The following is a 52,865-nucleotide window of genomic DNA, read 5'->3' on the forward strand; positions in this document are numbered from 1 at the left end:
CTCGGCGTTCGCCCATCATGACTTCCACGGGGTCGCCGGGGATCATGCGAATCAACGCGAATGTCAGCAGGGTGATGCCGAAGAACGTGGGGATCAACAGCCCCAGTCGGCGGGTAATAAAACTCAGCATTTGGGCGAGTCGCTCCTTGTTTTTTTGTAATGCCGGTGGGCGTGCTGGCCGTGCTCGGCCGTTCAGCCGGAGTGGGTAAAGGCGCCGGCTCGAGGACAGCGAAGGGGGCCGTTGGCCGGCCCCTGTCACTCAGTTCTGGTTGTCGACGCCGTAGAAGCTGCTGAGTCCGAAGGGGCTGATCTGGAAGTCCTTCACACTGGCGCGCATCGGCTGGTAGACCGTGGAGTGGGCGACCGGGGTGATCGGCACCTGCGCTTTGAGGACATGCTGCGCTTCTTTGTACAGCGCGGTGCGCTGGTCCACATCGGCGGTGGTCACGGCGGCCTTCACCAGTTTCTCGTAGCCGGCATTGCACCACTTGGCGAAGTTGTTGCCGTTGACCGAGTTGCAGCTGTAGAGGGTGCCCAGCCAGTTGTCCGGGTCACCGTTGTCGCCAGTGAAGCCGATCAGCATGGTGTCGTGTTCGCCGGCGTGGGCACGCTTGATGTACTCGCCCCATTCGTAGCTGACGATGTTGGCCTTGATGCCGATTTTGGCCCAGTCGGCCTGGAGCATTTCGGCCATCAGCCTGGCGTTGGGGTTGTAGGGGCGTTGCACCGGCATGGCCCAGAGGGTGATTTGCGTGCCTTCTTCCACGCCTGCGGCCTTGAGCAGCTCCCTGGCCTTCTGCGGGTTGTAGTCGGCGTCCTTGATGGTCTCGTCGTAGGACCACTGGGTCGGCGGCAGGCCGTTGACGGCCAACTGGCCGGCGCCCTGGTAAACGGCGTCGATGATGGCTTGCTTGTTGACCGCCATGTCCAGCGCCTGGCGGACTTCGAGCTTGTCGAAGGGCTTGCGGGTGAAGTTGTAGGCGATGTAGCCAAGGTTGAAGCCTGGCTGACTGGGCATCCTGATGTTCACGTCTGCCTGCAGCGGCTTGATATCGGCCGGACGCGGGTAGGCGGTGATCTGGCATTCGTTCTTTTTCAGCTTTTGCGCGCGCACCGAGGCGTCGGTGGTGATGGCGAAGATCAGATTGTCGATCTTCACGTCTTCAGGCTTCCAGTAATCCTTGTTGCCCTTGTAGCGAATCTGCGCGTCTTTCTGGTACTTGCTGAACACGAACGGGCCAGTGCCGATCGGTTTTTGGTTGATGTCCTGGGCCCTGCCTTCCTTGAGCAACCGGTCGGCGTATTCGGCCGACTGGATCGAGGCGAAGCTCATGGCCAGGTTCTGGATGAAGGCTGCGTCGACACCCTTGAGGGTGAACCTGACGGTATGGTCGTCGACTTTTTCGACCCTGGAGATTTTTTCGTTCATCCCCATGTCGTTGAAGTAGGGGAATTCGGTGGGATAGGCCTTGCGGAACGGCATGTCCTTGTCGAGCATGCGGTTGAAGGTGAACAGCACGTCGTCGGCGTTGAAGTCGCGGGTCGGCTTGAAGTAGTCGGTGGTGTGGAACTTGACCCCGTCACGCAGGTGGAAGGTGTAGGTCAGGCCATCGGGAGAAACGTCCCAGCGGGTTGCCAGGCCGGGGATGACCTTGGTGCCGCCACGTTCGAACTGCGTGAGACGGTTGAAGACGGTTTCGGCCGAGGCGTCGAAGTCGGTCCCCGTGGTGTATTGGCCTGGGTCGAAGCCAGCCGGGCTGCCTTCGGAGCAGAACACCAGGTTGGTGGCGGCATGGGTGAAGCCGGAACCGAGGATCAAACTGGCGGCGATCAGGGTCTTGAGCGTGGTTGTTTTGCGCATGCGAACCTCATTGTTGTTATTTTTGAGGGCGGCAGATCAGGTGGTTCATTTCTGGGGCTGTACCTGACCCTGCGGCTTTTTACGGGGCGCAGGCTGCCCGTCATTTGCGTACGGGAAGCCTGGGGCCAACGTCCTGGCTCGGGCGGTAGCGCTGAAGGGGGAGGGATGCTCGCGCCGCCACCGGCCGAGGCAAAATTTAAGTCATTCTAAATTTAAGTTCAACTTAAATTCAGTGTTGCTTACTTTTGGAGGGCGGCTGCTCAGACCGTGGGATGATCGTCCAACAGGCCCCCCATGGTGGTGACGACCAGCGCTTCGGCAACATCGTCGCCAGCGTTGGCGATGGAGTGCGGCTTGGTGGAGTCGAAATGCACCGATCCCCCCGGGCCGAGCGGATAGGTGCGCCCTTCGATGGTGTAGACGATTTGCCCGCAGAGCACGTAGGTGAACTCTGTGCCTTCGTGGGAGATGAGCTCGGACTGGTAGCCCACCGCCATAGTCATCTTCATCGCGTTGATCAGGTTGCCGGGGAAGTTGCTGGACAGGCGCTCGTAGACCAGCGGCTGGCTGCCGATGCTGTAGCGCACGCGCTGGCCCTGGTGGGAGTCGGGCTGGGGCTGGGCGGGCTGGTCGAACAGGGTGTTGAGCGGAATGCCCAGGGAATTGGCGATTCTCGCCAGCGAAGAGATGGACACGCCAGTGAGGTTACGCTCCGCCTGGGACAGGAAGCTGGCGGTGAGGCCTGACTCGGAGGCGACTTGGTTCAGGGTCTTGTTGGCGGCGCGGCGGTAGCGGCGCAGGCGTTCCCCGATCTGTTCTTCTGTCATTGACGTGGCTCATGTTCTGAAAGGCGCCAGTATAGCGGGCGATGCATTGCAGAAAAGGCTTTTCGCCCGATGAAAATTAAGTGTGACTAAAAACATGCCTTGACGATTGTTTAAGTCGTGCTTAAATTTTCGACACTGCAACATAACTCGGGAGAACGAAATGACAGTGGGTGTAGGTGGCAAAACTCCGGAACAGGCGCTGGCCGGCCTGACGAAAATGACCGCGGGCATGACGCCCATCGGCCTCGACGAATACCAGTCACGCATTGCCAAGGCCCAGCGCCTGATGCAAGAGCAGGGCATCGCCGCCCTCTACCTCAACGCTGGCAGCAACTTGTACTACTTCACCGGGGTGAAGTGGAGCCCGAGCGAACGCATGGTCGGCGCCGTGCTGCCCGCCAACGGTCCGCTGGCCTATATCGCCCCGGCATTCGAAGAGGGCACCATCCGCGACTTCCGCGAGGTGGATGGGGTTATCCATGGTTGGCATGAGCACGAAAGTCCCTACCGCCTGCTGCTCGACATGCTCGCTGCAATGGGCATCGCCGCCGACGCGGTAGTGGGCCTGTGCCCATCCCTGGCGTTCTTCATGTTCGATGGCATCCGCCGCCTCGGTTCGGCCTTCGAGTTCGTAGACGCTTCTTGCGTGATAAATCTGTGTCGCTATCACAAGTCCGCGACAGAATTGGCGCTGATGCAGCGCGCCAAAGACATGACCCTGCAAGTGCACAAGGCGGCCGCCAGCATCCTGCGCGCAGGCATCAGCACCACCGAGGTGGCCGAGTTCATCCGCGAGGCGCACCGCAAGGTGGGCGCGCCGGGTTCGACCTTCTGCATCGTGCTGTTCGGCGAGGCCAGCGCCTTCCCCCATGGGGTGAAACACGCGCAGGTGCTCAAGGACGGCGACATGGTGTTGATCGACACGGGCTGCCAGCTCCACGGCTACCAGTCGGATATCACTCGCAGTTACGTGTTCGGCACCCCGAGCGCCCGCCAGCGCGCCATGTGGAACCTGGAAAAGACCGCCCAGCAAGCCGCTTTCGACGCCGCGCGTCTGGGCGAACCCTGCCAGGTGGTGGACGCCGCCGCGCGGCATAGCCTGGAAGCCGCCGGTCTCGGCCCGGACTACCGGTTACCCGGTTTGCCGCACCGCACCGGCCATGGCATCGGCCTGGACATTCACGAAGGGCCCTATCTGGTGCGTGGTGACCAGACGCCGCTGGCCGAAGGCATGTGCTTCTCCAATGAGCCGATGATTTGCCTGCCGGGCGAATTCGGCATTCGCCTGGAGGATCATTTCTACATGACCGCCACAGGCCCGCGCTGGTTTACCCAGCCGAGTCATTCCATAGACGACCCGTTCGGGTTGGAGGTCTGAAGGCAGGCGTGTGACCCGGCAAGGGTTGCTCGGGTCGAATGCAATCAGCTGAGCAGGTCCATGCAACTCTCTGTCACGCCTTGACCCAACGCTGGCGACTCCAACTGCTCAAGCCATCGACGGCGAACACCAGCAGCAACATGGCGAGGATCACCGTGCTGGCCTGGGCCTCCTGGAACAGGCTGAGGCTGACATAGAGCATCTGCCCCAAACCGCCGGCACCGACGAAACCCAGCACGCTGGCCATGCGGATGTTGTTTTCCCAGCGGTACAGGATGTACGCCAACAACTGTGGAAACAGGTTGGGCAAGGTGCCGTAGCAGAACGCCCAGACCACGTTGCCACCCTGCAGGCGGATGGCTTCGGCCGGTTGCGGCGGGGTGTTTTCCAGTGCTTCGGCGAACAACCTACCCAGCACCCCGGTGGTGTGCATGGCCAATGCCAGGGTCCCGGCATTGGGGCCGAGACCCGCCGCCAGCACCATCAGCGCGGCCCATACCAATTCGGGAATGGCGCGCAGGCCGTTGAGCACAAGGCGCGATGCACTCTGCAACGGCCAGCCGAAGCGTCCGGCCGCCGGCAATGCCAGCACCAGGCCGAATACCGCCGCGAGCAGGGTGCCAAGGGCAGACATGGCCATGGTTTCCACAGCGCCACGGCCGATGGCTTGCAGATGGCCGGCGCTCAGGTCCGGGCTGAGAAAACGCAGCACATAGGCGCCCATCTGCTGCAGGTTGGCGCTGCCCGTCAGTTCGCCGAGGTCGATGCCCAGATAGCGGAACGAAGCGACGACCGCTGCACCGATGCACAGGATCAGCAGCAGGTTGATCAGGCGATTCATGCGAACCTCCAGCGCAGCAGGCGGCTGATCTGATCGGCGAACAGCACCAACACGAAAAAGGTCAGCAACATGCTCGCTACTTCACCGCCGGCAAACATGCGCAACGACAAATCGATCTGCTGGCCCAGCCCGCCGGCGCCGACGAAGCCCATCACCACCGATGCGCGGATGGCGCATTCCCAGCGATACACGGTGTACGACAGCAATTCCGCCGCGACATTGGGCAAGATGCCGTAGCAGAAAGCCGTCAACCGGCCGCTGCCGGCCTGTAGCAGCGCATGGGCCGGACGCTGGTCCACCGATTCGAAGATTTCCGCATAGACCTTGCCGAGCATGCCGCTGTAGGTGATGGCAATGGCCAGTACCCCGGCTGTCGGGCCAAGGCCGACGGCGCGCACGAACAGCAGGGCCCAGACGATTTCCGGCACGCTGCGCAGGAAGATCAGCAGCCCGCGTACCGGCCAGCGCAGCAGCCGGCCCAGGGCGCTCGGGCGACCGCTGCGTGAAGCGGCGGACAGCGACAGCGCGCGGCTGGCCAACAGGCTGGCGGGAATGGCCAACAGCAAGGCCAAAGCCATGCCGGCGGTAGCGATGGCCAGTGTCTGCAGCGTCGCTTGCCAGAGTAACTGGAGGAATTCTTCGCCATGGGCCGGTGGCCAGAAGGCCGCGACAAAACGGCCCATCTCACTCTGGCTGTCGGCCTTGAGCAGGACACCCAGGTCCAGTTCGCTGAAGTGAATGCCGGGCCACAGCAGGGCAAGCGCCAACAGGCTGAGCAACAGGCGAGGCAGGGTGGCCGGGTCTCGTGTATCGCGGGTCAGCATCGGGGAATCTGCAGGCTCAAGGGCGCCACCGGAGCGGGCGGGGATTGCAGTTGCTCGTTGGCGTAGAGCTTGTCGAGCAATGCCTGGTCGACGTCGCTGGCGGGAAGGTCGAACAGGACCTGACCGTCACGCAAACCGATGATGCGCGAGAAGTGCGTCAGGGCCAGTTCCACGGCATGCAGGCTGGCGACCAGCGTCACGTTGCGTTCCCGGGCGTGGCGGCAGAGGATCGACAACGTGTGCCCGGCCAGCACGGGGTCCATCGCCGACACCGGCTCGTCGGCCAGCAGCACTTCGGGGGCCTGGTACAGCACCCGGGCAATGCCCACGCGCTGGAGCTGGCCGCCGGATAACTGCTGGCACTGGGCGAACAGCTTGTCACCCAGGTCCAGTTTGAGCAGTGCCGCCCGCGCGCCCGGCACATCCAGCGGATGCAACAGGCTCAGCAGGCTTTTGGCAAAACCCCACTGGCCCAGCTTTCCGGCCAGCACCGCCGTGACCACTCGTTGCCGCGGTGGCAATGGCGGCGCCTGATGCACCAGGCCAATGCGTGCGCGCAGTTGCTGACGTCGACGCGGGCTCAACTGCCAGGCTTGCTCGCCGAGCACTTCGACCGTGCCGCTGCCAGGGCACAGGGCAGTGGCCAGCACGTTGAGCAGGCTCGACTTGCCGGCACCGGACGGGCCGATGATCGCCACCTGTTCACCGGCAGCGATGTGCAGGTCGAGCTCATGCAGCGCGCGCACGCCGTTGCCGTGGGTGAGGCTGACCCGGTTCAGATGCAAGGTCATTTCAGCAGGTCGGCAGCGCGCGCGGCTTCCTCGATGCCCTTGTAGTTCTCAGGCTTGGTCTCGATGAAGCGGCTGGCGGCCTGGAGGTCCAGAATTGCTTTTTGCTCCGGGTTGGCCGGGTCGAGCGCGAGGAATGCCACCTTGATTTTGTTGGCCAGGGCCGGGTCGAGGTTGCCGCGCACGGTCCAGTTGTAGTCGAAGTAGGCCGGCGTGGTGGCGAAGACCTTGACCTTGTCGGTGTCGACCTTGCCGGCCTTGACCAGTTTTTCCCAGACGCTGGCATTGAGCACGCCAGCGTCTACTTTACCCGCCTGGACCCAGGCGACCGTGGCGTCGTGGGCGCCGGAGTAGCCGACGCGACTGAACCAGGTTTCCGGCTTGATACCGTCCTGCAGCATGAAATAGCGCGGCATCAGGCTGCCCGACGTCGATGAGACAGAACCGAAGGCAAAGGACTTGCCCTTGAGGTCGGCCAGCGACTTGACGGCCGGGTCGGCGGTGATGAATTTGCTGGTGAACTGCGCATCCTGCTCACGCTGTACCAATGGAATGGCATTGCCGGTTTTCAAGCGTGCCTGCACGAAGGTGAAGCCGCCCAGCCAGGCCATGTCGATGCGGTCGGTGGCCAGCGCCTCGACCACTGCCGGGTAGTCGGACACCGGCACGAACTCGACCTTCATGCCCAGTTGCTTCTCCAGGTATTCGCCCAGTGGCTTGAACTTGCGCAGCAATTCGGTGGGGGCTTCGTCGGGAATGGCGCTGACCTTGAGGGTCTCGGCAGCCTGTGCCAACAGCGTGGAAAGGGACAAGGTCAGGCCGACGGTCAGGGCCAGGGTACGTTTGAGCATGGAAGTTCTCCGGTTCAATAGCGGAAAAATGTCGATGCGCCTCGCACAAGCTGATTGCTGCACGACGCTTCGTGAGGGTAGACGAAAACGCCGCGATTATAGGGACTCTTGTGTGCTTGACCAGCAAAACAGACCTGTAGGAGCGAGCATGCTCGCGATGGCGGAGTGTCAGCCAGCATCAATATCGACTGATCCGTCGCCATCGCGAGCGTGCTCGCTCCTACAGGGATTTGTGGTGAGCAGGCGATTTTTGCATGGCAGACACACAGCTGTAGGAGCGAGCATGCTCGCGATGGCGGAGTGTCAGCCAGCATCAGTATCGACTGATCCGTCGCCATCGCGAGCGTGCTCGCTCCTACAGGGATTTGTGGTGAGCAGGCGGTTTTTGCATGGCAGACACACAGCTGTAGGAGCGAGCATGCTCGCGATGGCGGAGTGTCAGCCAGCATCAGTATCGACTGATCCGCCGCCATCGCGAGCGTGCTCGCTCCTACAGGGATTTGTGGTGAGCAGCCGGTTTTTGTTTGGCAGACACACAGCTGTAGGAGCGAGCATGCTCGCGATTGCGGAGTGTCAGCCAGCATCAGTATCGACTGATCCGTCGCCATCGCGAGCGCTCCTACAGGGATTTATTACATCTGCGCCAACGCCTGCGCCAGATCTGCGCGCAAATCTTCCACATCCTCGACCCCCACCGACAAGCGCACCAAGCCGTCGCCGATCCCCAGTTCCGCGCGGGTATCCGGCGGGATGGTGGCGTGGGTCATGATCGCCGGGTGTTCGATCAGGCTTTCCACACCGCCCAGGCTCTCGGCCAGGGCGAAGATCCGTACGTTTTCGAGGAAGCGTTTGGCGCCGGCCAGGTCGCTGTTGAGGTCGAGGGAGATCATCCCGCCGAACCCGCGCATTTGTCGTTGGGCCAGTTCGTGTTGCGGGTGCGAGGGCAGGCCGGGGTAGTAGACCCGTGAGACTTGCGGCTGGCGCTCCAGCCACTGCGCCAGCTCCAGTGCGTTGCTGCAATGGCGCTCCATGCGCAGGGCCAGGGTCTTGACCCCGCGCAGGGTGAGGAAGGCATCGAACGGGCCGGCGATGGCGCCGACGGCATTTTGCAAAAAGCCCAGGCGCTCGGCCAGTTCGGCGTTCTGCCCGACCACGGCGATGCCGCCGATCACGTCGGAGTGGCCGTTGAGGTACTTGGTGGTCGAATGCAGCACGATGTCGAAACCCAGCTCCAGCGGACGCTGGATCCATGGGCTGGCGAAAGTGTTGTCGGCCACGCAGATGATGCCGTGGGCGCGGCAGGTGCGGGCGATGGCGGCCAGGTCGGTGAGGCGCAGCAGCGGGTTGCTCGGGGTCTCGACCATGACCATGCGGGTGTCGTCTTGCAGGGATGCCTCGAACGCCGTCAGGTCGGTCAGGTCGACGAAGCTGAAGCGGTGCCCGGCGCTGCGCTGGCGCACCTTGTCGAACAGGCGGAAGGTGCCGCCGTACAGGTCGTTGCCGGAGACGATGTGCGAACCGGCGTCGAGCAGTTCCAGCACCGTGGAAATGGTCGCCAGCCCCGAGGCGAACGCAAAGCCCCGGGTACCGCCTTCGAGGTCGGCCACACAGCGTTCCAGGGCCCAGCGCGTCGGGTTGTGCGAACGCCCGTAGTCCAGGCCCTTGTGTACGCCGGGGCTCTGTTGCAGGTAGGTGGAGTTGGCGTAGATCGGCGGCATGAGCGCACCGGTGGACGGGTCCGGCGCTTGCCCGGCATGGATCACCCGGGTGGCGAAACCCTGTGGCGGGGCGTTTTTGTCCTGTCGGCTCATGGCAGGGATCTCCGCAAATGGTTGAGCATGTCGGTTCGGGTAATCAGGCCGTGGAAGCCCGAGGCATCCTGAATGATCGCCACCAGGCCACGGCCCAGCTCTGCCTCAAGTTCAGCCAGTGAGGCATTGGGGGACAGGGTTTGCAGTTTGTCGGTCATGGCGCTGGAGACGCTCTTGCGAAAGTGCGCCACGTCTTCATGCACGCCCAGCAGGATGTCGGACTCGTCGATCACGCCGACCAGTTGCTGCCCCCTCACCAGCACCGGCAGTTGCGAGACATCCGCCAGGCGCATGCGCTGGAACGCGGTGAGCAGGGTGTCGTCCGGCCCGACGCTGATCACCCGGCCATCCTCGAAGCGTCGCGCGATCAGGTCGCGCAGGTCGCCATAGTGCTTGCGTTGCAGCAGGCCCTGATCGTTCATCCACTGGTCGTTGTAGATCTTCGACAAATACCGCGTACCGGTGTCGCAGACGAAGCTGACGACCCGTTTCGGCGCTGTCTGTTCGCGGCAGTAGCGAAGGGCGGCGGCCAGCAGGGTGCCGGTCGACGAGCCGCCGAGAATGCCTTCGGCGCGCAGCAACTGGCGGGCGTGGTCGAAGCTTTCCTCGTCGCTGATCGAATAGGCGTGGCGCACGCTGGACAGGTCGGCGATCGACGGAATGAAGTCTTCGCCGATGCCTTCCACCGCCCAGGAACCGGGGGTGGGGAGTGTGCCACTGCGGCTGTACTCGGCCATCACCGAGCCGACCGGGTCGGCCAGGACCATTTCCAGGTCCGGCTGCACGCGTTTGAAGAAGCGCGTGAGCCCGGTCAGGGTGCCGGCCGAACCGACACCGACGACGATCGCGTCCACATCATGCTGAGTCTGTGCCCAGATCTCCGGCGCGGTGCTGCATTCGTGGGCCAGCGGGTTGGCCGGGTTGTTGAACTGGTCGGCGAAGAACGCATCGGGAATATCCGCCGCCAGTCGCGCGGCAACGTCCTGGTAATACTCGGGATGGCCCTTGCCGACGTCGGAGCGGGTGATGTGCACCTCGGCGCCCATGGCCTTGAGGTGCAAGACCTTCTCGGTGGACATCTTGTCCGGTACCACCAGCACCACCCGGTAGCCCTTGGCGCGACCGACCAGGGCCAGGCCCAGGCCAGTGTTGCCGGCGGTGGCTTCGACGATGGTGCCGCCGGGTCTGAGGCGGCCATCGCGTTCGGCGGCATCGATCATCGCCAGGCCGATACGGTCCTTGATCGAACCGCCGGGGTTCTGTGATTCGAGTTTGAGAAACAGCGTGCACGGGCCGGTATCGAAACGGCTGACGCGCACCAGCGGGGTATTGCCGATCAGTTCGAGTACGGCAGGACGGGAATTGTCGGGCATGTCATCACTCCTTGCGTGAATCCGCACTGGATGGACAGCAATCCGCGCCGGGTCTTCGCGCCGGTCGCGGGCAATGCATCGCTTGGACCATAGGCCGGGATCGGGCCCCGCGCAACCTCATGCAGCCAACCGGTCGGCTCGACGCTTTTTCCTCGCCAGCAACCACAAAAAACATAATTTCGCTAATCCCCGGCTCCGAACAGAATGCGGCCAACACCCTGACACCGATAGCGGCAGCAGAAGAACAACAGTGATCAGAATCGAGGCGGCAGCCATGACCGACCTGAATCAAACCACCTTTCAGAAGTGCACAGCCATGACAGTTGATAAAACCGTAATCGATACGCTTGTTGTTGGCGCCGGCCAGGCCGGCGTGGCCATGAGTGAACACTTGAGCAAACTCGGTGTGTCCCACCTCGTGCTGGAGCGCAACCGTATCGCCGAAGCCTGGCGCACCGGCCGCTGGGATTCGCTGGTGGCCAACGGGCCAGCATGGCACGACCGCTTCCCGGGCCTGGAATTCGACGGTCTGGACCCGGATGCCTTCGCCGGCAAAGAGCAAGTGGCTCAGTACTTCGAAGCCTATGCCCGCAAATTCAATGCACCTATCCGCACCGGCGTGGAAGTGAAAAAAGTTGCACGCAATGTCGATCGTCCGGGTTTCACCGTTGAAACCTCCGATGGCGTGATCGAGGCCCGCCATGTGGTGGTCGCCACCGGCCCTTTCCAGCGTCCGGCCATTCCGCCCATTGCTGCGCAAATCGCCGGCATCACCCAGATTCACTCCGCCCAGTACTACAACCCGCAGCAACTGGCCGAAGGCGCCGTGCTGGTGGTGGGCGCCGGTTCTTCGGGGGTACAGATCGCCGATGAGCTGCAACGTTCCGGCAAACAGGTCTACCTGTCGGTCGGCGCCCACGACCGTCCGCCGCGTGCCTATCGCAACCGTGATTTCTGCTGGTGGCTGGGGGTGCTCGGCGAGTGGGATGCCGAAGCCATGCAACCGGGCAAGGAGCACGTGACCATCGCCGTGAGCGGTGCCCGTGGCGGCCACACCGTGGACTTCCGTCGCCTGGCCCATCAGGGCATGACCCTGGTCGGCCTGACCCAGGCATTCAACGGTGCCGTGGTGAGTTTCGAAAACAACCTCGCCGACAACATCCAGCGTGGCGATGAAAACTACCTCGCGCTGCTCGACAAGGCCGACGCCTATATCGAACGCAACGGCCTGGATCTGCCGCTGGAACCCGAAGCCCGCGCCATGCTGGCCGATCCGGACTGCGTGACCCATCCGATCCTTGAGCTGGACCTGGTCAAGGCCGGCGTCACCACGATCATCTGGGCCACCGGTTACTCCACCGATTACAGCTGGCTGAAGGTCGATGCCTTCAAGGACAACGGCAAGCCGCAGCACCAGCGCGGTGTGTCGGCCGAGCCCGGCATCTACTTTGTTGGCCTGCCATGGCAGTCCCGGCGTGGTTCCGCCTTCATCTGGGGTGTTTGGCACGACGCCAAGCACATCGCCGATCACATCGTTAAACAGCACACCTATTTCAACTACCGGGATGCCAACCAGCGTCAAGCCGACGCCGCCCGTGCACCTCTTCAGAAAGCCAGCCTCATGGGAGTTCGTTAATGCCTACTCATACCCGCATCCGCATGTTCAACACCAAAGACACCTACCCGAACCAGTCGCTCGACAACGACCTGTGCCAGGCCGTGCGCGCCGGCAACACCGTGTATGTGCGTGGCCAGGTCGGCACCGACTTCAACGGCCAACTGGTCGGCCTCGGTGATCCGCGCGCCCAGGCCGAACAGGCCATGCGCAACGTCAAGCAACTGCTGGAAGAGGCGGGCAGCGACCTGAGCCACATCGTCAAGACCACCACCTACCTGATCGACCCGCGCTACCGCGAGCCGGTGTACCAGGAAGTCGGCAAATGGCTCAAGGGTGTGTTCCCGATTTCCACCGGCCTGGTGGTCAGCGCCCTCGGCCAGCCGCAGTGGCTGATGGAAATCGACGTGATTGCCGTTATCCCCGAATAAGGAATTCGCCATGACCTTTTCCATCGTTGGTCGCTGCGCCGAGACCGGCCAGCTGGGCATTGCCATCAGCTCTTCGAGCATTGCCGTCGGCGCGCGTTGCCCCTGGTTGCGGGCCGGTGTCGGCGCGGTGTCGAGCCAGAACATCACGCTGCCGGCGCTCGGCCCGCAGATCCTCGATGAACTGGCCAACGGCTCGGCGCCGCCCCAGGCACTGGACCACTCATTGACCCGCAACGGCTACAGCCAGTACCGCCAGGTGGCGGTGGTCGATGCCCAGGGGCGCACAGCGGTGTTCAGCGGCAACCATGCGCTGGGCATCAACAACGCCGTGGCCGGTGACCAATGCGTGGCGGCCGGCAACCTGCTGGCCAACAGTGGGGTGATCGAGGCGATGGTCGCGGCGTTCGAAACCAGCGAAGGCTGCCTCGCCACCCGACTGATGAATGCCTTGCAGGCCGGGCAGGATGCCGGTGGCGAAGCCGGCGCGGTGCACTCGGCGGCGCTGTCGGTGGTCGGTGACCTGACCTGGCCGATAGTCGACCTGCGGGTGGATTGGGCCGATGAAAATCCGATTGGCGAGCTGGGCAAACTGTGGACGGCCTACGAGCCGCAATTGCAGGACTACCTGACCCGCGCCCTCAATCCGACCCTGGCCCCCGCGTATGGAGTGCCCGGCGATGAGTGAGTTGCGCAGCCGCGCCATGCTCGCGCGGTTGATCGGGTTCGCCACGGTCAGCCGCGACTCGAACCTTGAGCTGATCGAGTTCGTGCGCGACTACCTGAGCGACCTGGGCGTGGATTGCGAATTGATCTACAACGCCGAGCGGACCAAGGCCAATCTGTTGGCCACGGTCGGCCCGCGCGTGGCTGGCGGCATCGTGCTGTCCGGTCACACCGACGTGGTGCCGGTGGACGGTCAGGCGTGGACGGTCGAGCCGTTCAGCCTGAGCGAGGCGGGCGGCAAGCTTTACGGCCGTGGTACGGCGGACATGAAGGGGTATCTGGCATCGGTGCTGGCGGCCGTGCCGATGTTTCTCGCCAGTCCATTGAAGCGCCCGGTGCATCTGGCGTTTTCCTATGACGAAGAGGTCGGCTGCCTCGGCGTGCGCGGTTTGCTGGAAGTGCTGCCCCAGCGCATCCCGGCCCCGGCGTTGTGCCTGATCGGTGAGCCGACCGAGCTCAAGCCGGTGCTCGGCCACAAGGGCAAATTGGCGATGCGCTGCCATGTGCGCGGTGCGGCCTGTCATTCGGCGTACGCGCCTTATGGGGTCAATGCCATCGAGCAGGCGGCGCGCCTGATCGGTCGGCTGGGCGACATCGGCGCCACCCTGGCCCGTCCGCAGTTGCACGACAAGCGTTTCGATCCGGCGTTCTCGACGGTGCAGGTCGGGGTGATCCAGGGCGGTACGGCGCTGAACATCGTGCCAGCCGATTGCCGTTTCGATTTCGAGATACGCGCCTTGCCGGACTTCGCCCCGCAAGTGGTCGTCGACGAGTTGCAGGACTATGCCGAGCAGACGTTGCTGCCGGCCATGCAGGCCGTGAACACCGATACCGGCATCCGCTTTGAAAAAATCTCGGCCTATCCAGGTCTGGCGACGCCAGCCGACAGCGCAGCCGCCCGGCTGATTGCCGGGCTGTGTGGCAGTGACGAGTTCAGCACCGTGGCGTTTGGCACCGAAGGCGGGTTGTTCGACCAGGCCGGCATTCCATCGGTGGTCTGCGGTCCCGGCAGCATGGACCAGGGGCACAAGCCCGATGAATTTGTCAGCGTCGAACAGATGGCGGCGTGTGATCGCCTGATGGATCGCCTGGCGGCGTACTTGAGTGAATCCGAACACCCATGACAACAACGGGTCGTCCAGGCCCGAGGAAGCGATCCATGTCCAGATCCTTGCGTTGCAGTGTGCCGTTTGCCCTGGCGTTGTTGAGTGCCAGTGTGTGGGCGGCCCCCCAGGACCTCACCGTGATTTCCTTCGGCGGTGCTACCAAACAGGCCCAGGATAAGGCCTACTTCCAGCCCTTCAACGCCAGTGGCGCGGGCAACATCATCGCCGGTGAGTACAACGGCGAGCTGTCGAAGATCAAGGCCATGGTCTCGGCCGGCCATACCAGTTGGGACGTGGTGGAAGTCGAAAGCCCCGAGCTGTTGCGTGGCTGCGAGGAAGGCCTGTTCGAGAAGCTCGATGCGGGACGCTTCGGTGATTCGGCGAACTTCGTGCCCGGTGCGCTGACCGAATGCGGGGTAGCCACTTACGTCTGGTCGATGGTCATGGCCTATGACCAGAGCAAGCAGGCCAAGGCGCCGCAATCCTGGGCGGACTTCTGGAACGTGGCCGACTTCCCGGGCAAGCGTGGCCTGCGCAAGAGCGCCAAGTACACCCTGGAAATCGCCTTGCTGGCCGACGGCGTGAAGGCGGACGATGTGTACAAGGTCTTGAGCACGCCCCAAGGCGTGGCGCGGGCCTTTGCCAAGCTCGATCAGATCAAGCCGAACATCCAGTGGTGGGAGGCGGGCGCCCAGCCGGCGCAATGGCTGGTGGCCGGGGACGTGGTGATGAGCGCAGCCTACAACGGCCGGATCGCCTCGGCGCAGAAGGAAGGGATGAAACTGAACATCGTCTGGCCGCAGAGCCTGTACGACCCGGAATATTGGGCGGTGGTCAAAGGCACGCCGAACAAGGCGCTGGCGGAAAACTTCATTGCCTTTGCCAGCCAGCCGCAGACGCAAAAAGTCTTCTCGGAAAACATCCCTTACGGACCGGTACATCGCCAGACCCTGCCATTGCTGCCCAAGGACGTGCAGGCGCAACTGCCGACCGCCGAGGCCAACCTGGCCGGCGCGCGGGCGGTGGACGCGGAGTTCTGGGTTGACCATGGCGAAGAGCTGGAACAACGCTTCAATGCCTGGGCCGCACGCTGAAACAGGCACCGCCGAACCCCGTAGGAGCGAGCATGCTCGCGATAAGGCCGTCTGTTCCAACGTCTTCGTTGGCTGACACACCGCCATCGCGAGCGTGCTCGCTCCTACAGAAAAACCTGGTACACACAGGGACCCCGTAGGAGCGAGCATGCTCGCGATGAGGCCGTCAGTTTCAACATCTTCGTTGGCTGATGCACCGCTATCGCGAGCGTGCTCGCTCCTACAGGGATTTTGTCGTTTGTGCTGTGCTTTGTTTCGTGTCGAAATTGCTTTTTTCTGCCGAAATGGCCAGGTAATTGCGCAATCTTTTTTAAAGTTTAAAGGCACAAATTAACTAATTTTCCTTCCCGCGCTCTTTGTCCATGATCGCTTCCAACAAGAAATGCGCAGGCACGCCCGCGCACACCGAAGTACGAACACGTACTCATCCTTGCCTTGGAGTTCGTCATGTCCACCACCGCTTCATCCGCCCCGCTCATCGAGAAACACACGATCGGGTACGTCCCCCCTGAGGATCGCCACGGAAAGGTCAAAGATCTGTTCACCCTGTGGTTCGGCGGCAACATCGCGCCGTTGCCCATCGTCACGGGCGCGCTCGGCGTGCAGTTGTTTCACCTGAATCTGGTCTGGGGCATCGTCGCGATCATCGTCGGTCACCTGGTCGGCGGTGTGCTGATGGCATTGCACTCGGCGCAAGGCCCGCAGATGGGCATTCCGCAGATGATCCAGAGCCGCGCACAGTTCGGTTCGCTGGGCGCGTTGCTGGTGGTGGTGATTGCCGGCGTGATGTACATCGGCTTCTTCGCCTCCAACATCGTCCTGGCCGGCAAGTCGTTGCATGGCGTGGTCGAGAGTGTGCCGGTGTCGGTCGGCATCATCCTCGGCGGCCTCGGCTCAGGGATCATCGGCATCATCGGCTACCGTTTCATCCACGTGCTCAACCGCATCGGCACCTGGGTGCTGGGCCTGGGCATCGTGCTGGGCTTCGGCTACATCCTGACCCATGTGCAGACCGACGACTTCCTGACCCGTGGCAGTTTCAACATCTCCGGCTGGCTGGCCACGGTGTCGCTGGCGGCGCTGTGGCAGATTGCGTTCGCACCCTACGTGTCCGACTACTCGCGATACCTGCCCAAGGACGTCAAGGTCAGCTCGACCTTCTGGGCGACTTACCTCGGCTCGTCGCTGGGTTCGATCCTGTCTTTCGTATTCGGCGCCGTCGCCGTGCTGGCCACGCCAGTGGGCATGGACACCATGGACGCGGTGAAACTCGCCACCGGTGCCATCGGCCCGCTGATGCTGGTGCTGTTCCTGCTCAGCGTGATCAGCCATAACGCCCTGAACCTGTATGGCGCCGTGCTCTCTGTGATCACGTTGCTGCAAACCTTCGCCCACCGCTGGATTCCGACTGCTTCGAGCCGGGCGGTGTTGTCGTTGATCATCCTGGCCGGTTGCTGCGTGGCGGCCATCGGTGCCTCGGCGGATTTCATCGGGCACTTCGTCGACCTGGTGCTGGCGTTGCTGGTGGTGCTGGTGCCGTGGACCGCGATCAACCTCATCGACTTTTACGCGATCCACAAGGGTGACTACGACATCGCCTCGATCTTCCGCGTCGACGGCGGCATCTATGGCCGCTTCAACCCGCAGGCGTTGCTGGCCTATGCCATTGGCATCGTGGTGCAGATCCCGTTCATGAACACGCCGATCTACACCGGTCCCGTGGCGGTGCATATCGACGGTGCCGACCTGTCGTGGCTGGTGGGCCTGATCGTTACGACGCCGCTGTACTACTGGCTGGCGAACCGCGATACCGCTTATCGCCGGCGCCAGAACATGGCCGGTCTGATGCCGACCAACAGTTGATCGGGACTCTGGAACAGGCGTACCGAGTTGAAATGATTGTGTAATTCGTGATGGCTGTTTGTCAGGCGTATGGCTATGCTCAGCGAGTTTGCCAAACGCCATTGATAAACAACCACAGTGAAACCATGAGCCAATCAGACACGCGTGCGACTGTTCTAGCGCTGTATCCAGAAGATTCCCGCGAGGCGGCGGCGCTGCTCAAGCAGGCCGTGCCGCTGATGGTTCGTCACAACATTCCGCCCAACCCGGTGCACTACGCGCTCTGGTACACCTACAGCAAAGGCCAGGAGCCGGAACTCAACCGGCACCTGGACCGGGTCGTCAACGATTTCGACTGCTTTCCGCCGGAGTCGGCCGCCAGGCTGTTTCGCGAGTACATCATCCGCGATGAACTGGCGGACGCCCGCTCCGGGCAGCAGGAAGCAATCAATCTGGTCGACGACATGGAGCGCGATGTTTCGCGCAGCGTGAAAGGCAACCAGAACTTCCAGGCCAGCCTTGGCCAGTACCTGCAAATGCTCGAAGAACCGGCCAGCGAGCGTTTGCCAAGCATCCTCATCCAGTTGCAACACAGCACCCGGCTGATGCAGAGCCAGCAGGAACACTTCCTCGCCCAGTTGCAGTCTGCGCAGCACGAGATCAAAAGCCTGCGGGACAAACTGGAGCGCGCCCAGTTGGCGGCGACCCTCGATGGCCTGACCGAATTGCTCAACCGCACCACCTTCAACCGCAAGCTTGAGCAGGCGATGAACAATACGCCTGCAGGCGTATCGCTGGTCATGCTGGATATCGACCACTTCAAGCAATTCAACGACCAGTACGGCCATCCCCTGGGCGACCGCGTGCTTCAGCATGTCGCCCAGGTGCTGCGCGATTCGCTGCCCGGCGAAGCGTTCGCGGCGCGTTATGGCGGTGAGGAGTTTTGCGTGGTGCTCAAGGATTGCCCTGATCTGGCGGCTGCCGGCGCTTTTGCAGAGCGCCTGCGTCTGAAAATCCAGTCGCTGCGGGTCAAGGCCCGGGGCACCGACACCGTGCTGGACACCATCACCGCGTCGTTCGGCGTGGCCCATGCACTGCCCGGCGACACACCGGAAAGCCTGGTGACCCGCGCCGACGACGCGCTGTACCAGGCCAAGCGCAACGGGCGTAATCAGGTACGGCAGCAGCCCGACCTGGCGCTCGGGACCGTTTAGCCAATGACCTGTTCGCGATGGTGTACGCCGACCTGCCTTTGCTCCGTTCTTCTGTAGGAGCGAGCAAGCTCGCGATGGACGTCAACGATAACGCGGGAGGCCTGATGCCCCGCGGTGTTTTTTCGTCCATCGCGAGCTTGCCGCAAGCGGGCACCCGCTCCTGCAGGGATCTTCAGTGATGGCAACTGACCCAATTCAAGGATTGAGCCAGTTGCCGATGTCGCCAGGTCAGTGGAATGGAAAGATGTAGTTCATCCATGCGGCCATGCGCAGGAGGATCTTGCGCATCATCGCGATGTGATGGAAATGCTGGCTGTACAGCGCCGCCTGGCCGTAGGCCCCGCCGGGCATCTGGTCGACGTATTTGGCATAGTCGGGATCGGTGATCTCAATGATCACCGGTACCCGGCCGGCCGGTGGCGAACCGGTGAAACCGATCAGCGTGCCCGAAGGCTGGACCTGGCCTTCGGCAATGACCGACACGACGGTTTTGACCTTGCCTTCAAACACCCGCCCGGGAATGCCGTCGAAAGCGACTTCGGCCTCGTCGCCTTCGGTCAGGCGCAACAGGCTGTTCTGACGCATCCACGCCGAGAAGTAATGCCCTTCGGCGGGAATGAACACCATCGATGGACGCAGCGGCAATTTGGTCGCCATCATGCCCGCACGCAGCGAAACATGGGTGACGAAGCCCTTGCTCGGCGCACGCACCGTGGTGTTGTCGAGTTCGTACTGCGCGTTGTCCAGTTGTGCCTTGAGGTCGTCACTGCGGGCAATCACCAAGTCCAGTTCCCGTTGGGTACTGAAGTTACGCTTGATCAGCTCGGTGATCCGGGCGCGATCGGCCTGGGCGGCAATCAGCTGCGCCTTGAGGGACTTGACCCGGTACTCGAAAGGCGCGGGGTCGATGCGAAACAGCACATCGCCTTTTTCCAGGGGCTGGTTGGTCTTCACCGGTACGTCGATCACCTGGCCACTGACCACGGGAATCACCGGAACCGATACGAAATAGGAACGCGCCACCTCGGAGTAGGGGTGGTTATAGTTCATGGTGAAAACCAGCGCACCGACGATCACGATCCCGCCCAGCACCGCCGTGGGCACCGTCCATTTGTTCAGGGGAATGCGGAAGATCTTGAAGATGGCTACGCAGAGTGCCGCATACGTCAGTATGAGTAATAGATCCATGGCTTAGATGCCCTCACCGAGATTGTCCGTTGGCAGTTTGCCCGGTGCCGTGCCCACCGACGCTTCGAGGCGCGCGATTCGGTCCTGCAGTTCGGCGACCTGTTGTTCGAGGTGAACCACATGGTACTTGGCTGAATGCCCGTCACTGAAACCCCAGCCCCGGTCCTCTCGATAGGCCATCGCCCAGATCCACAGGAACGGCCAGAGCGCGTGCAGGGTGAACAGGCTGACCCAGCCGGTGGCGTGGATCGCGTCCTGGTGGGGGTGGTTGCGGTGGACGGCAATTTCATAGGGGATGTCGTGGAGCAGGATGATCCCGTAAAACAAGACGAGCGCGACAAAAATCAGCACGCCCAATGCAAAGTAGTCAAGCATGAATCACTCCTTTTGAAGCAGGTAACGTGTGCGCATGAGTGTAGCCGTTGAATCTACACTTGACTGAAGTGCGGGTATCCAACTGGAACGACCGGTGCCTTGCCAAAGCGTCACCCCTTATAGAAGCACACTCCGACGAGGTGAACTCATGCCAAGCAATGATCAATTCGAGAGGGCGCCTGTACTTGACCCTGTCGAGCGCATTACCGAGGTGATCTTCGGCCTGCTGATGGCCATGACGTTCACCGGCACCATCAGCGTGGCCACGGCAGACCAGTCCGCCGAACGCACGATGATGATTGCCGCGCTCGGCTGCAATATCGCCTGGGGACTGGCCGATGCGGTCATGTATCTGCTGCGCGCGCTGGTCGAGCGCACGCGCAGGATCAAGTTGTACCTCTCCCTGCGCAATGGCGCGGACGCCGCGGCCGGTCAGGCGCTCATTGCCCAGGTATTGCCGATGCAATTCGCCACGGCGGCCGGCAGCGAGGGTCTGGAGTTGTTGCGCCGTCGGCTGCTTGAACAGCCTCCCTTGCCGATCAGGGCCGGCCTCGGCTGGAAGGACTTCAGGGGGGCTCTGGGTGTTTTCCTGCTGGTCGTGTGCTCGACATTCCCGCTGGTGGTGCCGTTCATATTGCTCGATCAGACGGCACTGGCCATCCGCCTGTCCAACCTGATCGGTATTTTGGTGCTGTTCATCGCAGGCTGGATGCTCGCCAGATACGCTGGCGCCACGCAATGGCAAGGTGGGGTGATCGTGGCTGCCACGGGGGCCGTGCTGATCCTGGCAATCATTGCGCTCGGTGGCTGACAACTGGACATAATTCAACACACTAAGGACTCGTTCTCATTTACAATTGCCCTTCCATTTACGTCGGGCAGTCCGGTATGGATGTACTTGCCACTATCCATCTTCATTTATCCCAATGGGTGATCGAGCCGGTCACCCGGCAGTTCCTGGGCATTTTCGACTTCAACGGTCGGCTCGGTCTAGCCTTTCTCTGCATGTCTTACGGCGTCGCCTATTGCCTGTTCCGGCACCGCAAATCCCGGGGCCTGACCGAGGCGCGCTCGTTCCTGCAATTCATCGGCGGCGGTCGGGTTTACCTGCACCGCTCGGCGCTGCTCGACTACCGCTATTACTTCGTACTCGCCATTCTCAAGGTTGCCCTGGTGCTGCCCATCGTCGGCCTGGTCGATCCGTATGTCTTGCGTTCAGCGGACTACATCGCGTTCTTCACCAACCTGTGGGGCGCGCGTACGCAAGTGGAGGAGAATCTGGCGCTGACCCTGCTCTATGGGCTCGGCGTTTTCCTGGTCAAGGATTTCAGTCATTACTGGGGCCATCGCGCGTTTCATTCGCGGTATCTGTGGGCCTTCCACAAGGTCCATCATTCGGCGCCCGTGCTGGTGCCGGCGACGGCCAGCCGGGTGCACTTTCTGGAAGAGGTGGTGGAAAAGCTCACGGACATCATCTGCCTCGGCGCCTTTGCCGGTGTCTTCTGGTACGCCTGTGGCGGGGAGATCAGCCGCTATACGCTGTTTGGCGTGACCTATATGGTGTTCATCTTCAATAGCCTGGCGGCCAACCTGCGTCACAGCCATGTCTGGTTCTCCTTCGGGCCAGTGCTTGAGCGGGTGTTGAGCAGCCCGGCGCAACACCAGATTCATCACAGCGATGCGCCGCGACACTTCAACAAGAACTTCGGCATCAATCTGTCACTGTGGGACTGGATGTTCGGCACGCTGTACGTCACCCGGTCCACTCCCGAGGTCATCGATTTCGGCACCGGTGAACAGGATCACGAACGCTACCTGACGCTGCAGGGTTTGATCGTCACGCCGTTTGTGGATATCGCCCGTAGACTTTTCTCCGCCAAACGCCCGGGCGTACAGCCTGAACGCGGATCTGATCCGTATTTTTCAGCGCAATCTGCCTCTGTAACGAAAACAGCCGTCCGCCCACAATAAGTCTTCGGTACGCCGTTCGGGCAGCGCCCGGCGCCCGCTGTACCGCCAATTCATAGTGGGGAGGCCACATGGCCAGGATGACGATTTTTCTCGGCGGTTTTCTGCTGTTGACCCTTCTGATCGGTGTGCTGGCGACGATTCCGCCGGGCTGATCACTGCGGATCGAGGAGGGTCTTGGCGGGGAGTCGGTCTGCAGACTTCTTCCCCAGCCAAATCAGGCACTCTGCCGATCAATATCGCGGCGCAGCACCACAGCGGTGGTGATGTCTTCGACGGACTCGTGACTGGCTACCGCATCCCTGACGCGGTTCAGGTCATCGATGGTCCGCGATTCGACCTCAATGACCAGATCGAGCTGGCCACTGACCGAGGAGACTCGACGTACCTGCGAGTTTTGCGCAAGCAAGTCCAGCAAGCTGATGGCGGGTGTGCGTTTGAGGGATACAAGCAGGATGGCGCGAATCACGTTGGCATCGATTTCGCCGATATCGGCCCGGTAGCCCCTGATCACGCCACTGCGTTCAAGGTTGATGACTCGCTCGCTGGTAGCGCTTCTTGAAAGCCCGATTCTCGCTGCCAGGGCCTTGAGGGCGATTCGAGCCTCTTTGGAAAGAATTTCGAGTATTTCGCGATCTTTCGTGTCCAGGTCGCGCATCAGAACTCCCTAAGTTTGCTACCGAAATTGTGCCGGTCGATTCCGACAATATGCAGGCTGAAGCCGACCGCATACCTACTGCCGTCCAAGGCTTTGCGTGCCAAGCTATCTGAAAAAAATGGCTTGGAAAACAACTACCATGACAAATCTTTCCCATCCTGCTCCCCAGTTCTCGACAGGGGATGCCGAAAAACTCAGTGAGCAGCTTTTCAACGTTATCGGTACGGCCACGCCGCTGGATGGCGAGCGCGACCGCAACTATCGGTTGAACACAGGCACCGATGCAGGGTGGATTCTGAAAGTCGTCAATTCGACTGAACCGCGCGTAGAAAGCGAGTTTCAAACGGCCATTCTCAGTCATCTGGCCAGTCACAACCCCGAGCTTACCGTGCCTTTTCTCAAGAAGAGTCTTGCGGGTGAATATCTGGCCTCGGCGGTAGCTCCCAGCGGCGAAACCCACGCGGTCCGCCTGGTCAGCTGGTTGCACGGAACGCCGCTTGCCGAGGTCGAGCGTACGTTCGAATTGATGCGCAGCCTTGGCCAATCCTTCGGTGAGATAGATCGTGCGCTTCAGGGCTTCATGCATCCAGGCGCGGTTCGCGATCTCGACTGGGACTTGCGTCACGCCGCGCGTTCGCGCTCACGCCTGCACTTCGTGAAAGATCCTGGCAGACGGGCCATTCTGGAGCGCTTTATCGAGCGTTTCGAAACAACGGTTCAACCGAAGCTTTCGCGTCTGCGGGCACAGGTCATTCACAATGACGGCAATGACTGGAATATTCTCGTCGACTCCGGCAATCACCGGAAAGTCTCAGGCGTCATCGACTTTGGCGACGCGGTCCATACGATTCTGATTGCCGAAGTCGCCATTACCTGCGCCTATTCCATTCTCGACATGGAAGATCCAATGGGCGCGGCGGCCGCCCTCACGGCCGGTTTCCATGAAAAGTACCCTCTGCAGCCGGAAGAGCTGGACGTCCTCTTCAATCTCATTGCGATGCGCCTGGTCACAAGCGTCACGCTGTCGGCATCGCGATACGACCGCACGCAGGACAACCCCTACCTCGGCATCAGCGAAGCGCCGGCCTGGCGCCTGCTGGAGAGGATGGATCGCATGAACCCTCGTCTGGCGACTGCGATCTTGCGCAAAGCCTGCGGTTTTGACGCGATCGAAGGCGCTGGTGCGATTCGCCGCTGGGTTGCCGAAAACAGGCAGTCTTTCGCAGATATCGTGCGTCCATCCGCGGCAACCATGAACAAGGCGATTGCGCCGTTCGCAGATGCTTCCCATGAGATGACTATCGCTTCAGCCGAGCAGCGTCCGGCGCAGGCAACGAAGTGGTGGAATGATTTTTGTGCCGAACACAAGGTGCCGCTCGGCATCGGGCCATGGGGCGAGGAAAGAACCATCTACACCGACGCCGCGTTTGAATCGCGCTTCATTGAAGGACAGCGTCGGATCATTCACGTGGGTGTCGACTTGATCATGCCCGCCGGGACACCTCTGTATACGCCCGTTGCCGGTGTGGTGCAGAGCGTCGAGGTCGAGCATGAGCCGCTTGGCTATGGTGGCTTGATCATGCTCCGGCACTCGCCCGAAGGTTGCCCGCCGTTCCTGACGCTGTGGGGGCACATGGCTCACGAAGCGCTGGCGCGCCTCAAGCCCGGGGACCACCTGGAGGCTGGCGCGCTTGTAGGGTACATGGGGGCGGACACGGAAAATGGCGGGTGGATTCCCCATGTGCATTTCCAGATGTCCACCGACACCGGGTTGAAAGCGGGCGAGTTCATCGGCGTGGGTGAACGGGCTTATCTTGACGTATGGGCCGACCTCTTCCCCGACACATCGAGTCTCGCGGGGATTCCGCCGGAAACCTACTGCCAGGACGGACGCACCAAGGCGCAGATCATTGCGCAGCGCAAGAAGTTGCTGCTGCCAAACCTGTCGATTTCCTACTCGGATCCGATCAAGTTCGTTCGCGGTGACGGGGTCTGGTTGATCGACAACTTTGGCAGGGCGTACCTGGATTGCTTCAATAACGTGTGCCATCTCGGTCACTCCCATCCAGACGTGGTGCAGGCACTTTCGCGGCAGGCTGCACGCCTGAACACCAACACGCGTTACCTGCACGATAACATCGTGGAGTATGCCGAGCGGCTCACCGCTACCTTGCCTGAAGGTCTGGCGGTCGCATCCTTCGGGTGTTCAGGCAGTGAAGCCAACAGCCTCATGCTCCGGATGGCGCGCAATCACACGGGGCGTAACGATGCAATTGTGCTGGATTGGGCTTACCACGGCACAACCCAGGAGTTGATTGACCTCAGTCCTTACAAATACAAGCGTAAAGCCGGCAAAGGGCGTGCCGATCATGTGTTTGAGGCGGCCGTTCCCGATGCCTACCGTGCTGCGCAACACTGGCCATTCGAGGAACTGGGCAAGCGTTTCGCCGAAAGCGTGGCCGACCAGATCGAGGTCATGCGCAAGCAGGGCAGATCGCCGGCTTTCTTTTTGGCGGAGTCCATTCCAAGTGTCGCCGGGCAACTGTTCTTCCCGGAAAACTACTTGAAAGAAGTCTATGCAATGGTTCGTGCCGAGGGCGGTCTTTGCCTGGCTGACGAAGTCCAGGTCGGCTTTGGCCGTGTAGGCAGTCACTGGTGGGCGTTTGAAACCCAGGGTGTGGTTCCCGATGCAGTTTCCATGGGCAAACCCATTGGCAATGGGCATCCCATGTCGGCGGTTGTGACCACGCGTGAGATTGCGGACAGCTTCAACAATGGCATGGAGTACTTCAATACGTTTGCCGGCAGCCCGGTCTCATGTGCTGTAGGACTCTCGGTGATCGATGTGATTGAACGCGATAACCTGAAACTCAACGCACTGACCATTGGCAACTATCTGCTCGAAGGTTTTCGCAAGCTGCAGCAGCGATACGATGCGATAGGCGATGTACGCGGGCTGGGTCTGTTCCTTGGAATAGAACTTGTGACGGATCGCAAAACCAAGGTTCCCGCCACGGAACTGGCCAAAAAGGTGGCCGATGGGGCCAGGGAGCGAGGAGTCTTGATCGGTACCGAAGGCCCCTTTGACAATGTTCTTAAGATGCGGCCATCGATGATTTTCAGTCGAGCCAATGCTGATTTTCTGCTTGAGGTCCTGGACGACAGCTTCAAGGCCGCACTCCAGTAAATCCCACGCTATCCGACATTGTGTCGGCCAACTCCGGCAATGTGTCAGGCAGGCTGACACCTTGCCGGGTGCTTTCGAAAGTTGCCTATGCAAGACTTTTCATGACGGCCGGGTGAATAACCCCAAAAAACAAAAATAATTCTTCCAAGGTGCCATCCAATGCTGACTAAAAAGCTCAAGGGTTTGATTGTCGCTTCCACTGTGGCGGCTGCAGCGCTACTTTCCACCTCGGTTGTTCACGCTGATGATTTGAAGTCGATCCAGGATGCCAAAGAGATTCGTATCGCCATGAGCGGTCAATACTCTCCCTTCAGCTTTGCAAACGAGCAGAACCAGATTGTCGGGTTCGATGCCTCTATCAGCGAGGCACTGGCTGAGCGGATGGGAGTAAAGGTGAAGATCGTCACGACTCCATTCGACGGGATAATCGCAGGGCTTCTCGCGAAAAAATATGACGCCATTATCGCTTCCATGACCATTACCCCGGAGCGCCAGAAGGCAGTGGATTTCGTTGGGCCTTATTACCATGCCGGTCGTACGATCGTTGTGAAGGACGATTCTTCGATTAAAAGTCTCGATGATCTCAAAGATGTAAGTGTTGGCGTTACCCTCGGCGATGCTCACGATAAATGGGCCAGGGCCCGCGGCAACCTGAAGGTCAGAACGTACAAAGGTCTTCCCGAAATGCTGGTCGATCTTGATGCCGGACGTATCGACGCGATTGTGATGGACAGTGTTCCAGTGTTGGTCGCCGTCAAGGAAACAGGGCAGAAGGTTCGCATCATCACTCTACCGGATAGCGATGGCGCTCTTGAAGGCATGGGGATTGCGCTGCGCAAGAATAACCCTGAACTCAAGGCGACGATGCAGAAGGCGCTTGAAGACATGCTCGCCGATGGCACCTACGAAAAGATCTCGATGAAGTGGATTGGCAACGATATTCGCTGATTCGTATTTAGCATGGCTCGACTTCTCGTCGAGCCAGCCAATCAGACTTTTCCGAGCCTTCCCATGGATCTGACACTCATACAGCGCACATACCCATTTTTCCTGGAGGCAGCCTGGATTACGGTGCAGATCTCTGTACTTGCACTTCTACTGGGTTTCCTGGTCGCAATCGTGCTGGTTGCGGCCCGGTTGTCCACTGCTTTGACCTTGCGATGTCTTGCAAGACTCTACATAAGCGTTTTTCGCGGCACGCCCTGCCTGGTTCAGCTGTTCATCATTTACTTTGGTGGACCGCAGATCGGACTGGAACTGGAGCCGTTTGCTGCAGGCGTCATCGGCCTGGGCCTGAACATCGCCGCCTACATGGCCGAATCCATTCGTGGCGCTATCACCAACGTCGACCCTGGCCAGGAAGAAGCTGCGCGTTCAATTGGTTTCGGGCGGGGCCAAACCTTATGGTTCATCACTTTGCCGCAAGCGGCGAAGCTGATGATAAGGCCACTGGGAGTGAACGCTGTCGCACTGATCAAAGGTTCCGCATTGGTGTCGACGATCTCCGTTGTCGAACTTTCCTATACAGCGCAACGCTTTATCAGTTCAACATACAAACCCTTTGAGATCTTCATGGTGTCTGCACTGCTTTACATCGTGATGGTCTACTCGGTCAGATTCGTTGTCGACTATCTCGATAATCGCTTCGCGGCAAGGTGAGAACATTCAGATGCAAGGCCTCGATCTAAGTATAGTTACTCCCTATTCCGAGTTGCTGGCGACCGGTCTTTGGTGGACGGTTGTGATGTTTTTAAGTTCCAGCGTATTGAGCTTGATGGCAGGGGTAGCCTTTGCACTTATCGTTCTTTATGCGCCCAGGGTGTTGGCTCTGCCCGTGCGTTTCATTACGTGGTTGCTCATGGGAACGCCACTCCTGCTTCAGTTGTACTTGATTTATTATGGCCTTGTGCAAGTAGGCGTTGATATTCCTGCACTGGTGGCTGGCATCATTGGTCTCAGTTTGCACTTCGCTGTCTACAATGCCGACGTTATTCGTGCCGGCGTGGTGTCGGTGGACCCGGGGCAGATTGAAGGTGCGCGCTCCATTGGTCTCAGCCGTGGACAGACGCAGCGTTACGTCATCGTGCCGCAAGCGCTTCGCAAAACTATTGCCCCGCTGGGAAATAACCTGATTGTCCTTTTAAAGGATACCTCGCTGGTTTCCATTATCGGTATTGCGGAGTTGGTGTACAGCGCACAACTTGCCGTGAGCGAGACCTATAGCCCATTCGAGTTTTATCTGACTGTTGCGGTTATTTATTATGCAGCCAATCTTGTTCTCGAAGCCGGCCTGCATCTTCTCGAAAACAAGGTAGAGATGTCACGATGAGCAGAAATGAATTCATGGTTGAAGTGAAGGGTGCTCGCAAGGCTTACGGAGAACTTGAAGTACTCAAGGGCATCGATCTTTCGGTCTCGCGCGGACAAATCGTCGCCATCATCGGCCCAAGCGGGTCTGGCAAGAGTACGCTACTGCGCTCGATCAACCATCTGGAAGTACTCAACGATGGCGAGATCTGGCTGGAGGGCGAGCAAGTCAACCGGCCATTGAAAGGTCGTGCCTTTGAGCAACATATAAACGCTGTGCGTCAGCAGATGGGCATGGTGTTCCAACACTTCAATCTGTTTCCGCACTTGACCGTGTGTGAAAACATCGCGCTTGGCCCGATAAAACTCAAGGGGGTCACGAAAAAGGCCTCTCGTGAGTTGGCAATGGAATATTTGTCGAAGGTCGGATTGGCCAACAAAATCGATGAGTATCCTTCTCGCCTGTCGGGCGGGCAGAAGCAGCGCGTCGCCATCGCCAGAGCACTGGCGATGCAGCCAAAAGTCATGCTGTTCGATGAGGCTACATCGGCTCTGGACCCTGAGCTTGTCGAAGAGGTCAACCTGGTCATGAAGCAGCTCGCTGCGGAGCACATGACCATGTTGATCGTCACCCATGAAATGCGCTTTGCCGGTGAAGTCGCGGACCGGATCGTCTTCATGGACGGCGGAGTTGTAGTGGAGGAAGGGGCGCCGCAGGAGATCCTGCAGAACCCTGTCCACGAACGAACCCGGTCGTTCCTGAAAAAGCATTTGCACGATAGATAAGGTGCGCGTTCATCTTTCGAACATCCCTTCACGTATTCGAATCGAATGTGGGTGCACCCACCGGCGCTCACTGATATTCATCATGCCGGCGCCACCAGGGCCCGGTTTCATTGCGCCCCCTGGGCGCGCGGTCGAGCCATTGGTACATGCTCCACAACCCGTCCAGACCCCGGGCGTAGGTGGAATAGGTGTGATAAATCTCGCCGTTCTCCAGCACAAAGGTGCTCAACCCCGGCCGGTCGCGGGTGTAGGTTGACGCATCGGTGCCACAGGTCGCGGCGAACTGTTTCACCGGTTCCGGGACCTGGCTCGCATCCATCGCATGCCCGCCGCGCTGGTAGTTGTACTCGACCCGTCCTTCGCGCTGCTGGGCTTCGCTGAAGTAGACGTTGAAGTCGGCGGTGAAGTCGCTGTCGGCGGCCGAGGCCCAGGGGAAGGTCCAGCCCATCCGGCGCTTGTAGGCCTGCAGTTTCGCCAGCGGTGCGCGGGATATCGCCATCAGGGTCACGTCATGGTTGGCCAGGTGGATGACGACGGGTTCGAAGCCATCGGCAATGGCTGAGCAGGAAGGGCAGCCGGCCGTATAGTCGGGGCCGAACATGAAGTGGTAGACCAGCAGTTGCGAGCGCCCTTGAAAGAGCTCGGCCAGGGTTGCGCTGCCGTTATCGGTATCGAAGCGGTAGGTCTTGTCGAGGCGAACCCAAGGCAGTGCCTGGCGTTGTCGCGCCACCTCGTCACTGCGCCGGGTCAGGGCCTTTTCCGCTTCGAGCAGTTGCAAACGTGCCGCCAGCCATTGTTCCCGGGTTACGGTTTTGTGGGTGTTCATCGCTGTACGCTCCTGGTGAAAGGTCGTGATTTAGACTAAACCCGGGTGTCGAATGAGGGGAGTGACAAGCGTGGCGGGATTTCGATGGACTCGATGATCATGGCCGCCGCCCAGGCGCTGGCAGCGGGCAATCCGCTGGGGGCACTGGACCGCGTGGCCTTGCGCGACGATGCGTCGGCGCTGGCCCTGCGCGGTATCGCCATGGCGCAACTGGGCGATCTGGTGCGGGCCCGGGCACTGGTCAAGCGCGCACAACGGGCCTTTGCGCCAAGGGAAATACTGGCCCGGGCGCGCTGTGTGGTGGCCGAGGCCGAAATCGCCCTGGCGTCACGGGAACTCGGCTGGCCGGTCAAAGTGCTTGAAACGGCGCGGGTCACCCTTGAGCAGCACGGTGACCGGGTCAATGCCGCCCATGCGCGGTATCTGCAAATCCGCCGTTTGCTGCTGATCGGTCAGCTCGATGAGGCGCAGCAGTTGCTGGCCGAGCTCGACCCCGGCCCCTTGCCGCCAGCATTGCGGGCAACCCATGAACTGGTGCTGGCGGGGATCGCCATTCGACGCCTGCAATCCCAGGCGGCGCGGGATGCGTTGACAAGGGCCAGGCAGGCGGCCGGCCAAGCGGGGATTGCCGCGTTGATGGCCGAAGTCGAACACGCCGCGCATTTGCTCGACGCCCCCGCGGCACGCCTGATAGCCCGAGGTGAGGTACGGCCGCTGTTGCTCGATGAAGTGCAAGCGTTGCTCGGATCAACGTCTCTGGTGGTGGATGCCTGCCGCTACACGGTACGTGGCTGTGGCATGTCGGTGTCGCTCGCGACGCGTCCGATCCTGTTCATGCTTGTCCGCGCACTGGCCGAAGCGTGGCCCGCCGATGTTGCGCGGGAGACGCTGATCGCCCGGGCGTTCCGCCTGAAGCTCGCGGATGAATCCCATCGCGCCCGGCTTCGCGTGGAAATCGGCAGGCTGCGTCAAGCACTCAAGCCCTTGGCCGGCATCACCGCGACGGCTCGCGGTTTTGCCCTGCAATCACCGGTGTGTACGCAGGTGGTGACGCTGGCGCCACCGGTCGAGGAAAAATTTGCCGCGGTATTTGCCTGCCTCGCCGATGGCGAGTCGTGGTCGAGTTCCGCCCTGGCACTGGCGCTGGACACCAGCCAGCGTACGGTGCAACGGGCGCTCGATACACTGGCGGAGCAGGGCAAGGTGCAGTGGTTTGGCCATGGCCGCGCGCGGCGCTGGATGACACCGCCGGTGCCGGGATTCGCGACGACCTTGTTACTCCCGGCGCCGCTGCCCGGTGGTTAGGATGAACGCCACCAACCCCAATGAGGAATGCCGGAATGAAACACGCAAGCGCAGAAATCATTCGTGAATATGGCCCGTTTGCCGATGTCGACCATGTGTGCGGTGTCACCTGGGACGGCGAAAAGGTCTGGTTCGCCACCAACAGCAAGATCAACGCCCTGGACCCGGAAAGCGGCAAGGTGCTGCGCTCGATCGATGTCGCGGCCCATGCCGGTACCGCGTTCGATGGCGAGCATCTGTTCCAGATCGGCGAAGACCGCATCCATAAAATCGACCCGCGCAGCGGTCGCATCCTCTCGACGATTCCTGCCCCCGGCGCAGGCACCGATTCGGGGCTGACCTGGGCCGAAGGGACGTTGTGGGTAGGCCAGTACCGAGAACGCAAGATCCACCAGATCGACCCCGAGACCGGCAGGATCCTGCGCACCATCGAGTCCAACCGTTTCGTCACCGGTGTGACCTGGGTGCAAGGTTCGCTGTGGCATGGCACCTGGGAGGGCGACGAGAGTGAACTGCGGCGCATCGACGCGCAAACCGGTGAAGTACTGGAGAGTCTCAGGATGCCGGAAGGCGTCGGTGTGTCGGGACTGGAGTCCGATGGCGGCGAGCGGTTGTTCTGCGGTGGCGGCGATAGCGGCAAGGTAAGGGTAGTGCGCCGGCCTTCGTGATGTGTTGCAGCAAGCTCGCTCCCACAAGGGAACTGTGTGGTTTTCAGAGGCAAAAAAAAGAGCCTCAAAGCTCTTTGATGGGGAGGAAGTAGAGCCGTTGAGGCTCAAGATGCGCATGAAGCAGGCGGTGAGCTTGGTAGGGGTTCAGTTCACTCACCACCTACGCAGCGGCTTGTTGAGCAACCAAGCGGCTGCGTAGCTTCATCCTAGAAAGACCGAGTGTTTCACTCAAGTACCGCTAGTCGCGTCTCCCGGCCAGCCGGCGCGGTGCAACGCCTTGAGCAAGGTGTCGGTATCCAGCCCCTGTACCCCGTGGCCGTTGCCCTCGATCGTGTCGGCGGCGAGCAGGGCATTGATGATGGCTTCTTCCACGGCCTCGGTGGCGGCCAGGAACAGCTCGCTGATGTGGTCGTTGTTGACCATGCTCAGGTTGTCGGTGGTCGGTGCTTTTTTGCTTTCGTACGCGGCCGGTGGCACGTGATCGTTGCCGGTGGCGAAGGCGATGAAGATGTCGCCGCTGTGGTCTTCATTGCCGCCGCCGGTGCGGGCCAGGCCGAGGCTGGCGCGCTGGGCCAGGCGGGTGCATTGGTGCGGCAGCAACGGCGCATCGGTGGCCAGGCAGACCACGATCGAGCCCATGCCCGGATGGGGCAGCGAGGCTTTGCGGAACGGCGAATCGACCCATTCCATGTGGCGCCCGACCGGATAGCCGTCGACGCGCAGTTCCTTGCGGGTGCCATGGTTGGCCTGGACAATCGCGCCGACCGTCCAGCCGCCCTGGGCCCTGTTCAAGCGTCGCGACGCGGTGCCGATGCCGCCCTTGAATTCGTGGCAGATCATGCCGCTGCCACCGCCGACATTGCCTTCGGTCACCGGGCCGCTTTCGGCGTTGCGCACGGCCTCGGCCACGTGCTCGGGCTTGACGTGAAAACCGTTGATGTCGTTGAGCAGGCCATCGAAGGTTTCCAGTACCACTGGCATGTTCCAGTAGAGGCGCCCGTCATCGGGTTGCTGTTCACGGTCGAGCACGATCAGCGCATCGCGCACCACGCCCAGGCTGTGGGTGTTGGTGAAGGCGACGGGGCTGGTCAGCAAGCCTGCTTCGCGAATCCACTCCAGCCCCGTGGCGTCGCCATTGCCGTTGAGCACATGCACACCGGCAAAGCACGGTTGCCGGCTGGTGGAGCCGGCGCGCGGTTCGATGACAGTGACACCGGTGAGAATGTCGCGGCCGTTGGCGGTGCGTCCTCGCACATTGCAGTGGCCGACCCGTACGCCGGACACGTCGGTGATGGCATTGAGCGGGCCGGGTTGCAGTTGGCCAAACTGGATGTTCAGGTCGCGGGCACGTGGTTTCATGGTTTTCTCATTTTCAAATCGTGGCAGGAAAAAGGCACGGGCTGTGTACCGCAGCCCGCTCCCACAGGGTCAGTGGTGTGTTTATTGGCCGTTCTTGACCTTGCTCCAGATCCGCGTCCGCACCCGTTCGGTAGCAGGCGGCAATGGCTGGAGGGTGAACAGGGTGGCCATGGCTTCGGCTGGCGGATAGACGGCCGGGTTGTTGCGGGTCGCTTCGGCCACCAGTGCGGTCGCGCTGCGGTTGCCGTTGGGGTAGTTGAGGTGGTCGCTGACCGGGGCGATGACTTCAGGGCGCATCAGGTAGTCGATGAAGGCCATGCCTTGCTCGGGGTGCGGGGCGTCCTTGAGCAGCACCAGGGTGTCGAACCACACCGGCGCACCTTCCTTCGGCAGGCTGTAGGCGATCTTCACGCCGTTGCCGGCCTGCTCGGCGGTGGTCTTGGCTTCGAGCATCGCGCCGGACCAGCCGACCGCCACGCAGATGTTGCCGTTGGACAGGTCGCTGATGAACTTCGACGAGTTGAAGTAGGCGATGTGCGGACGCAGCTTGAGCAGCAGGGCTTCGGCCTTCTTGTAGTCTTCGGGGTTGGTGCTGTTGGGCGGCAGGCCGAGGTAGTGCAGGGCGACCGGCAGCATCTCCGATGGCGAGTCGAGCATGGCCACGCCGCATTCGCCGAGTTTGGCCAGGTTCTCTTCCTTGAATACCAGGTCCCAGGAATCCACCGGCGCCTTGTCACCCAGCACTGCGCGGACCTTGTCGATGTTGTAGCCGATGCCGTTGGTGCCCCACAGGTAGGGCACGGCGAACTGGTTGCCCGGATCGTTGTTGGCCAGTTTCGCCAGCAGATCGGTGTCCATGTTCTTGAAGTCCGGCATTTGCGCACGGGGCAGCGGGGCGAGGGCGCCAGCCTTGATCAGTGTGGGCAGACTGTAGTTGCTGGCCACCACCACGTCGTAGCCGCTGCGGCTGGTGAGCAGCTTGCCTTCGAGCACTTCGGCGCTGTCGAAGGTGTCGTAGACCGGCGCAATCCCGGTATCACGCTTGAAATCCTGGAGGGTGGCAGGGCCGATGTAGTCGTACCAGTTGTACACATGCACGGTCGGGGCTTCGACGGCAAAGGCCGACAGCGACACCGCCAGGCTGGCGCCCAACCCCAGATTGAAATACGAACGGTGACGACTCATGATGCGGCACTCCTGGCCTGTCGAGGCCGGTGGTAATCAGGAGTTTGCAGCGTATCGACCGGGGTGGCCTTTACCCATTCCCATCATGGGTTACTCAAAAGGGGTAGTGCGTGGACGCGTTGTTGAAAGAGTTGCCGGTGCACCAGGGGCTGGCGCGAGTCTTTACGGCGGTGGGGCGGGATGGTTTCTGGCGTGCGCTGGTCGATACCCTGCGCTTGCTGGTGCCGCTGGACAATGCGCTGGTGGCGCTGATGCGCCCGGGCCATGTGCCACGCCTGCTGAATGATTTCGATGCCAAGGGCAACACGGATGAGCAGGAAGAACTGGCGGACTATCGCGCCGGCATGTACCTGCTCGATCCGTTCTATCAGGCGGCTTGCGCGGGCATCGCCGATGGCTTGCACAGCCTCGATTCGGTGGCCCCCGACCAGTTCCAGCACAGCGAGTACTACCTCAGTTACTTCAGCACCGTGGTCGGTGGGGACGAGTTGCAGTTCATGGTCAATGTCGATGGCGCGGTGCTCGGCCTGTCCCTCGGGCGCTCGACGCGCTTCAGCCTCGAGGAGCAGGGCCGCCTGCTGTGCGTGCGTGACTGGGTGCTGGCAGCGATGCGTCGACACGTGGAATTGCTGCCGCCGCAGGGGGCGGTCGGCGAATCTCCGGCCGGCGATCTGGCGACCTTGCTCGATCGCTTCGACGCCCGCCTGACAACGCGGGAAATCGAAACCGCGCGTCTGATTCTCCGGGGCTTCTCCAGCAAGGCCATTGCCCAGCAACTGTGCATCTCCCCGGAAACGGTGAAAGTGCACCGGCGCAACCTCTATCACAAGCTCAACGTCAACGGGCATGGCGAGTTGTTTGCCCTGGTGCTGCGGCCGCGTTAATCCGGATTGCCTGGTTGACCAGACCGCCGCCGTTCGCGAGCAGGCTCGCTCCCACGGATGAACTGCATCCATTGTGGGAGCGAGCCTGCTCGCGAAGGGCGCTATGCGGTCTTCAGGCCTGCTGTTGTGGCCAATGCGCCTTGAGGTAGTCGATGAACACTTTCACCTTGCGCGTGTTGCGCCGGTGCGCCAGGTACAGCACGTAGACCCACGGCCCGAACGCGCTGGGCTCACGCCAGTACTGCGGCATCAACTCGACCAGTTCACCGCGGGCCAGATAGGGTGCGGCGCTCCATTGCGGGATGAACTGCAAGCCCTGGCCATCCAGCAGGCAGGCCAGCAGAAAGTCGTAGTTATCGCTGGCCACCCGTGGCGTCGGTTGGGTCAGGCGCATGCGCTGTTCACCTTGCGTGACCCACCAGAAGTGCCGGTTGAGCAGCGGATGGCGGAAGATCAGCCAGTCATGCTGCTGATAGTTTTCCAGTGAAACATCCTCGCCTTTGCGCGCCAGGTAAGCCGGGCTGGCGCAGAGCAACATCTGGTTTTCCACCAGCGGCTGCGCGATCACGCCGGGCAGGTCGATGGGGCCGTCGCGCAGGGCCAGGTCATAGCCGCCGTCCACCGGATCGTAGAAGTTATCGCTCAGGTCCATTTCCAGTTTGACCTGCGGATGCTCGGTCAAGAAGCGACAGCACACCTGATTGAGAAACGCCGGCGCGAACGAGGGCGGGGCGGTGATCCGCAGATCGCCGCGCAATTCATGCTGCAACTGCTCCACGTCTTCGGTGGCCAGTTGCAGTTGCATCAGCGCCTGGCGTGCGCCTTCCAGATAGATGCGGCCCGCCTCGGTCAGCGTCATGCGCCGGGTGGTGCGGTCGAACAGGCGCGTGCCGAGCTCTTCCTCCAGCTGGGCTACAGCCTTGGTCAGGGCCGAAGGGGTTTTGCCGAGCAGGTCGGCGGCACGGCTGAAATTACCCTGTTCGGCGGTGGCGACGAACATGGTCAGGGCACTCATTTTGTCCATTTATCTATTCCTGATAGGCACAGATGTTGTGCGGGAGCAGGCATTCAGTTCTTGATTCGGCTTGGCTAGTCTTGGCTACAGCCCAACAAAAATAAAGAGCCAACCCATGAAACAGATTCTGACCCTGGCCGCGTCACTCGCTCTGGCCTGTTCCTCGATGGAAAGTATGGCCGCTGTCGATCTCATCCTGCACAACGCCCGGGTGTACACCGCCGAGCCGGGCCAGCCCTTGCAGCAGGCCATCGCGGTGGAGAACGGCAAGGTCGCGGCGGTGGGTTCCGATGCCCAGGTGCTGGGGCTCAAACAGCCAGGCACGCGCATCGTCGATCTGGGCGGCAAGGTGCTGATGCCAGGGTTCATCGACTCGCACTCGCACACGGTCAAGGGCGGGCTGCAATTGCGTCAGGCCAACCTGGACGGTGAGTTGCTGCCGCTCGATGAATTGGAGAAGCGCCTGCGTCAGTGGCGCGAAGACGGCAAGGCCAAGCGTGGCGATGTCCTCAGCGTCGGCGGCTTGCCATCGACTTACTGGAGCCAGGTCGAAGCCCTTGAGCAGCGCTTCAATCAGGGCGAATGGGCGGACAGCCCGATTCTCTTTCTGGGCTGGGACCTGCACACGGGCTGGGCCAACCGGGCCATGCTCCAGCGTGCCGGTGTCGATGCCGCGCGGGTCAAGGCCCTCAAGGATGAAGAGCAGGCGACGATAGGGCATCACGCCGATGGACGACCGAATGGCTTCCTGGTCGATGCCGGCCTGTACCCGGTGCAGGCACTGCTTCCACCCCCGACCAGCGAGGAATTGATGGCGGGCGCGCGGGCAGCACTGGAGTACTACAAGAGCCTGGGCATCACCGGCTGGATGGACCCGATTGCCAATGAAATTCCCGGTGGCGATGTGAACAATCAGTCGGTGGGCGTGCTGCCGATCTACAAGGCGTTGGCCGAACGCGGCGAGCTGACCGCTCATGTGGCCGCGTTGCTGATGGCCGACTCGAAAGCCACGCCGGCCGATCTCGATGAACTGGACAAGGTCCGCCAACAGTTTCTCGGCGTGCCCAATCTGACCCTGCCGGGGATCAAGGTGTTTGCCGACGGCGTGGCGGAAGTGCCGGCACAAAGTGCCGCCATGCTCGAACCCTACAAGAACTCGAAGAAGTCCGGCGAGCTGCTGATCGACCCGACGCATTTCGGCGAACTGGTCAGCGCCGCCGACGCCCGCGGCTGGTTGGTGCACATCCACGCGATTGGCGACCGCGCGGTGCGTGAGTCGCTCAATGGCATCGAGCAGGCGCGCAAGGATCGCCACAGTGGCATCGCGCACTCCATCACGCACCTGCAAATGGTCAATCCGAAGGAGTTCGCCCGCTTCAAGCCCCTCAACGTCATCGCCTCGATGCAGCTGTACTGGGCCATGGCCGATGAGTCGAGCATGGACCTGGTCAAACCCTACGTCAGCGCCATGGCCTTCATGTACTCGTACCCGGCGCGCTCGCTGCTCAAGCACGGCGCGACCATTGCCGGTGCCAGCGACTGGCCGATCACCACGCCGGATCCGTGGAAGGCGATCTACCAGGCGGTCAGCCGCAAAGGTCCGAAAGGTGTGCTCAACGCCGCCGAAGACATCGACCGCCAGACCATGTTCCAGGCCTACACCCTCAACGCGGCCCGCACTCTGCGCCTCGAGCAACAGATCGGTTCGCTCAAGCCTGGCAAACAGGCCGACATGATCGTCCTCGACCGCGATGTCTTCACCGTCAGCCCAGAGGCCCTGCGCGATACCCAGGTGCTGAACACCTGGTTCGCCGGCCGCGAGATTTTCGCCCGTAAACCCTGATCTCGATCACACAGAACTTAGAACCTGTGGGAGCGAGCCTGCTCGCGAAGAGGTCATCAGACTCGACATCGATGTCGGCTGGTACACCGCTTTCGCGAGCGGGCTCGCTCCCACAGTTGAGTATCAACATCAAAACAGGAACGCTTCCGTGAAACTGCATTGCTTCGTCACCGACACCCAAAATCCACACATCCGCGGCCAGCAAATCGGCGAAACCTGGGCCGCGCAAATCGGCAAGACGGTGGCGCTTTATCTCGACTTCTTCAATCAGGTCGGGGTTGCGCCCGAGCAGGTGCGCGCTATTGGCGAAGCCAGTCTGCAAGCGCTGACCGAGTGGAGCCCGAGCCTGGCTCAAGAGCTGGTGGCGACGGCCGAAGGCGCCGGGATTCCCCTGTGGCAATTGGCGAGCCTGAACGCGCGCACGGAAATCCTCGCGGTGATGCCGGCCTCGCACGAAGGTGAGTGCTCGACGGCGGTCTATGCACCTGCGGAAATAGCGTCGCCGAGGACCATCCAGACCTGGGACTGGCACGATTCACTGGTGCCCCACGGCCTGCTGTTGCAACTCACGGCCAGCTCCGGGATCACCGTCAAGCTGTTCACCGAGTTCGGCATGCTCGGCAAGATCGGCGTGAACAGTGCAGGCGTCGGGTTGCATTTCAACATCCTCCACCACACCAGCGACAACGCCAGTGCCGGCGTGCCGGTGCATGCGATTGCCCGACGGATTCTGGAAGAGGCCACCAGTGTCGAAGAGGCCATTGCCCTGGCGCGGTCGGCGCGGGTCAGTGCCTCGACGGTACTGACGGTGTTCTCGCACAGGGATACGTCGCCACGGGCAGCGAGCATTGAAATGTCCGCCGCCGGCATCGCCGTGGTCCTGCCAGGCGAAGACGGCTGGATCACCCACACCAACCACTTCCTCGACAAGGCGCTGAGCCTGGGCGAGCGGACACCGGATGCTTCGACCACCTACGCACGCCTGGCCCACGTCGATGCGGCGCGGCTCGACATGATCCATGGCGACCTCAATCGCCGGGCCGCGGCCATGTGCGGTGCCGCGGGCGACGAGGCGCCGATCTGTTTCCATCCGGACCTGAGCATGCCGGCCACCGAACGCTGGGAAACCCTGTTGACCATCGGCATCGACAGCGAACACGGCATGCTCGAATACGCCGCCGGCAACCCGATGCTGCTGGCCCGCGACGGCTTCCAGCGCTTCTGAACCGACGTCCTTCATAACAACAAAAAGAGCACTCGATATGGCTAGTTACGGGCAATCCCCGGCGGGTTCGCAATCCGCCCTCAGAACCTTCTTCGTCTCCGGCATGGGCACCGCGCTGGAGTTCTATGACTTCGTCATCTACGGCACGGCGGCGGCGCTGGTGTTTCCCAAGGTGTTCTTCCCGCAGATGGATCCGCTGACCGCCACGCTGTTTGCTTTCGGCGCCTTTGGCGCGGGCTTTTTTGCCCGCCCGCTGGGCGGCATGGTCTTCGGGCACTACGGTGACAGGATCGGCCGGCAGAAAATGCTGGTGATCACCCTGTTGCTGATGGGCCTGAGCACTTTGCTGATCGGCTGCCTGCCGGGCTATTCGTCGATAGGCCTGGCAGCGCCGGCACTGCTGGTGCTGTTGCGGTTGATCCAGGGCTTCGCCGCCGGCGGCGAGTGGGGCGGGGCGGCGTTGTTCGGCATCGAGTCGGCGCCCCCGGGGCGACGGGGACTGTGGGGAAGTTTCACCAGCATGGGCATCGGCATTGGCGGCATCCTCGGCGCGGCGGTGTTCGGCATCGTCAGTGTCGCCTCGAACGATAACCTCGCCGATTTTGCCTGGCGCATCCCGTTCTGGCTGGGTGGCGTGCTGGTGTTGATCGGGCTCTATGCGCGACTGCAAAAGCCTGTGGCACAACCCGTCGAACACAAGGCGCAGGCGCGCATTCCCCTGGTCGCGGCACTGCGCGCGCGGCCAAAGGAAATGCTGCTGTGCACGGGGATCGCGTTCGGCTATGTGACCATCGCCTACATCGGTAGCACGTTCTTTTTGTCCTACGCCACCCAGCTTGGCTACGGCAGCACCGATGCGCTGATCTTCGACTTTTCGCTGTCGGTGGCCATCGTGGTCACCGCGCCGCTGTTTGCCCTGCTGTCCGACCGGATCGGCCGCCGCAACGTCATGATCCTCGGCGCAATCATCATGGCCCTCGGGTTCTTTGCCTTCTTCCCGTTGGTCGGCATGAAAAACCTGCTGGTATCGACCCTGGCGTACATCGCGGTCGGCGCGTTCATGGGGGCGACACAGGGACCGATTCCAGCGTTTCTCGCAGAGCAGTTCCCTCGGGAGATGCGCTATTCAGGGATGTCCGCCGCCTACCAGATCGGCGCGGCACTGGGCGGCGGTACGGCGTCGAGCGTGGCCACGGCGATCCTGATTGCCACCGATCACGATCCGCTCGGCGTTGCCGTGTACGGCTCGGTGGCGCTGGCGATTGTCGCGGTGTGCTCGTTCTGCTTGAGGGAAACGGCGCACTTGAGCATGGCGCAGATTGATCAGGAAACCGTGGCTCCGGCACCGCAGGAGAGTGCTGGTAACCGTAGAAGTATCGTTCACTGAAGATCAAAAACTGTGGGAGCGCTTTTAGCTTTGCAGTTGGAACACCAACGCCTTCAACCCACACTCCACATCCGCATCCGGAAACTCCGGCGGATTCTCCAGTCGCTGTTCGAACTGAAGGCTCGGTGCTTCGCGGGTGACTCCGTCGATCAGGAAGTCGGCACCGAACGACGGGTCGTTCATGCAGGCCAGCACGGTGCCGTTTTCAGTGAGCAGTTCGGGCAGCCGGCGCAGGACGCGCTGGTAGTCCTTGGTCAGCAGGAAGCTGCCTTTCTGGAATGACGGCGGGTCGATGATCACCAGGTCGTACGGGCCTTTGCCGATCACCATGCCCCAGGACTTGAACAGGTCGTGGCCGAGGAAGCTCACCTTGCTCAGGTCGTGGCCGTTGAGCCGGTGGTTGTCGCGACCACGGCTCAGGGCCGGGCTCGACATGTCGAGGTTGACCACGTGGCTGGCGCCGCCTTCGATGGCCGCCACCGAGAAGCCGCAGGTGTAGGCGAACAGGTTCAACACCCGCTTGCCCTCGGCATTGGCGCGGACCCAATCGCGGCCGTAGCGCATGTCGAGGAACAGCCCGGTGTTCTGCTTGCGGCCCAGGTCCACCCGGTACTTCAGGCCGCCCTCGGTGATGGTCATTTCCTCGATGACGTCGCCGAGCAGCCATTCGGTGGTGCTTTGCAGCAGGTAGCGGTGTTGCAGCAACAGGGTATGCGCGCCGGATTTTGCCCACTGTTCAGACTGGGTAATCGCCACCAGCCCTTGTTTCAAGTCTTGCAGTTGCTCAGCTTCCGGCTCCTTGAACAGCGCCACCAGCACCACGCCTTGCAGCCAGTCCACGGTCACTTGCTCCAGCCCCGGCCAGCAACGGCCACGGCCGTGGAACAGACGACGGGTTTCGGCGGGGGCGGTCGCCAGGGCTGTCAGTAGGTGTTCGTTGAGGGTGGCGAGGGCGTCTGGGTTCATCGGGTCGGGTCGGTCATTTGTGGGGGCGGCATTTAACCATAATTGCGCAACCGGCGGAGCACCACAAAACAGTGTGGGAGCGAGCCTGCTCGCGAAAGCGGTGTGTCAGCCAACCACTTTGCCGACTGACACGGCCCCTTCGCGAGCAGGCTCGCTCCCACAGGTTTTCGGTGCTCCTTACGAGTGAGTTATCACGTTTAATTTAACTTTACGTGAGGATTTGGCGATCTTCCGGCTCCCATACTCGGCTCCAACGAACAACAAACCGGAGCCGGACATGTCGCAGTCAACTGCTTCACCCAAGTCCAGTCATCCACGTTGGCTGCGCCTGACCCACTGGCTCAACGCCCTGGCGGTGTTGGTGATGGTGACCAGCGGCTGGCGCATCTACAACGCCTCGCCGATCTACGAATTCAGCTTTCCCAGGTCGATCACCCTCGGCGGCTGGCTGGGCGGCGCGCTGCAATGGCATTTCGCGGCGATGTGGTTGCTGGCGATCAACGGCCTGATCTACCTGGCCTTCAACCTGTTCAGCGGACGCCTGAAACGGCGTTTCTTCCCGGTCTCGCCCAAAGGCGTGCTGCATGACCTGTGGGCGGCCTTGCGCGGAAAACTGGGGCACGCCGACCTCAGTCATTACAACCAGGTGCAACGCTTCGCCTACCTGTTCGTGATGGTCGACATCACGCTGCTGGTGCTCTCCGGGCTGGTGTTGTGGAAGTCGGTGCAGTTCCCTTTGTTGCGCGAATTGCTGTTCGGTTACGAAGGCGCACGCCGTGTGCACTTCTTCGCCATGGCGCTGTTGGTGGCCTTCGTGGCGGTGCATCTGGTGATGGTGGCGCTGGTGCCGAAAACGCTGCTGGCCATGATCGTCGGCCGCAAGGAGCAGGTATGAAAAAGCGTATTCAAGTCCCCGGGCTGGATGAGGCATCGATCCTCAGCGATGCCCGCAAGATCCTCGCCCCGCAGATCGAAGACCGCTCGCGCCGTGCATTCCTGCTGCGCGGCCTGACCCTCGGTGGCGTGGCCATGTTGTCCGGCTGCAACATCACCGATAACGAAAGTGTCGAGACCGCGCTGTCGTCCATGTCGCGCTTCAACGATCGGGTCCAGGGCTGGCTGTTCAATCCCAATGCGATGGCACCGACCTATCCCGAATCGATGATCACCCGGCCATTTCCGTTCAATGCCTTCTACGGCATCGATGAGGCGCCGACGGTGGAAGAGGAGGGCTATCGCCTGGAAATCACCGGTCTGGTTGCCGACAAGCGCAGTTGGCGCCTCGAAGAGCTGCGCGCCATGCCCCAGACCGAACAGATCACCCGGCACATTTGCGTCGAAGGCTGGAGCGCGATCGGCCGCTGGGGCGGCGTGCGATTCAGTGATTTCCTCAAGCGCATCGGCGCTGATACCGATGCCAAATACGTAGGTTTCAAATGCGCCGACGACTACTACACCAGCATCGACATGGCCACCGCACTGCATGCGCAAACCCTGTTGACGCTGACGTATGACGGCGCGGTGCTGCCGCGCCAATACGGCTTCCCGATGAAGCTGCGCATGCCCACCAAGCTTGGCTACAAGAATCCCAAACACATTCAGGCGATTTTCGTCAGCAACACCTACAGCGGTGGCTACTGGGAAGACCAGGGCTACAACTGGTTTGGTGGCAGCTGATGAACGGCCGAATCATTCACCGTCCACAAACCCGTGCTCCAAGGAGATTCATCATGAAAAAGTTGACCACCGTTGTTCTGTCCATGTGCCTGGCCGTTGGCGCTGCCTCTGTGTTCGCAGCCGACACCATGAGCAACGACAGCATGAGCAAGGACTCGATGTCCAAGGATGCCATGTCCAAGGATGCGATGAAGAAGACCGACTCGATGTCCAAGGACGCCATGTCCAAAGACAGCATGTCCAAGGATGCAATGTCCAAGGACGCGATGAAAAAAGACGCAATGTCCAAGGATGCGATGAAAAAAAGCGAAATGTCGCAGTAAGTCCAACCAACCGAAATACCCTGTAGGAGCGAGCATGCTCGCGATGGTGGACGCTACACCGAGGGGCATCAGGTTCCCCGCGTTATCGTTATCGACCATCGCGAGCATGCCGCAAGCGGGCACCCGCTCCTACAGGTGAGTGCTGCTGGCCTGGTTGAATCAAAAATGAATTTCCGCGATCTGCGTTGCTCATAACTGTATGCGGCGGATCCAATGTCGCGGAATCATTGAGGCAATCGGGGAGCGGCACGGTCATGAGTCGAATACCGACGACGGGTGGAGATCTTCCGGGTGGATTGATTCTGGTGGTTGAGGACGACCCGGTGATCCTCGAGTTCCTCTGTGAAATTCTTCAGGAGGAAGGTTTTGTCGTCGAGCCGCAAATCAGTGCGGACGCGGCCGCGGTCTATCTGGAACAGCATGCGCCGCAGGTGGGCATGCTGCTCACAGACATCACCATGCCCGGTACGCTCAATGGCGCGGACCTGGCCAACCAGTTCGGCGATCGCTGGCCGGACAAGCCGATCATGATCATGTCCGGTTTCGAAACCCCTGAAAGCGCGGGCGTGCGGCACGCGGTCTCTTTCATCAAGAAACCCTGGATGATCGGCGGGCTGCTCGATTGCGTGGGCCAGACCTTCAAGTCCAAACGACTCAACTGACGCACCCGCAGATGCTACATTGCCGGGCAAATCCGTCCGGCACCTGCGAGGTTCCTTTCCTTGTCTGCTCACTCTGTATTCAACTCGACCTATCGTGCCTTTCTGTTCGACATGGACGGCACCGTACTGACGTCCATTGCCGCCGCCGAGCGAGTCTGGACAACCTGGGCCGTGCGCCATGGCGTCGACGCAGGTAGCTTTCTGCCGACCATCCACGGTGCCCGTGCCATCGACACCATCCGGCGCCTGGGCTTGCCCGGGGTGGATGCCGGGGCTGAAGCCGCGTGGATTACCGAAGCGGAAATCGAAGATGTCGACGGGGTATTGGAAGTGGCGGGCGCGGCGAAGTTCTTGCGGTCATTGCCAGCCAATCAGTGGGCCATCGTCACGTCCGCCCCGCGGGAACTGGCGTTGCGGCGGATGGCGGCAGCGGGCATTCCCGAGCCCGGGGTGATGGTGACAGCCGAAGATGTCACAGCGGGCAAACCCGACCCGGCGGGGTACCAACTCGCGGCCCGGCGCCTGGGCGTCGAACCTGGGCAGTGTCTGGTTTTTGAGGATGCCCCGGTGGGGATTCAGGCAGCCGAGGCGGCGGGGGCGGATTTGATGATTGTCACGGCGACTCATGAGCAGCCGATCGAGACGTTGCATGGAACCTTGGCAAGTTATGAAGAGGTGCGGGTTCGGGTGGATGCCGAAGGCATACGCTTGCAGGCGGTCTGATGTGGGGGTGGACTTGCCCGCGAACAACGCCAGGACAACGCGGACATTCAGGCAGCCCGCGTTATCGTTGACGTCCATCGCGAGCTTGCTCGCTCCTACAGGGGAAACCGGGTTACTTCAGTAAAGTCCGGGAACCAGCCGCCAGGTACGGGCGCAATAGGCGTCGTACTCGCTGCCGAACTGCGCCCTGAGCAAGGCTTCTTCAGAGTGAATGCGCGCGACCAGCGGGATCAGCGTCAGCGCCACCAATATCAGCCCGACCCCTGAACGAAACGCCAGTGCCCAACCCAGGCCGATGACCATCATCCCCAGATAACTGGGGTTGCGCAGGTTACGGTAGATACCTTCGGTGACCAGCCGATGCCCCGGCTGGATGGCCACCAGCCCGCTGAAGCGCTTGCCCAGCACAAACACCGGCCACAACCGCAGCGCGCCGCCGACGATGAACAGCAGCGCCCCGAGCCAGCGCACGCCTTCGCCACCGAAGGTCCAGAAATCGATGCGGTCGGTATAGGCCGGCAGAAATCCGCTCAGCAAGCCGATCACGCCAAAGGCCGGGATTACCCAGCGATTGGCCCGGTCTTCACGTTCACCCGAACTCAGGTTGACTTCGGTGAACAGTGACACGACAGCCATGATAAGGGTGGCCAGGGCCACGATGACCAGTGAGCCATGGCTGAAGTAGGCCACGAAACCACCCAGTCCCCAGATCGCCAGGGCCAGGTAGGCGAGGGTGCTGACGATGGCGAAAAACGCCAGTTTGGCCGAGATTTTCATTAGTACCTCACACGCGGCAGACGCCTCCCTTCATTGTAGGCGCTGCGATGCGGCGTTCCGACTTGCCGGGTGAACTAAGCTTGGGAGAGAGGACCGTTCACCACCGGCTCGCGGTGACTCGACGAACCGGTGGCGTGTATCAGGAGCCCATATGCTGCATATCCGCACGCCCTTGATCCTGCACCCTGGCCTGTCGACCCCGACCCGGCGTATCTGGCTGAAACTGGAAAACCTGCAACCTGGCGGCTCGTTCAAAATACGCGGCATCGGGTTGCTGTGCAGCCAGGCGGCGCAGCAGGGCAAGCGCAAGGTGGTTTGTCCCTCCGGCGGCAACGCGGGGCTGGCCACGGCCATGGCCGCTGCATGCCTGGGGCTCAAGGCCTGCATCGTGGTGCCGAACACCACCCCGCAAAGCACCCGGGCGCGGATCAGCCAGACCGGCGCCGAGGTGATCGTGCACGGCAAGGTCTGGGACGAAGCCAATCAACGGGCACGGGAACTCGCCCAGGACCCGCGCAGTGAATTCGTGCCGGCCTTCGATCACCCGATGTTGTGGGAAGGGCACAGCACCATGGTCGATGAAATCCTTGAAGACTGTCCGCCAGTGGATGTGTTGGTCACATCGGTGGGCGGCGGTGGCTTGCTGGCGGGGCTGCTCACCGGCCTGATTCGTCATCGGCACACCGATTGCCGCATCGTGGCCTGCGAAACCGAAGGGGCGGCGTCGTTCGCCGCGGCGGTGGCGGCGGGGCACCCGGTCAAACTGGCGAAAATCGACACGGTCGCCACCTCCCTGGGCGCCGCGCAAGTAGCCGCCTGGCCCGTCAGGCACATCGGCGATTTCTCCCATGAGTGCGTGGTGCTCAGTGATGATGAGGCGATCATGGGCGTGGTGCGTTACGCCAATGATATGCGCCAGCTGGTCGAGCCGGCGTGCGGGGTGTCACTGGCGATTGCCTACCTCGATCATCCGGCGATTGCCGACGCCCGTGATGTGGTGATCGTGGTGTGCGGCGGGGTGAGTATCAACGCGCAGCTCGTGGCCGGGTGGGCGCGCTTGTCCACGGGTACGCACGCCAGGTAGGGCCGCAAACGCTATCCCGTTGTCACACGCCCCACCGCTGGCGATGACGATCGTCAGTGATCGGCGGCAACGCCTTCCTGGACGAGAATGGCGCGGGCCAGGTCTTCGTCGCTTGCGTTGTTCAGGGCGGGATTGTCCTGACGGACTTTTTTCAAGACCGCTTCCAGGTAAGCACCACGAATCGTACCGCCACTGGCCACGAAGCTGGAGGCGTCATCCCGGGCGGGAATCATGAGTTTGTGGTCTTTGAACGTCGAGTACAGCGAGGCGGAAACCCCGGCGGAAGTGGCGACGTCACCTGCATCCACGTCGGCCAGTGCGGAACCTGCGGGCAAACAAAGTACCAGCGTAGAAATGATAAACAGACGGCGCATGATGGTGTCCTCCGACAGCATGAAGCATAACTGAAGTACCACATAATCTAGGAGGTGCGGGGGTCGCCAAGAGTTCCATGGCGCTGTCGACCCTGGATATGGGCGGGTGCTTCATGGCCTTGCAACTGGTGATTTTCTCCGGCCTGATTGACTATCGACAGCCAGAGCAGCCGTGGGAGGGCAGGGGCGTTGAACGTCGATATGCAAAGCGTGGTGATCGGGGCGGGTGTCGTCGGGCTGGCGGTGGCCAGGAGCCTGGCCATGAGCGGACGGGAGGTGCTTGTGGTCGAGGCCGCCGGGGGCATCGGCATGGGGATCAGCTCACGCAACTCGGAAGTGATTCACGCCGGTATCTATTACCCGAGTGGCAGTCTCAAGGCCCGGTTGTGCGTGGAGGGCAAGCAACGCCTCTACGGGTTTTGCGATGAACATGGCGTTGAATACCGGCGCGTCGGCAAGCTGATCGTGGCCACCGATGAGCCGCAGCGCTCGGCTTTGCAGCGCCTGTTGGAGCAGGGGCGTTTCAATGGTGTCGATGACCTGCAATGGCTGGATGGCGCGCAGGCCCGGGCGCTTGAACCGGCGCTGTCCTGCGTCGCGGCGCTGTGGTCGCCCTCTACCGGCATCATCGATTCCCACGCCCTGATGCTGGCGCTCCAGGGCGATGCCGAGCGGTTCGGCGCGACGCTGGCCTTGCACACACCGTTGCTCTCGGCCCGTTGCACGGAGCAGGGCTTCGAGCTGCACATGGGCGGCAGCCAACCCATGGCGCTGCGCTGCCGTGAATTGATCAACTGCGCGGGGCTGTCCGCTGCCGACGTGGCGCGCGCCATTGTCGGTCTGCCTGGGGCATTTGTTCCCGAGGCGCATTGGTGCAAGGGCAGTTATTTCAGTTTCGGCGGCCGTGCGCCGTTTCGCCACTTGGTGTATCCGGCCCCGGAGAGCGCGGGACTGGGCGTGCACATGACACTCGACCTGGGTGGGCAGGCGCGCTTCGGGCCGGATGTCGAATGGGTCGAGCACATTGATTACCGTGTCGAACCCCGCCGGGCCGAGGGGTTCTATCAGGCGATCCGCCGTTATTGGCCGGGTTTGCCGGACAACAGCCTGCAACCGGCCTACAGCGGAATTCGCCCGAAAATCAACGGGCCGACGGCGCCGGCCGCCGACTTTCTCATCAGCGGATGCGCCGAACATGGCGTGCCGGGACTGGTGAATCTGTTCGGCATCGAATCGCCGGGGCTGACCAGTTGCCTGGCGCTCGCCGAGCACGTGGTGAAGCGCCTGAACGACCGATGATCAGGGCTGGCACTGCTTTGCGACCATTGGGTCTATGCTGGGGAGTGCGCTTACTGCCATCGGAGAACTCTGATGATCACCGTACGCACTGCCTGTCTGCTGGCCGATTACAAACGCTGGGCCAATCAGCGACTGTTTGACAGCCTTGCGGCGCTTCCTCCAGGCGAAGTCAAAAAAGAACGGGTGTCGGTGTTCAAAAACATGATCGGCACCCTCAACCACGTCTACGTGGTCGATTGCATCTGGCGGGCGCACCTTGAAGGCCGGGGGCATGGCTTCAAGACTTCACACGACCTGCTGCATGCCAATCTGTCCGAACTGCGCACGGCGCAAAAAGAGATCGATCGCTGGTACTGCGACTGGAGCGCCCGGCAAACCGATGCCTCCCTGGACAAGCCCGTGGAGTTCACTTTTGTCTCGGGCGAAAGCGGCATCATGAGCGCCGGCGCGATGCTGATGCACGTGGTCAACCACGCCAGCTATCACCGTGGCTGGGTGGTGCAGATGTACTTCGAGATCCCGGCCATGCCACCGGTCACCGACATGCCGGTGTACCTGCGCGAATCTGAACCGGTGGTCCTGCAATCGATCATTGCCCCGACGGTGGCGCCGCCATGTGCTGTGCAATTTTCGAGCGCAACCAGCGTTCTGCCGGATCGTTATCGTTGACCCCGCTCAAGTCCCCGGAAAACGACACCAACGCGCGCAGGTCGTTGCGGTTCATGGTGGAAGGCTCGCTGGGGGCTGGGGTCCATTGTAGGAGCGAGCATGCTCGCGATTGCGGTGTGCCGGCTACATGGATGTCGAATGTGCTGCCGTCATCGCGAGCGGGCTCGCTCCTACAGGGTCAGGGGGTGGATTCAGGTTCGGTCAGCATTTTGCGGAAGGTCTCCACCAGCGGCCGCAAATTGATCCGGTGCCATGCCGCCCACAACGGACGAGTGAAGCAAATCCATGGTATTTCCCGCAGCACCACGCCCGGTGGGGCGTTGCGGCTCAAGCCCTTCTGAATCATGGCGATGCCCAGCCCCGAGGCCACCAGAGCCATTGCGGTGAAGGGGCCGGTGGCTTCCATGCGGATATCCGGGGTGAAGCCTGCGCGGATGCAGGCGCTGACGAAGTTTTCCCGGCTGGTGACATTCTGGTGGTGCTGCACGCCGATCCACTCCTGGTCGACGAGGTCGGCCGGGGTCAGCACAGTCTGCTGCGCCAGCGGATGGTGCTCGGGCAGGGCCAGCAGCATCGGGTCGTCCAGCACCTGAAAACCCAGCAGGTCCGGGTCATCAACGCTCGGTGGTTCGCTGACCAGGGCGATGTCCAGGCTGCGCTGGCGCAAGCCCTCGAGTTGTTCGGCCGAGCTCTGGTTGTACAGCGCCACGTGTACGTTCGGCCGGTTGACCCGCAATACGCGCAAGGCATTGGGCAGCACCCCGGCGTGCATGGCGTTTTCGATGTAGCCGATGCACAAGCCGCCTTCTTCACCGCGTCCCAGGCGTTTGCCAAGGGACTCCAGGCGATTGGCGTGGGTCAGCAGGGCGCGGGTTTCGGCGAGGAAGGTCTGGCCGTCGCGGGTCAGGCGGATGCGTTGCTGGCTGCGCTCGAACAGGGTCAGGCCCAGGCGTTCTTCGAGCTGGGCGATCTGTCGGCTCAGGGGCGACTGGGAAATGTGCAGGCGTTCGGCGGCGCGTCCGACGTGTTCTTCCTCGGCGACGGCTACGAAGTAGCGCAATTGGCGGATGTCGATCATGTAAGACCTTAAGGGACTCAAGTTTTGCAGATTATGTCTTGGACGGTCAGATCCTCGCAATCTAGGATCTGCTCAACGGTCAGCCAACTGACCCCTGACACTCAAGAGGATTCACCATGAGCTTGAAAGACAAACTGCCCGGCGCGCTGGGTTTCGGCACAGCGCCGCTGGGCAACATGTTCCGCGCCATCCCGGAAGAAGAGGCGCAGGCGACGGTCCACGCCGCCTGGGATGCCGGTGTGCGTTACTTCGATACCGCGCCGTTCTACGGCTCGGGCCTGTCGGAGATTCGCCTGGGCACCGCGCTGTCGCGCTACAACCGTGACGACTATGTGCTCAGCAGCAAGGTCGGCCGGGTGATTCTCGATGAAGTCGAAGACGCCGCTGCCCGTGATCTGGGCGAGAAGAGCGGGGTGTTCGAGCACGGGCGCCCGAACAGGATCGTCAACGACTACAGCGCCGACGCGACCCTGCGTTCGATCGAAGACAGCCTCAAACGCTTGCAAACCGATCGCCTGGACATCGTCTGGGTGCACGACATCGCCCAGGATTTCTACGGCGATCAGTGGCTGGAGTACTTCAACCAGGCCCGTACCGGTGCCTTCAAAGTGCTGACCCGCCTGCGTGAAGAGGGTGTGATCAAGGCCTGGGGCCTGGGCGTGAACAAGGTTGAGCCATGCGAATTGACCCTTGATCTGAGCGAAGCGCAGCCGGACGGTTTTCTGCTGGCGGGTCGCTACACTCTTCTCGATCATGATCGCGCCTTGCAGCGTTTGATGGACGCCGCCCTGGCGCAGAACGTCGAAATCGTGGTCGGCGGTCCTTACAGCTCGGGCATTCTGGCCGGTGGTGCACACTTCGAATACCAGAAGGCCAGCCCGGCGATCATCGGCAAGGTCGAGCAAATCAAACGCATCGCCGCGGCCCACGGTGTCGATATCAAGGCAGCGGCGTTGCAATTCTCGTTGGCTAACCCGGCGGTCGCCGCGGTGATTCCCGGTTCCAGCCGCCCGCAGCGAATTGCCGAAGACGTGGCCGCGTTGTCGGCGGTGATTCCCGCTGCGTTCTGGCAGGCGATGCGTGAGGCGAAGCTGGTTTCCGAGCGCGCACCCTTGCCTCTCATTGGAGCTTGAGCATGAAGATTGATTTGAGCGCAAAACTGGCAATTGTCAGCGGCAGCACCGCCGGCATCGGCCTGGGTATCAGCAAGGCACTGGCCGAATCCGGCGCCACGGTGGTGGTGGTCGGCCGCGAGACGGCCAAGGTCGAGCAGGCATTGGCGAGCATTCGCCAGAGCGTGCCGGGTGCACAGTTGCGCGGCCTGACCGCGGACCTGGGCACCGCCGAAGGCGCCGCGAAACTGTTCGCCGCCGAGCCACGGGCCGACATTCTGGTGAACAACCTCGGGATCTTCAACGAGGTGGATTTTTTCGACACGCCTGACAGTGAGTGGACGCGGTTCTATGAGGTCAACGTGATCTCGGGTGTGCGTCTGTCGCGGCATTATGTGCCGGCCATGGTCGAGCAGGGTTGGGGGCGGGTGATTTTCCTGTCATCGGAGTCCGGGGTCGCGATCCCGGCCGACATGCTCAACTACGGCGTGACCAAAAGCGCCAACCTGGCGGTATCCCATGGCCTGGCCAAGCGTCTGGCGGGCACGGGTGTGACGGTCAACGCGATCCTGCCTGGCCCGACTTTGACCGATGGCCTGGAGCAGATGCTCAAGGACGCTACAGCCGAATCAGGGCGCAGTGTTCGGGAAGAAGCCGACGCTTTTGTGCGCAAGGCCCGTCCAAGTTCGATCATCCAGCGCGTGGCGGATGTCGAGGAGGTTGCCAATCTGGTGGCCTACATCGCTTCGCCGCTGTCCTCGGCCACCACCGGCGCGGCCCTGCGGGTCGACGGCGGCGTGGTCGACAGTCTGGCGATCTGAACCTTATTGATCAGAGAGAATATTTCATGGCAACTGCATCAGCTTTCATCGACATCCCGGCTTCGGCCGAACAGATCTGGCAATTGATCGGCGGTTTCAACTCGCTGCCGGACTGGCTGCCGTTCATTCCCAAGAGCGAACTCAGCGAAGGCGGGCGCGTGCGCAGCCTGCAAACGGTGGATGGCGCAGTCGTGGTCGAGCGCCTGCAAGCGTTCGACAACGTGGGCCAAACCTACAGCTACTCGATTTTGCAGGCACCCTTTCCGGCGACTGACTATCTGTCGACGATCAAGGTTGAAGCACAAGGCGAGGGCGCGCGGGTGACCTGGTCCGGGCGGTTCGAACCGGTGGGTGTGAGCAACGAGGAAGTGGAGGCGTTGTTCACCGGCATCTATCGGGGTGGGCTTGAGGCGCTGCGAGCCAACTACCCGGCCTGACCGTCAAATCACCCATCCCCTAATGAAATGGCTACCCCCGCCGCACCCCCTGTGATCGCTCACTAAGCTTTCACAGGGGGCTAATCGGAGATCATTGCCATGAACAACGTTGCTATCG

General features: G+C 61.6%; 51 protein-coding genes and 1 pseudogene. 32 read left to right on the plus strand and 20 right to left on the minus strand.

Annotated features, from left to right (window positions below):
* The 3 genes and pseudogenes from CAG47_RS28440 to CAG47_RS26305 form a co-directional block, all read right to left on the minus strand.
* A pseudogene (locus tag CAG47_RS28440) lies at window positions 1–130 on the minus strand (peptide ABC transporter permease); the annotation flags it as partial.
* 129 nt (window positions 131–259) lie between these two features.
* The gene (locus tag CAG47_RS26300) at window positions 260–1,861 is read right to left on the minus strand and encodes an ABC transporter substrate-binding protein (protein WP_085729084.1); all 1,602 of its coding nucleotides are present in this window, start codon (window positions 1,859–1,861) and stop codon (window positions 260–262) included.
* Window positions 1,862–2,121: 260 nt separating this feature from the next.
* Entirely contained in the window at window positions 2,122–2,688 is a 567-nt protein-coding gene (locus CAG47_RS26305; protein WP_085729086.1) for a cupin domain-containing protein, read from the minus strand.
* Window positions 2,689–2,848: 160 nt separating this feature from the next.
* Between CAG47_RS26305 and CAG47_RS26310 the strand changes: the two genes are divergently transcribed.
* Window positions 2,849–4,066 carry a Xaa-Pro peptidase family protein gene (locus CAG47_RS26310; protein ID WP_085729088.1) on the plus strand — a complete coding sequence of 406 codons (1,218 nt, stop codon included), beginning with the start codon at window positions 2,849–2,851 and terminating at the stop codon, window positions 4,064–4,066.
* A gap of 73 nt (window positions 4,067–4,139) precedes the next feature.
* On the opposite strand, the gene phnE is transcribed toward CAG47_RS26310, so the two are convergent.
* The 6 genes from phnE to CAG47_RS26340 form a co-directional block, all read right to left on the minus strand.
* Entirely contained in the window at window positions 4,140–4,907 is a 768-nt protein-coding gene (gene phnE / locus CAG47_RS26315; RefSeq protein WP_085729090.1) for a phosphonate ABC transporter, permease protein PhnE, read from the minus strand.
* Window positions 4,904–5,731 carry an ABC transporter permease gene (locus tag CAG47_RS26320; RefSeq protein ID WP_085729092.1) on the minus strand — a complete coding sequence of 276 codons (828 nt, stop codon included), beginning with the start codon at window positions 5,729–5,731 and terminating at the stop codon, window positions 4,904–4,906. Before CAG47_RS26320 ends, phnE begins: the two co-directional genes overlap by 4 nt.
* A complete protein-coding gene (locus CAG47_RS26325) occupies window positions 5,725–6,522 on the minus strand; it encodes a phosphonate ABC transporter ATP-binding protein (RefSeq protein WP_085729095.1) in 798 nt (265 codons plus the stop codon). Before CAG47_RS26325 ends, CAG47_RS26320 begins: the two co-directional genes overlap by 7 nt.
* Window positions 6,519–7,370 carry a putative selenate ABC transporter substrate-binding protein gene (locus tag CAG47_RS26330; protein ID WP_085729097.1) on the minus strand — a complete coding sequence of 284 codons (852 nt, stop codon included), beginning with the start codon at window positions 7,368–7,370 and terminating at the stop codon, window positions 6,519–6,521. Before CAG47_RS26330 ends, CAG47_RS26325 begins: the two co-directional genes overlap by 4 nt.
* 632 nt (window positions 7,371–8,002) lie before the next feature.
* On the minus strand, window positions 8,003–9,181 hold the full coding sequence (locus CAG47_RS26335) for a PLP-dependent aspartate aminotransferase family protein (RefSeq protein ID WP_085729099.1): 1,179 nt from the start codon (window positions 9,179–9,181) through the stop codon (window positions 8,003–8,005).
* Window positions 9,178–10,554 (minus strand): pyridoxal-phosphate dependent enzyme, encoded by a 1,377-nt coding sequence (locus CAG47_RS26340; RefSeq protein WP_085729101.1) that lies wholly within the window; start codon window positions 10,552–10,554, stop codon window positions 9,178–9,180. Before CAG47_RS26340 ends, CAG47_RS26335 begins: the two co-directional genes overlap by 4 nt.
* A gap of 274 nt (window positions 10,555–10,828) precedes the next feature.
* Between CAG47_RS26340 and CAG47_RS26345 the strand changes: the two genes are divergently transcribed.
* From CAG47_RS26345 to CAG47_RS26375, 7 genes are all read left to right on the plus strand, one after another.
* The gene (locus CAG47_RS26345; RefSeq protein ID WP_085729103.1) at window positions 10,829–12,190 is read left to right on the plus strand and encodes an NAD(P)/FAD-dependent oxidoreductase; all 1,362 of its coding nucleotides are present in this window, start codon (window positions 10,829–10,831) and stop codon (window positions 12,188–12,190) included.
* A complete protein-coding gene (locus CAG47_RS26350) occupies window positions 12,190–12,600 on the plus strand; it encodes a RidA family protein (protein ID WP_007924833.1) in 411 nt (136 codons plus the stop codon). The genes CAG47_RS26345 and CAG47_RS26350 overlap by 1 nt, the downstream gene beginning before the upstream one ends.
* A gap of 10 nt (window positions 12,601–12,610) precedes the next feature.
* Window positions 12,611–13,285, plus strand: a complete 675-nt coding sequence (locus tag CAG47_RS26355; protein WP_085729105.1) for a DUF1028 domain-containing protein — start codon at window positions 12,611–12,613, stop codon at window positions 13,283–13,285.
* A complete protein-coding gene (gene argE, locus CAG47_RS26360) occupies window positions 13,278–14,447 on the plus strand; it encodes an acetylornithine deacetylase (RefSeq protein ID WP_085729108.1) in 1,170 nt (389 codons plus the stop codon). Before CAG47_RS26355 ends, argE begins: the two co-directional genes overlap by 8 nt.
* A gap of 35 nt (window positions 14,448–14,482) precedes the next feature.
* Window positions 14,483–15,523 (plus strand): ABC transporter substrate-binding protein, encoded by a 1,041-nt coding sequence (locus tag CAG47_RS26365; RefSeq protein WP_085729110.1) that lies wholly within the window; start codon window positions 14,483–14,485, stop codon window positions 15,521–15,523.
* A 447-nt stretch (window positions 15,524–15,970) separates the two neighbouring features.
* Window positions 15,971–17,386 (plus strand): cytosine permease, encoded by a 1,416-nt coding sequence (locus tag CAG47_RS26370; protein ID WP_085729112.1) that lies wholly within the window; start codon window positions 15,971–15,973, stop codon window positions 17,384–17,386.
* 125 nt (window positions 17,387–17,511) lie between these two features.
* A complete protein-coding gene (locus CAG47_RS26375) occupies window positions 17,512–18,579 on the plus strand; it encodes a GGDEF domain-containing protein (RefSeq protein ID WP_085729114.1) in 1,068 nt (355 codons plus the stop codon).
* Between the two features lie 228 nt (window positions 18,580–18,807).
* Here CAG47_RS26375 and CAG47_RS26380 read toward each other — a convergent pair whose 3' ends face one another.
* Entirely contained in the window at window positions 18,808–19,767 is a 960-nt protein-coding gene (locus CAG47_RS26380) for an HlyD family secretion protein (RefSeq protein WP_085729116.1), read from the minus strand.
* 3 nt (window positions 19,768–19,770) lie between these two features.
* Window positions 19,771–20,142 carry a DUF3302 domain-containing protein gene (locus tag CAG47_RS26385; protein WP_085729118.1) on the minus strand — a complete coding sequence of 124 codons (372 nt, stop codon included), beginning with the start codon at window positions 20,140–20,142 and terminating at the stop codon, window positions 19,771–19,773.
* 148 nt (window positions 20,143–20,290) lie between these two features.
* Here CAG47_RS26385 and CAG47_RS26390 point away from each other — a divergent pair, with 148 nt between their 5' ends.
* Complete coding sequence (locus CAG47_RS26390; RefSeq protein WP_085729120.1) at window positions 20,291–20,953, plus strand: hypothetical protein; 663 nt, start codon at window positions 20,291–20,293, stop codon at window positions 20,951–20,953.
* A gap of 77 nt (window positions 20,954–21,030) precedes the next feature.
* Window positions 21,031–22,113, plus strand: a complete 1,083-nt coding sequence (locus tag CAG47_RS26395; protein ID WP_085729123.1) for a sterol desaturase family protein — start codon at window positions 21,031–21,033, stop codon at window positions 22,111–22,113.
* A gap of 214 nt (window positions 22,114–22,327) precedes the next feature.
* Here the strand turns inward: CAG47_RS26395 and CAG47_RS26400 are convergent, their stop codons facing one another.
* Window positions 22,328–22,768: an Lrp/AsnC family transcriptional regulator gene (locus CAG47_RS26400; protein WP_085729125.1), complete on the minus strand. Its 441-nt coding sequence runs from the start codon at window positions 22,766–22,768 to the stop codon at window positions 22,328–22,330.
* A 139-nt stretch (window positions 22,769–22,907) separates the two neighbouring features.
* Here CAG47_RS26400 and CAG47_RS26405 point away from each other — a divergent pair, with 139 nt between their 5' ends.
* The 5 genes from CAG47_RS26405 to CAG47_RS26425 all read left to right on the plus strand — a co-directional run bounded on the left by CAG47_RS26405 (window position 22,908) and on the right by CAG47_RS26425 (window position 29,048).
* Complete coding sequence (locus tag CAG47_RS26405; protein ID WP_085729126.1) at window positions 22,908–25,955, plus strand: aminotransferase class III-fold pyridoxal phosphate-dependent enzyme; 3,048 nt, start codon at window positions 22,908–22,910, stop codon at window positions 25,953–25,955.
* A 159-nt stretch (window positions 25,956–26,114) separates the two neighbouring features.
* Complete coding sequence (locus tag CAG47_RS26410) at window positions 26,115–26,903, plus strand: ABC transporter substrate-binding protein (RefSeq protein ID WP_085729128.1); 789 nt, start codon at window positions 26,115–26,117, stop codon at window positions 26,901–26,903.
* 63 nt (window positions 26,904–26,966) lie between these two features.
* Complete coding sequence (locus CAG47_RS26415) at window positions 26,967–27,614, plus strand: amino acid ABC transporter permease (protein ID WP_085729188.1); 648 nt, start codon at window positions 26,967–26,969, stop codon at window positions 27,612–27,614.
* A 10-nt stretch (window positions 27,615–27,624) separates the two neighbouring features.
* Window positions 27,625–28,284: an amino acid ABC transporter permease gene (locus CAG47_RS26420; RefSeq protein WP_085729130.1), complete on the plus strand. Its 660-nt coding sequence runs from the start codon at window positions 27,625–27,627 to the stop codon at window positions 28,282–28,284.
* Window positions 28,281–29,048: an amino acid ABC transporter ATP-binding protein gene (locus tag CAG47_RS26425; RefSeq protein ID WP_085729132.1), complete on the plus strand. Its 768-nt coding sequence runs from the start codon at window positions 28,281–28,283 to the stop codon at window positions 29,046–29,048. Before CAG47_RS26420 ends, CAG47_RS26425 begins: the two co-directional genes overlap by 4 nt.
* A 67-nt stretch (window positions 29,049–29,115) precedes the next feature.
* Here CAG47_RS26425 and CAG47_RS26430 read toward each other — a convergent pair whose 3' ends face one another.
* Window positions 29,116–29,874 (minus strand): DUF899 domain-containing protein, encoded by a 759-nt coding sequence (locus tag CAG47_RS26430; protein ID WP_085729135.1) that lies wholly within the window; start codon window positions 29,872–29,874, stop codon window positions 29,116–29,118.
* A gap of 84 nt (window positions 29,875–29,958) precedes the next feature.
* Between CAG47_RS26430 and CAG47_RS26435 the strand changes: the two genes are divergently transcribed.
* A complete protein-coding gene (locus CAG47_RS26435) occupies window positions 29,959–31,179 on the plus strand; it encodes a helix-turn-helix domain-containing protein (RefSeq protein WP_085729137.1) in 1,221 nt (406 codons plus the stop codon).
* A 35-nt stretch (window positions 31,180–31,214) separates the two neighbouring features.
* Window positions 31,215–31,847: a PQQ-binding-like beta-propeller repeat protein gene (locus CAG47_RS26440; RefSeq protein ID WP_085729139.1), complete on the plus strand. Its 633-nt coding sequence runs from the start codon at window positions 31,215–31,217 to the stop codon at window positions 31,845–31,847.
* Window positions 31,848–32,075: 228 nt separating this feature from the next.
* Here the strand turns inward: CAG47_RS26440 and CAG47_RS26450 are convergent, their stop codons facing one another.
* Entirely contained in the window at window positions 32,076–33,206 is a 1,131-nt protein-coding gene (locus CAG47_RS26450) for a P1 family peptidase (RefSeq protein ID WP_085729143.1), read from the minus strand.
* 81 nt (window positions 33,207–33,287) lie between these two features.
* On the minus strand, window positions 33,288–34,391 hold the full coding sequence (locus tag CAG47_RS26455) for an extracellular solute-binding protein (RefSeq protein WP_085729145.1): 1,104 nt from the start codon (window positions 34,389–34,391) through the stop codon (window positions 33,288–33,290).
* 110 nt (window positions 34,392–34,501) lie between these two features.
* Here CAG47_RS26455 and CAG47_RS26460 point away from each other — a divergent pair, with 110 nt between their 5' ends.
* Complete coding sequence (locus CAG47_RS26460) at window positions 34,502–35,275, plus strand: helix-turn-helix transcriptional regulator (protein WP_085729148.1); 774 nt, start codon at window positions 34,502–34,504, stop codon at window positions 35,273–35,275.
* Window positions 35,276–35,387: 112 nt separating this feature from the next.
* On the opposite strand, the gene CAG47_RS26465 is transcribed toward CAG47_RS26460, so the two are convergent.
* Entirely contained in the window at window positions 35,388–36,299 is a 912-nt protein-coding gene (locus CAG47_RS26465; RefSeq protein ID WP_085729150.1) for a LysR family transcriptional regulator, read from the minus strand.
* Window positions 36,300–36,405: 106 nt separating this feature from the next.
* On the opposite strand from CAG47_RS26465, the gene CAG47_RS26470 reads away from it, so the two are divergent.
* The 3 genes from CAG47_RS26470 (at window position 36,406) to CAG47_RS26485 (ending at window position 40,745) form a co-directional block, all read left to right on the plus strand.
* Entirely contained in the window at window positions 36,406–38,133 is a 1,728-nt protein-coding gene (locus tag CAG47_RS26470; protein WP_085729152.1) for an amidohydrolase, read from the plus strand.
* Window positions 38,134–38,281: 148 nt separating this feature from the next.
* On the plus strand, window positions 38,282–39,358 hold the full coding sequence (locus CAG47_RS26480) for a C45 family peptidase (RefSeq protein ID WP_085729154.1): 1,077 nt from the start codon (window positions 38,282–38,284) through the stop codon (window positions 39,356–39,358).
* 37 nt (window positions 39,359–39,395) lie between these two features.
* Entirely contained in the window at window positions 39,396–40,745 is a 1,350-nt protein-coding gene (locus CAG47_RS26485) for an MFS transporter (protein WP_085729156.1), read from the plus strand.
* A gap of 24 nt (window positions 40,746–40,769) precedes the next feature.
* On the opposite strand, the gene CAG47_RS26490 is transcribed toward CAG47_RS26485, so the two are convergent.
* On the minus strand, window positions 40,770–41,711 hold the full coding sequence (locus tag CAG47_RS26490) for a class I SAM-dependent methyltransferase (RefSeq protein ID WP_085729158.1): 942 nt from the start codon (window positions 41,709–41,711) through the stop codon (window positions 40,770–40,772).
* A gap of 277 nt (window positions 41,712–41,988) precedes the next feature.
* Here CAG47_RS26490 and CAG47_RS26495 point away from each other — a divergent pair, with 277 nt between their 5' ends.
* From CAG47_RS26495 to CAG47_RS26515, 5 genes are all read left to right on the plus strand, one after another.
* Window positions 41,989–42,606: a cytochrome b/b6 domain-containing protein gene (locus CAG47_RS26495; protein WP_085729160.1), complete on the plus strand. Its 618-nt coding sequence runs from the start codon at window positions 41,989–41,991 to the stop codon at window positions 42,604–42,606.
* Window positions 42,603–43,388, plus strand: coding sequence for a molybdopterin-dependent oxidoreductase (locus CAG47_RS26500; RefSeq protein ID WP_085729162.1), 786 nt, complete (start codon window positions 42,603–42,605; stop codon window positions 43,386–43,388). Before CAG47_RS26495 ends, CAG47_RS26500 begins: the two co-directional genes overlap by 4 nt.
* Before the next feature lie 53 nt (window positions 43,389–43,441).
* The gene (locus tag CAG47_RS26505; protein ID WP_085729164.1) at window positions 43,442–43,711 is read left to right on the plus strand and encodes a pentapeptide MXKDX repeat protein; all 270 of its coding nucleotides are present in this window, start codon (window positions 43,442–43,444) and stop codon (window positions 43,709–43,711) included.
* Between the two features lie 254 nt (window positions 43,712–43,965).
* The gene (locus tag CAG47_RS26510) at window positions 43,966–44,373 is read left to right on the plus strand and encodes a response regulator (RefSeq protein WP_085729166.1); all 408 of its coding nucleotides are present in this window, start codon (window positions 43,966–43,968) and stop codon (window positions 44,371–44,373) included.
* Window positions 44,374–44,433: 60 nt separating this feature from the next.
* Complete coding sequence (locus CAG47_RS26515) at window positions 44,434–45,096, plus strand: HAD-IA family hydrolase (RefSeq protein WP_085729170.1); 663 nt, start codon at window positions 44,434–44,436, stop codon at window positions 45,094–45,096.
* A gap of 117 nt (window positions 45,097–45,213) precedes the next feature.
* Here the strand turns inward: CAG47_RS26515 and CAG47_RS26520 are convergent, their stop codons facing one another.
* Window positions 45,214–45,873, minus strand: a complete 660-nt coding sequence (locus tag CAG47_RS26520) for an isoprenylcysteine carboxylmethyltransferase family protein (protein ID WP_085729172.1) — start codon at window positions 45,871–45,873, stop codon at window positions 45,214–45,216.
* A gap of 151 nt (window positions 45,874–46,024) precedes the next feature.
* Here CAG47_RS26520 and CAG47_RS26525 point away from each other — a divergent pair, with 151 nt between their 5' ends.
* The gene (locus CAG47_RS26525) at window positions 46,025–46,957 is read left to right on the plus strand and encodes a pyridoxal-phosphate dependent enzyme (protein WP_085729174.1); all 933 of its coding nucleotides are present in this window, start codon (window positions 46,025–46,027) and stop codon (window positions 46,955–46,957) included.
* A 53-nt stretch (window positions 46,958–47,010) separates the two neighbouring features.
* Here CAG47_RS26525 and CAG47_RS26530 read toward each other — a convergent pair whose 3' ends face one another.
* Window positions 47,011–47,331 carry a DUF2388 domain-containing protein gene (locus tag CAG47_RS26530; RefSeq protein ID WP_085729190.1) on the minus strand — a complete coding sequence of 107 codons (321 nt, stop codon included), beginning with the start codon at window positions 47,329–47,331 and terminating at the stop codon, window positions 47,011–47,013.
* Between the two features lie 189 nt (window positions 47,332–47,520).
* Between CAG47_RS26530 and CAG47_RS26535 the strand changes: the two genes are divergently transcribed.
* Together CAG47_RS26535 and CAG47_RS26540 are read left to right on the plus strand one after the other, a co-directional pair.
* Window positions 47,521–48,630: an NAD(P)/FAD-dependent oxidoreductase gene (locus tag CAG47_RS26535; RefSeq protein WP_085729176.1), complete on the plus strand. Its 1,110-nt coding sequence runs from the start codon at window positions 47,521–47,523 to the stop codon at window positions 48,628–48,630.
* A gap of 72 nt (window positions 48,631–48,702) precedes the next feature.
* Window positions 48,703–49,299 carry a DinB family protein gene (locus CAG47_RS26540; RefSeq protein ID WP_085729178.1) on the plus strand — a complete coding sequence of 199 codons (597 nt, stop codon included), beginning with the start codon at window positions 48,703–48,705 and terminating at the stop codon, window positions 49,297–49,299.
* 178 nt (window positions 49,300–49,477) lie between these two features.
* Here CAG47_RS26540 and CAG47_RS26545 read toward each other — a convergent pair whose 3' ends face one another.
* Entirely contained in the window at window positions 49,478–50,377 is a 900-nt protein-coding gene (locus tag CAG47_RS26545; protein ID WP_085729180.1) for a LysR substrate-binding domain-containing protein, read from the minus strand.
* A 116-nt stretch (window positions 50,378–50,493) separates the two neighbouring features.
* Between CAG47_RS26545 and CAG47_RS26550 the strand changes: the two genes are divergently transcribed.
* From CAG47_RS26550 to CAG47_RS26560, 3 genes are read left to right on the plus strand one after another with little or no spacing between them, the layout of a single operon-like run.
* Window positions 50,494–51,510 carry an aldo/keto reductase gene (locus CAG47_RS26550; RefSeq protein ID WP_085729182.1) on the plus strand — a complete coding sequence of 339 codons (1,017 nt, stop codon included), beginning with the start codon at window positions 50,494–50,496 and terminating at the stop codon, window positions 51,508–51,510.
* 2 nt (window positions 51,511–51,512) lie between these two features.
* Window positions 51,513–52,310, plus strand: a complete 798-nt coding sequence (locus CAG47_RS26555; RefSeq protein WP_085729184.1) for an SDR family NAD(P)-dependent oxidoreductase — start codon at window positions 51,513–51,515, stop codon at window positions 52,308–52,310.
* Between the two features lie 26 nt (window positions 52,311–52,336).
* Window positions 52,337–52,747, plus strand: a complete 411-nt coding sequence (locus tag CAG47_RS26560; RefSeq protein ID WP_085729186.1) for an SRPBCC family protein — start codon at window positions 52,337–52,339, stop codon at window positions 52,745–52,747.
* Window positions 52,748–52,865 lie beyond the last annotated feature (118 nt).

This window comes from Pseudomonas sp. R37(2017) (assembly GCF_002113375.1).
Taxonomy (GTDB): Bacteria; Pseudomonadota; Gammaproteobacteria; order Pseudomonadales; family Pseudomonadaceae; genus Aquipseudomonas.

Coding starts and splice junctions, on each gene's coding strand:
- CAG47_RS26495 (WP_085729160.1), top strand. CDS start 41,989: ATGTCGCAGTCAACTGCTTCACCCAAGTCCAGTCATCCACGTTGGCTG.
- CAG47_RS26355 (WP_085729105.1), top strand. CDS start 12,611: ATGACCTTTTCCATCGTTGGTCGCTGCGCCGAGACCGGCCAGCTGGGC.
- CAG47_RS26300 (WP_085729084.1), bottom strand. CDS start 1,861: ATGCGCAAAACAACCACGCTCAAGACCCTGATCGCCGCCAGTTTGATC.
- CAG47_RS26525 (WP_085729174.1), top strand. CDS start 46,025: ATGCTGCATATCCGCACGCCCTTGATCCTGCACCCTGGCCTGTCGACC.
- CAG47_RS26395 (WP_085729123.1), top strand. CDS start 21,031: ATGGATGTACTTGCCACTATCCATCTTCATTTATCCCAATGGGTGATC.
- CAG47_RS26520 (WP_085729172.1), bottom strand. CDS start 45,873: ATGAAAATCTCGGCCAAACTGGCGTTTTTCGCCATCGTCAGCACCCTC.
- CAG47_RS26415 (WP_085729188.1), top strand. CDS start 26,967: ATGGATCTGACACTCATACAGCGCACATACCCATTTTTCCTGGAGGCA.
- CAG47_RS26410 (WP_085729128.1), top strand. CDS start 26,115: ATGCTGACTAAAAAGCTCAAGGGTTTGATTGTCGCTTCCACTGTGGCG.
- CAG47_RS26560 (WP_085729186.1), top strand. CDS start 52,337: ATGGCAACTGCATCAGCTTTCATCGACATCCCGGCTTCGGCCGAACAG.
- CAG47_RS26420 (WP_085729130.1), top strand. CDS start 27,625: ATGCAAGGCCTCGATCTAAGTATAGTTACTCCCTATTCCGAGTTGCTG.
- CAG47_RS26430 (WP_085729135.1), bottom strand. CDS start 29,874: ATGAACACCCACAAAACCGTAACCCGGGAACAATGGCTGGCGGCACGT.
- CAG47_RS26310 (WP_085729088.1), top strand. CDS start 2,849: ATGACAGTGGGTGTAGGTGGCAAAACTCCGGAACAGGCGCTGGCCGGC.
- CAG47_RS26440 (WP_085729139.1), top strand. CDS start 31,215: ATGAAACACGCAAGCGCAGAAATCATTCGTGAATATGGCCCGTTTGCC.
- CAG47_RS26485 (WP_085729156.1), top strand. CDS start 39,396: ATGGCTAGTTACGGGCAATCCCCGGCGGGTTCGCAATCCGCCCTCAGA.
- CAG47_RS26305 (WP_085729086.1), bottom strand. CDS start 2,688: ATGACAGAAGAACAGATCGGGGAACGCCTGCGCCGCTACCGCCGCGCC.
- CAG47_RS26330 (WP_085729097.1), bottom strand. CDS start 7,370: ATGCTCAAACGTACCCTGGCCCTGACCGTCGGCCTGACCTTGTCCCTT.
- CAG47_RS26405 (WP_085729126.1), top strand. CDS start 22,908: ATGACAAATCTTTCCCATCCTGCTCCCCAGTTCTCGACAGGGGATGCC.
- CAG47_RS26390 (WP_085729120.1), top strand. CDS start 20,291: ATGCCAAGCAATGATCAATTCGAGAGGGCGCCTGTACTTGACCCTGTC.
- CAG47_RS26385 (WP_085729118.1), bottom strand. CDS start 20,142: ATGCTTGACTACTTTGCATTGGGCGTGCTGATTTTTGTCGCGCTCGTC.
- CAG47_RS26510 (WP_085729166.1), top strand. CDS start 43,966: ATGAGTCGAATACCGACGACGGGTGGAGATCTTCCGGGTGGATTGATT.
- CAG47_RS26465 (WP_085729150.1), bottom strand. CDS start 36,299: ATGGACAAAATGAGTGCCCTGACCATGTTCGTCGCCACCGCCGAACAG.
- CAG47_RS26540 (WP_085729178.1), top strand. CDS start 48,703: ATGATCACCGTACGCACTGCCTGTCTGCTGGCCGATTACAAACGCTGG.
- CAG47_RS26335 (WP_085729099.1), bottom strand. CDS start 9,181: ATGAGCCGACAGGACAAAAACGCCCCGCCACAGGGTTTCGCCACCCGG.
- CAG47_RS26500 (WP_085729162.1), top strand. CDS start 42,603: ATGAAAAAGCGTATTCAAGTCCCCGGGCTGGATGAGGCATCGATCCTC.
- CAG47_RS26370 (WP_085729112.1), top strand. CDS start 15,971: ATGTCCACCACCGCTTCATCCGCCCCGCTCATCGAGAAACACACGATC.
- CAG47_RS26530 (WP_085729190.1), bottom strand. CDS start 47,331: ATGCGCCGTCTGTTTATCATTTCTACGCTGGTACTTTGTTTGCCCGCA.
- CAG47_RS26365 (WP_085729110.1), top strand. CDS start 14,483: ATGTCCAGATCCTTGCGTTGCAGTGTGCCGTTTGCCCTGGCGTTGTTG.
- CAG47_RS26455 (WP_085729145.1), bottom strand. CDS start 34,391: ATGAGTCGTCACCGTTCGTATTTCAATCTGGGGTTGGGCGCCAGCCTG.
- CAG47_RS26545 (WP_085729180.1), bottom strand. CDS start 50,377: ATGATCGACATCCGCCAATTGCGCTACTTCGTAGCCGTCGCCGAGGAA.
- CAG47_RS26340 (WP_085729101.1), bottom strand. CDS start 10,554: ATGCCCGACAATTCCCGTCCTGCCGTACTCGAACTGATCGGCAATACC.
- CAG47_RS26555 (WP_085729184.1), top strand. CDS start 51,513: ATGAAGATTGATTTGAGCGCAAAACTGGCAATTGTCAGCGGCAGCACC.
- CAG47_RS26425 (WP_085729132.1), top strand. CDS start 28,281: ATGAGCAGAAATGAATTCATGGTTGAAGTGAAGGGTGCTCGCAAGGCT.
- CAG47_RS26550 (WP_085729182.1), top strand. CDS start 50,494: ATGAGCTTGAAAGACAAACTGCCCGGCGCGCTGGGTTTCGGCACAGCG.
- CAG47_RS26470 (WP_085729152.1), top strand. CDS start 36,406: ATGAAACAGATTCTGACCCTGGCCGCGTCACTCGCTCTGGCCTGTTCC.
- CAG47_RS26490 (WP_085729158.1), bottom strand. CDS start 41,711: ATGAACCCAGACGCCCTCGCCACCCTCAACGAACACCTACTGACAGCC.
- CAG47_RS26505 (WP_085729164.1), top strand. CDS start 43,442: ATGAAAAAGTTGACCACCGTTGTTCTGTCCATGTGCCTGGCCGTTGGC.
- CAG47_RS26450 (WP_085729143.1), bottom strand. CDS start 33,206: ATGAAACCACGTGCCCGCGACCTGAACATCCAGTTTGGCCAACTGCAA.
- CAG47_RS26345 (WP_085729103.1), top strand. CDS start 10,829: ATGACCGACCTGAATCAAACCACCTTTCAGAAGTGCACAGCCATGACA.
- argE (WP_085729108.1), top strand. CDS start 13,278: ATGAGTGAGTTGCGCAGCCGCGCCATGCTCGCGCGGTTGATCGGGTTC.
- CAG47_RS26380 (WP_085729116.1), bottom strand. CDS start 19,767: ATGGATCTATTACTCATACTGACGTATGCGGCACTCTGCGTAGCCATC.
- CAG47_RS26400 (WP_085729125.1), bottom strand. CDS start 22,768: ATGCGCGACCTGGACACGAAAGATCGCGAAATACTCGAAATTCTTTCC.
- CAG47_RS26435 (WP_085729137.1), top strand. CDS start 29,959: ATGGACTCGATGATCATGGCCGCCGCCCAGGCGCTGGCAGCGGGCAAT.
- CAG47_RS26325 (WP_085729095.1), bottom strand. CDS start 6,522: ATGACCTTGCATCTGAACCGGGTCAGCCTCACCCACGGCAACGGCGTG.
- CAG47_RS26350 (WP_007924833.1), top strand. CDS start 12,190: ATGCCTACTCATACCCGCATCCGCATGTTCAACACCAAAGACACCTAC.
- CAG47_RS26320 (WP_085729092.1), bottom strand. CDS start 5,731: ATGCTGACCCGCGATACACGAGACCCGGCCACCCTGCCTCGCCTGTTG.
- CAG47_RS26375 (WP_085729114.1), top strand. CDS start 17,512: ATGAGCCAATCAGACACGCGTGCGACTGTTCTAGCGCTGTATCCAGAA.
- phnE (WP_085729090.1), bottom strand. CDS start 4,907: ATGAATCGCCTGATCAACCTGCTGCTGATCCTGTGCATCGGTGCAGCG.